50 protein-coding genes and 3 pseudogenes are annotated in these 57,077 nt (G+C 63.8%); 35 read left to right on the plus strand and 18 right to left on the minus strand.

Translation table 11 applies throughout. The features are described 5' to 3' along the window. A complete protein-coding gene (locus ACGGKE_RS18000) occupies window positions 1–1,401 on the plus strand; it encodes a Mu transposase C-terminal domain-containing protein (RefSeq protein ID WP_394443329.1) in 1,401 nt (466 codons plus the stop codon). Then, the gene (locus tag ACGGKE_RS18005) at window positions 1,328–2,206 is read left to right on the plus strand and encodes an AAA family ATPase (protein ID WP_009824028.1); all 879 of its coding nucleotides are present in this window, start codon (window positions 1,328–1,330) and stop codon (window positions 2,204–2,206) included. The genes ACGGKE_RS18000 and ACGGKE_RS18005 overlap by 74 nt, the downstream gene beginning before the upstream one ends. 314 nt (window positions 2,207–2,520) lie before the next feature. Here the strand turns inward: ACGGKE_RS18005 and ACGGKE_RS18010 are convergent, their stop codons facing one another. Then, window positions 2,521–3,759, minus strand: coding sequence for a site-specific integrase (locus ACGGKE_RS18010; protein ID WP_013039113.1), 1,239 nt, complete (start codon window positions 3,757–3,759; stop codon window positions 2,521–2,523). Window positions 3,760–3,921: 162 nt separating this feature from the next. On the opposite strand from ACGGKE_RS18010, the gene ACGGKE_RS18015 reads away from it, so the two are divergent. The 3 genes from ACGGKE_RS18015 to ACGGKE_RS18025 all read left to right on the plus strand — a co-directional run bounded on the left by ACGGKE_RS18015 (window position 3,922) and on the right by ACGGKE_RS18025 (window position 6,963). Further along, on the plus strand, window positions 3,922–4,878 hold the full coding sequence (locus ACGGKE_RS18015; RefSeq protein ID WP_394443333.1) for a hypothetical protein: 957 nt from the start codon (window positions 3,922–3,924) through the stop codon (window positions 4,876–4,878). A 32-nt stretch (window positions 4,879–4,910) separates the two neighbouring features. Next, a protein-coding gene (locus tag ACGGKE_RS18020) for an IS3 family transposase (protein ID WP_394439797.1) occupies window positions 4,911–6,037 on the plus strand; the annotation gives its coding sequence in 2 pieces (ribosomal slippage) (window positions 4,911–5,142 and window positions 5,142–6,037; 1,128 coding nt in all). Window positions 6,038–6,045: 8 nt separating this feature from the next. Then, window positions 6,046–6,963, plus strand: a complete 918-nt coding sequence (locus tag ACGGKE_RS18025) for a DUF4238 domain-containing protein (RefSeq protein ID WP_394443335.1) — start codon at window positions 6,046–6,048, stop codon at window positions 6,961–6,963. A 57-nt stretch (window positions 6,964–7,020) separates the two neighbouring features. Here ACGGKE_RS18025 and ACGGKE_RS18030 read toward each other — a convergent pair whose 3' ends face one another. Continuing rightward, window positions 7,021–7,998, minus strand: a complete 978-nt coding sequence (locus tag ACGGKE_RS18030) for a ParB/RepB/Spo0J family partition protein (protein WP_394443337.1) — start codon at window positions 7,996–7,998, stop codon at window positions 7,021–7,023. 269 nt (window positions 7,999–8,267) lie between these two features. Then, complete coding sequence (locus ACGGKE_RS18035) at window positions 8,268–9,470, minus strand: AAA family ATPase (RefSeq protein WP_394443338.1); 1,203 nt, start codon at window positions 9,468–9,470, stop codon at window positions 8,268–8,270. Window positions 9,471–10,018: 548 nt separating this feature from the next. Here ACGGKE_RS18035 and ACGGKE_RS18040 point away from each other — a divergent pair. The 3 genes from ACGGKE_RS18040 to ACGGKE_RS18050 all read left to right on the plus strand — a co-directional run bounded on the left by ACGGKE_RS18040 (window position 10,019) and on the right by ACGGKE_RS18050 (window position 16,593). Beyond that, window positions 10,019–11,323 (plus strand): replication protein RepA, encoded by a 1,305-nt coding sequence (locus ACGGKE_RS18040; protein WP_394443340.1) that lies wholly within the window; start codon window positions 10,019–10,021, stop codon window positions 11,321–11,323. Window positions 11,324–11,437: 114 nt separating this feature from the next. Then, window positions 11,438–12,292, plus strand: coding sequence for a toprim domain-containing protein (locus ACGGKE_RS18045; protein ID WP_394443342.1), 855 nt, complete (start codon window positions 11,438–11,440; stop codon window positions 12,290–12,292). A 77-nt stretch (window positions 12,293–12,369) separates the two neighbouring features. Further along, a complete protein-coding gene (locus ACGGKE_RS18050) occupies window positions 12,370–16,593 on the plus strand; it encodes a strawberry notch-like NTP hydrolase domain-containing protein (RefSeq protein ID WP_394443344.1) in 4,224 nt (1,407 codons plus the stop codon). Between the two features lie 541 nt (window positions 16,594–17,134). Here the strand turns inward: ACGGKE_RS18050 and ACGGKE_RS18055 are convergent. Beyond that, a protein-coding gene (locus ACGGKE_RS18055) for an IS3 family transposase (protein WP_394439797.1) occupies window positions 17,135–18,261 on the minus strand; the annotation gives its coding sequence in 2 pieces (ribosomal slippage) (window positions 17,135–18,030 and window positions 18,030–18,261; 1,128 coding nt in all). Between the two features lie 65 nt (window positions 18,262–18,326). Here ACGGKE_RS18055 and ACGGKE_RS18060 point away from each other — a divergent pair. From ACGGKE_RS18060 to tnpA, 12 genes and pseudogenes are all read left to right on the plus strand, one after another. Further along, window positions 18,327–19,100, plus strand: a pseudogene (locus ACGGKE_RS18060) (type IV secretion system DNA-binding domain-containing protein); the annotation flags it as partial. Window positions 19,101–19,103: 3 nt separating this feature from the next. Further along, on the plus strand, window positions 19,104–22,175 hold the full coding sequence (gene mobF / locus ACGGKE_RS18065) for a MobF family relaxase (protein WP_394443345.1): 3,072 nt from the start codon (window positions 19,104–19,106) through the stop codon (window positions 22,173–22,175). 39 nt (window positions 22,176–22,214) lie between these two features. After that, window positions 22,215–22,418 (plus strand): hypothetical protein, encoded by a 204-nt coding sequence (locus ACGGKE_RS18070; RefSeq protein ID WP_394443346.1) that lies wholly within the window; start codon window positions 22,215–22,217, stop codon window positions 22,416–22,418. 37 nt (window positions 22,419–22,455) lie between these two features. After that, complete coding sequence (locus tag ACGGKE_RS18075) at window positions 22,456–22,857, plus strand: DUF805 domain-containing protein (RefSeq protein ID WP_394443347.1); 402 nt, start codon at window positions 22,456–22,458, stop codon at window positions 22,855–22,857. Window positions 22,858–22,877: 20 nt separating this feature from the next. Next, complete coding sequence (locus tag ACGGKE_RS18080) at window positions 22,878–23,162, plus strand: hypothetical protein (RefSeq protein ID WP_394443348.1); 285 nt, start codon at window positions 22,878–22,880, stop codon at window positions 23,160–23,162. Continuing rightward, window positions 23,159–23,371: a DUF5818 domain-containing protein gene (locus ACGGKE_RS18085; protein ID WP_394443349.1), complete on the plus strand. Its 213-nt coding sequence runs from the start codon at window positions 23,159–23,161 to the stop codon at window positions 23,369–23,371. The genes ACGGKE_RS18080 and ACGGKE_RS18085 overlap by 4 nt, the downstream gene beginning before the upstream one ends. Before the next feature lie 113 nt (window positions 23,372–23,484). Then, a complete protein-coding gene (locus ACGGKE_RS18090; protein ID WP_394443350.1) occupies window positions 23,485–23,826 on the plus strand; it encodes a hypothetical protein in 342 nt (113 codons plus the stop codon). 137 nt (window positions 23,827–23,963) lie between these two features. Then, a complete protein-coding gene (locus tag ACGGKE_RS18095; RefSeq protein ID WP_394443351.1) occupies window positions 23,964–24,353 on the plus strand; it encodes a hypothetical protein in 390 nt (129 codons plus the stop codon). Then, entirely contained in the window at window positions 24,350–24,877 is a 528-nt protein-coding gene (locus ACGGKE_RS18100) for an RES family NAD+ phosphorylase (protein WP_394443352.1), read from the plus strand. The genes ACGGKE_RS18095 and ACGGKE_RS18100 overlap by 4 nt, the downstream gene beginning before the upstream one ends. 13 nt (window positions 24,878–24,890) lie before the next feature. Next, a complete protein-coding gene (locus ACGGKE_RS18105; RefSeq protein ID WP_394443354.1) occupies window positions 24,891–25,523 on the plus strand; it encodes a hypothetical protein in 633 nt (210 codons plus the stop codon). A 216-nt stretch (window positions 25,524–25,739) separates the two neighbouring features. Further along, a complete protein-coding gene (locus ACGGKE_RS18110) occupies window positions 25,740–26,399 on the plus strand; it encodes a BON domain-containing protein (protein ID WP_394443355.1) in 660 nt (219 codons plus the stop codon). 138 nt (window positions 26,400–26,537) lie between these two features. Further along, window positions 26,538–26,957, plus strand: coding sequence for an IS200/IS605 family transposase (gene tnpA / locus ACGGKE_RS18115; protein WP_394443357.1), 420 nt, complete (start codon window positions 26,538–26,540; stop codon window positions 26,955–26,957). Between the two features lie 45 nt (window positions 26,958–27,002). Here the strand turns inward: tnpA and ACGGKE_RS18120 are convergent, their stop codons facing one another. The 3 genes from ACGGKE_RS18120 to ACGGKE_RS18130 form a co-directional block, all read right to left on the minus strand. Continuing rightward, window positions 27,003–27,341 carry a TraR/DksA family transcriptional regulator gene (locus ACGGKE_RS18120; RefSeq protein ID WP_394443358.1) on the minus strand — a complete coding sequence of 113 codons (339 nt, stop codon included), beginning with the start codon at window positions 27,339–27,341 and terminating at the stop codon, window positions 27,003–27,005. Beyond that, window positions 27,341–27,589 (minus strand): YdcH family protein, encoded by a 249-nt coding sequence (locus ACGGKE_RS18125; RefSeq protein WP_394443359.1) that lies wholly within the window; start codon window positions 27,587–27,589, stop codon window positions 27,341–27,343. Before ACGGKE_RS18125 ends, ACGGKE_RS18120 begins: the two co-directional genes overlap by 1 nt. Before the next feature lie 187 nt (window positions 27,590–27,776). Then, a complete protein-coding gene (locus tag ACGGKE_RS18130; protein WP_394443360.1) occupies window positions 27,777–27,914 on the minus strand; it encodes a hypothetical protein in 138 nt (45 codons plus the stop codon). 219 nt (window positions 27,915–28,133) lie between these two features. Between ACGGKE_RS18130 and ACGGKE_RS18135 the strand changes: the two genes are divergently transcribed. After that, window positions 28,134–28,529: a cupin domain-containing protein gene (locus ACGGKE_RS18135; RefSeq protein WP_394443397.1), complete on the plus strand. Its 396-nt coding sequence runs from the start codon at window positions 28,134–28,136 to the stop codon at window positions 28,527–28,529. On the opposite strand, the gene ACGGKE_RS18140 is transcribed toward ACGGKE_RS18135, so the two are convergent. The 3 genes from ACGGKE_RS18140 to ACGGKE_RS18150 are packed head-to-tail and all read right to left on the minus strand — an operon-like array spanning window position 28,496 to window position 33,485. After that, the gene (locus ACGGKE_RS18140) at window positions 28,496–31,381 is read right to left on the minus strand and encodes a cation-translocating P-type ATPase (RefSeq protein ID WP_394443361.1); all 2,886 of its coding nucleotides are present in this window, start codon (window positions 31,379–31,381) and stop codon (window positions 28,496–28,498) included. The two genes, ACGGKE_RS18135 and ACGGKE_RS18140, sit on opposite strands and share 34 nt — an antisense overlap. A 33-nt stretch (window positions 31,382–31,414) precedes the next feature. Further along, entirely contained in the window at window positions 31,415–32,968 is a 1,554-nt protein-coding gene (locus ACGGKE_RS18145; RefSeq protein ID WP_394443362.1) for an AAA family ATPase, read from the minus strand. 7 nt (window positions 32,969–32,975) lie between these two features. Then, window positions 32,976–33,485 (minus strand): Hsp20/alpha crystallin family protein, encoded by a 510-nt coding sequence (locus ACGGKE_RS18150; protein WP_394443364.1) that lies wholly within the window; start codon window positions 33,483–33,485, stop codon window positions 32,976–32,978. A 357-nt stretch (window positions 33,486–33,842) separates the two neighbouring features. On the opposite strand from ACGGKE_RS18150, the gene ACGGKE_RS18155 reads away from it, so the two are divergent. Both ACGGKE_RS18155 and ACGGKE_RS18160 read left to right on the plus strand, forming a co-directional pair. Next, window positions 33,843–34,469, plus strand: a complete 627-nt coding sequence (locus tag ACGGKE_RS18155) for a hypothetical protein (protein WP_394443366.1) — start codon at window positions 33,843–33,845, stop codon at window positions 34,467–34,469. 58 nt (window positions 34,470–34,527) lie between these two features. Beyond that, a complete protein-coding gene (locus tag ACGGKE_RS18160) occupies window positions 34,528–34,707 on the plus strand; it encodes a hypothetical protein (RefSeq protein WP_394443368.1) in 180 nt (59 codons plus the stop codon). A 2-nt stretch (window positions 34,708–34,709) separates the two neighbouring features. On the opposite strand, the gene ACGGKE_RS18165 is transcribed toward ACGGKE_RS18160, so the two are convergent. Next, window positions 34,710–35,912 (minus strand): MgtC/SapB family protein, encoded by a 1,203-nt coding sequence (locus ACGGKE_RS18165; protein ID WP_394443369.1) that lies wholly within the window; start codon window positions 35,910–35,912, stop codon window positions 34,710–34,712. A gap of 447 nt (window positions 35,913–36,359) precedes the next feature. On the opposite strand from ACGGKE_RS18165, the gene ACGGKE_RS18170 reads away from it, so the two are divergent. From ACGGKE_RS18170 to ACGGKE_RS18190, 5 genes are all read left to right on the plus strand, one after another. Further along, the gene (locus ACGGKE_RS18170) at window positions 36,360–37,859 is read left to right on the plus strand and encodes a PAS domain S-box protein (RefSeq protein ID WP_394443370.1); all 1,500 of its coding nucleotides are present in this window, start codon (window positions 36,360–36,362) and stop codon (window positions 37,857–37,859) included. Further along, window positions 37,849–38,463 (plus strand): response regulator transcription factor, encoded by a 615-nt coding sequence (locus ACGGKE_RS18175; protein ID WP_394443372.1) that lies wholly within the window; start codon window positions 37,849–37,851, stop codon window positions 38,461–38,463. The genes ACGGKE_RS18170 and ACGGKE_RS18175 overlap by 11 nt, the downstream gene beginning before the upstream one ends. 85 nt (window positions 38,464–38,548) lie before the next feature. Further along, a complete protein-coding gene (locus ACGGKE_RS18180; RefSeq protein WP_394443374.1) occupies window positions 38,549–38,962 on the plus strand; it encodes a response regulator in 414 nt (137 codons plus the stop codon). Next, window positions 38,959–39,390 carry a hypothetical protein gene (locus ACGGKE_RS18185; RefSeq protein WP_394443375.1) on the plus strand — a complete coding sequence of 144 codons (432 nt, stop codon included), beginning with the start codon at window positions 38,959–38,961 and terminating at the stop codon, window positions 39,388–39,390. The genes ACGGKE_RS18180 and ACGGKE_RS18185 overlap by 4 nt, the downstream gene beginning before the upstream one ends. 284 nt (window positions 39,391–39,674) lie before the next feature. Next, on the plus strand, window positions 39,675–40,088 hold the full coding sequence (locus ACGGKE_RS18190) for a group II truncated hemoglobin (protein ID WP_394443377.1): 414 nt from the start codon (window positions 39,675–39,677) through the stop codon (window positions 40,086–40,088). A 196-nt stretch (window positions 40,089–40,284) separates the two neighbouring features. Here ACGGKE_RS18190 and ACGGKE_RS18195 read toward each other — a convergent pair. The 7 genes and pseudogenes from ACGGKE_RS18195 to ACGGKE_RS18225 all read right to left on the minus strand — a co-directional run bounded on the left by ACGGKE_RS18195 (window position 40,285) and on the right by ACGGKE_RS18225 (window position 47,282). Further along, window positions 40,285–40,538: pseudogene (locus ACGGKE_RS18195) on the minus strand (hypothetical protein). Next, a complete protein-coding gene (locus tag ACGGKE_RS18200; RefSeq protein ID WP_394443378.1) occupies window positions 40,442–40,837 on the minus strand; it encodes a hypothetical protein in 396 nt (131 codons plus the stop codon). The pseudogene ACGGKE_RS18195 and the gene ACGGKE_RS18200 overlap by 97 nt, the downstream one beginning before the upstream one ends. Before the next feature lie 111 nt (window positions 40,838–40,948). Further along, window positions 40,949–42,169, minus strand: a complete 1,221-nt coding sequence (locus ACGGKE_RS18205; protein WP_394443380.1) for a phospholipase A — start codon at window positions 42,167–42,169, stop codon at window positions 40,949–40,951. Continuing rightward, window positions 42,166–42,940, minus strand: a pseudogene (gene fabI, locus ACGGKE_RS18210) (enoyl-ACP reductase FabI). Before fabI ends, ACGGKE_RS18205 begins: the two are co-directional and overlap by 4 nt. Then, the gene (locus ACGGKE_RS18215; protein ID WP_394443382.1) at window positions 42,937–44,130 is read right to left on the minus strand and encodes an acetate/propionate family kinase; all 1,194 of its coding nucleotides are present in this window, start codon (window positions 44,128–44,130) and stop codon (window positions 42,937–42,939) included. Before ACGGKE_RS18215 ends, fabI begins: the two are co-directional and overlap by 4 nt. Continuing rightward, on the minus strand, window positions 44,127–45,548 hold the full coding sequence (locus ACGGKE_RS18220) for a bifunctional enoyl-CoA hydratase/phosphate acetyltransferase (protein ID WP_394443383.1): 1,422 nt from the start codon (window positions 45,546–45,548) through the stop codon (window positions 44,127–44,129). Before ACGGKE_RS18220 ends, ACGGKE_RS18215 begins: the two co-directional genes overlap by 4 nt. Window positions 45,549–45,551: 3 nt before the next feature. Next, on the minus strand, window positions 45,552–47,282 hold the full coding sequence (locus ACGGKE_RS18225; protein ID WP_394443387.1) for a PHA/PHB synthase family protein: 1,731 nt from the start codon (window positions 47,280–47,282) through the stop codon (window positions 45,552–45,554). A gap of 723 nt (window positions 47,283–48,005) precedes the next feature. Between ACGGKE_RS18225 and ACGGKE_RS18230 the strand changes: the two genes are divergently transcribed. The 7 genes from ACGGKE_RS18230 to ACGGKE_RS18260 all read left to right on the plus strand — a co-directional run bounded on the left by ACGGKE_RS18230 (window position 48,006) and on the right by ACGGKE_RS18260 (window position 57,003). Further along, a complete protein-coding gene (locus ACGGKE_RS18230; RefSeq protein ID WP_394443389.1) occupies window positions 48,006–48,446 on the plus strand; it encodes a hypothetical protein in 441 nt (146 codons plus the stop codon). Window positions 48,447–48,621: 175 nt separating this feature from the next. After that, the gene (locus ACGGKE_RS18235) at window positions 48,622–50,019 is read left to right on the plus strand and encodes an efflux transporter outer membrane subunit (protein WP_394443391.1); all 1,398 of its coding nucleotides are present in this window, start codon (window positions 48,622–48,624) and stop codon (window positions 50,017–50,019) included. After that, complete coding sequence (locus tag ACGGKE_RS18240) at window positions 50,016–51,089, plus strand: HlyD family secretion protein (protein ID WP_394443393.1); 1,074 nt, start codon at window positions 50,016–50,018, stop codon at window positions 51,087–51,089. Before ACGGKE_RS18235 ends, ACGGKE_RS18240 begins: the two co-directional genes overlap by 4 nt. After that, window positions 51,086–53,875: a ribosome-associated ATPase/putative transporter RbbA gene (rbbA, locus tag ACGGKE_RS18245; protein ID WP_394443395.1), complete on the plus strand. Its 2,790-nt coding sequence runs from the start codon at window positions 51,086–51,088 to the stop codon at window positions 53,873–53,875. Before ACGGKE_RS18240 ends, rbbA begins: the two co-directional genes overlap by 4 nt. Beyond that, the gene (locus ACGGKE_RS18250; RefSeq protein ID WP_394443271.1) at window positions 53,876–55,000 is read left to right on the plus strand and encodes an ABC transporter permease; all 1,125 of its coding nucleotides are present in this window, start codon (window positions 53,876–53,878) and stop codon (window positions 54,998–55,000) included. Between the two features lie 460 nt (window positions 55,001–55,460). Then, complete coding sequence (locus tag ACGGKE_RS18255) at window positions 55,461–55,976, plus strand: GNAT family N-acetyltransferase (protein WP_394443273.1); 516 nt, start codon at window positions 55,461–55,463, stop codon at window positions 55,974–55,976. A gap of 40 nt (window positions 55,977–56,016) precedes the next feature. Further along, window positions 56,017–57,003, plus strand: a complete 987-nt coding sequence (locus ACGGKE_RS18260; RefSeq protein WP_394443399.1) for a zinc-dependent alcohol dehydrogenase family protein — start codon at window positions 56,017–56,019, stop codon at window positions 57,001–57,003. The last annotated feature ends 74 nt before the right edge of the window (window positions 57,004–57,077 follow it).

Here is a 57,077-nt window from a genome sequence, read left to right on the forward strand (position 1 = left end):
GTGACGCATCCGGCGCTTGTCCCGCCGCTGGCGATCGAGCGCTACCGCGTCCTTGAACCGCACCTCGCCGATGGCATCCCGCTCGCGGACCTCGCCCGCACCGGCACGCTGAGCGAGCGGACGTTGCAGCGCTGGCTCGGGCGCTACCGTGCCGCAGGACTTGCCGGTCTCGCGCGTCTGCCGCGCAACGATCGGGGCAGGCTGCACCTGCCGGAACATCTGGTCGAACTGACCCGCACTCTCGCCACCAAGCGCCCGCGACCCCCGGTCGCCGCCATTCACCGAAAGGTGCAGGAACTCGCCATCGCGCATGGACACCGAACCCCCAGCTATGCGGCCGTCGCGCGTGTCGTCAGGGCGATACCGGCAAGCCAGATCGCCGCAGCCTCCGATCCGGCCGTCTACCGCGACCAGCACGAGCTAGTGCATCGGCGCGAAGCCGCGACCTCGAACGAGATGTGGCAGGCCGATCATACCGTTCTCGACATTCTCGTGCTCGATGATGCCGGAACCCCGGTGCGTCCTTGGCTGACCGTCATCGTTGACGATCACAGCCGAGCCATCGCCGGTTACTTCCTCAGCCTCGATGCCCCCAGTGCCCTCAACACGGCGCTCGCCTTGCGGCAGGCGATCTGGCGCAAGCCCAATCCCGAATGGATCGTCAGCGGCATTCCCGAACAGCTTTACGTCGACAACGGCTCGGATTTCATCTCCGAGCATATCGAGCAGGCGTGCATCGCCCTCAAAATCCGCCTCATCCATTCGCTGCCGGGGCGTCCTCGCGGGCGCGGCAAGATCGAGCGGCTGTTCCGCACCATCAACGACATGTTCCTGCCCGACCTGCCCGGCCACCTGATCGCGGGCAAGCCGCTGTCGGCGCCAGTGCTCACGCTCGACGAGCTGCGCGCCCGCTTCGAGGCGTTCGTGTGCGGCGTCTATCATCGTCGCCCGCATGGCAGCACCGGCGAACCGCCGATCACGCGCTGGCAGAAGGGCGGGTTCCTGCCCGCAATGCCCGACAGCCTTGAACAGCTCGACATGCTGCTCGTGCACGTGCCCAAGCCCCGTAAAGTGCTGCGCGACGGCATCCGTCTGATGGGCAGGCGCTATGTCGAACCCACGCTCGCGGCCTTCGTCGGCGAGCAGGTCGAGGCGGTCTATGACCCCCGCGACCTGACCGAGATCCACGTCTACCACCAGGGCCGGTTCGTCTGCCGTGCGCTCAGCTCCGAGCACGCTGGGCACCCGTCGTTGCGCGCGATCCAGCGCGCCCGGCGCGGCGCGAAGGAGCGCGACAAGCAGGTGCCTGCCCCCACGGAGACCTTCGATGGCGACCAAGAGGATACGGCTTCCCGGCCCACCACCTACCGAGGGCTCCGGCTCTACGCCGCTGACGATTGAGTTCCTGGTCGAGCAGCCGTTCCTGGCGACCCGCGAACATGCCCGGTTCGTCGAGTTTGCCGAAGCCTGCGCGCACTACCGCTATATCGGCGTGTGTCATGGCCGGCCGGGCGTCGGAAAGACGCGATCGGCGCGCGAGTTTTCCAGCTTCCCCGACCTGGGGGAATATGCCGCGCTCCGTCCCATTGCCGCGCTCCTTGGCGAAAAGGTCGCTCGCTGCCGCGCCGTCTTCTACACCGTGTCGGTCAGCAACACGCCCAAGACGATCGACGCGGTGTTGGGCCTCAACCTCATTAAGCTGGGCTATGCCCGGCTGACGGTCGCGGGCGGCTCGCAGGACGAAATCACCCATGACGCCGCCCGCATCGCCTGCCCCCTCGTCATCGTCGACGAGGCCGACCGCCTGACCATAAAGTCGCTCGAACATCTCCGCGACATGGCCGATCGCCACGGCTTCGGGCTGATCCTGATGGGTATGCCGGGCTTGGAGAAGCGCCTCGCCCGCTATGCCCAGCTCTACTCGCGGATCGGCTTCGTCCACGAGTTCAAACCGCTTACCGAGACCGAAATGCGGCTGCTGCTCGCGACCCACGCCGGCGATTTCGGGATCAGCTTCGACCCGGCCCAACTCGACGCGATCGAAGCGCAGGCAGCCGTGATCCGCATCACGCGCGGCAACTTCCGGCTCATGGAGCGCCTGTTCGCGCAGATGCGGCGGATCATGACCCTCAACCGCGTCGAGGAGGTCACCGCTGACATCGTTCAGGCCGCGCGCGATTGCCTCGTCATCGGACCCGGCAACTGACAAATAGCGCGATCAGAACGCCGCCATTTAGCGCGAGCGTTTACACAGGATAAGATCCATACCGTTTCCGGAACCACTTTCTTGTTTCCTCTTCGAAATTGGACTGTGCTGATGAGTTTGAGCGATGGTGGCTTCGCTCATACACTACGCGCTACCAGGCCCCTGCCCGTTTCTTAGGCTTAACGTTGTAGCTCAAGACCCCGGGGGCTCAGCCTCCCTTCTCCGGTTCTTGCCGCTGCGCAAATCCCTCGATCTACCTGCCGCCGTCGTGTGGTCGCACGGCATCATCCAAAGACCTATTTAGGCCGTCATGACTAGCCAATCTTCGCCATAAGGCGCCCCGCCGCCCCCTGCTCTGCCGCGAGATTGCGATTATAAGCGAGCGGCATCCGCGGCGACTTCCACCGCAGCGCGTCCATGATGCCGGCCAAATCCTCCCCGCTGGCGAACAGGTCCTGATTGAGCCCGATCCGCGTCGAGTGCGCACTGATCCCCTTCAGCAACCGCGCCAGATCGTCCGCCGTCAAATCGGGCAGCGCGCCACGGTCGAACGCGCGGCCGATGATCGACCGAAAGATTGGTCCGATCGAGCCCGGGTGCAGCGCCACGGTGCCGATGTCATATTCGACGCGCGCCTTCACCGCCGGCTTGGACAGCGTCTTGCGCAGATCCCACGTCTCCCGGCCCGAGATGCTGTCGATCGGCCGACCGCGCACGGCTGCCCGCGCCTTGTAGCGCCGCACCTGCACCCGCCGGAACAGCGGCCCTGTCGTGATCCCCGCCGCTTCGGTCCACGCCGCGATCGCCGCGACGGTGCGCGGGCTGAGGTAGGCGGTCGCCCCCTCCCCGTCTTGATCGCCCTTATGACGCAGAATCTGCAGCAGCCGCGCTTCGGGATCGATCGCCTCCTCAATATGCTCAATGGCGACCGCCACCAGTTCGGAGGCGCGCAGCCCGGTGTCATAAGCGGCCGATAGCAGCGCCCGATCACGCAGCCCCGGCAGATCCTCGCCACAACTCTCGAGCAGCGCGCGGATGTTGAGCCCCCGCGCCTTGTCGCGCTCGACGTCGCGCACCGGGCCCTTGAACCGCAGCGGCCGCGCCTGCTTCTGCGCAGCCCCCTTCTCGCGGCGCACCGTCTGGAGCCGCAGCTTCACCAGCGGCGCCGGCGTCGGATCCTTGAGCTCGAGCAGCTGGTGGATCTTGGCGATCGACGCCTTGTAGCGGGATAGCGAGGCCGGCCGGCTCCCCTTCCCGGCCCGCGCGTCGAGATAATCGGCCACGGTCTCGGGCGTGGCCGGCAGCGCGATCCGGTTGTTGCGCCTACACCACGCATCGAACGCCTCGACGTCGGACTTGAGCGCACGGATGCTATGGGGCGATGAAGCGGCCTGATAGGCGGCGATCAGGCCCTCGTTGACGGTGATGCGCTCGCCGGCGCGCATCTGCACGATCGTCCACGCAAGGTCGGCCGGCGCCCTGACGGCCGGCAGGACAGCCTCAGGCGGCGCTACGGGGATTTCTGGCCCTTCCCGGGCGGTTTCGGTGCTCACGACGCGCCTCGCTCCTCAGCCGCGCTTGTAGCCCACCTTATAAAGAACGGTCAAATCCGCTTATGTGATAACTGCAATTATCAAGGGTCCATGCCAAGCAACGTATGAAGGAGGAAACCAACTACTGACTTTGGTTTCTCTGCATGCCATCGTCGGTCACCCATGGCCCGCGACGAAAACCCTCCCGCCGATGACCCTTTGCTCCTGCTGGGGCGCCTCGATGGCCGCCTGCAGGGGAGCACATGCACGGACATCTTTCTCGCACGTTCGCGTCTTGAAGGAGCCTCCGCACTTTGCGGCCTCGCCGGCGTGCCGATCGCGGTGAAAGACCTGCAGGACTGGATCGCAGGCCGCACACCCCCTCCCCGCTCGTCCGAGGGACTCAACGATCCGATTTCGGTGGCGGCCATCTTCCACATCGCCCTCAGTCGCGATGAGGACCTCAGCGACCCACTCGCCCGCGCGACACTGAATGCGCTGCGTTCCGTCCTGGACGATCGCGCTGAAGCGGAAACCTATGCGACGTCGGACATCGCCCATTTCGGTCCACTTTGGCGGAAAGTGCAGGCGGCGGCAAACGCCCCCTTCCCTACCACCGACCTCCTCGGCGTCGCGGACCGCGTCTTCGAGCTGGCCGCATCCACCGAGCCGGCGACCACCAGCGGTTGGGACGTGGTCAGCCTCGATGGCCGGAAGCTCAACCTTCCACCGCGCGGCCGCGACCGAAACTGGTTGATCGCGGTCGCCGTGCCACGGATGCTCTACCGCGCCGGCTTCACCACGCGGGTCATCCCCTCTCTTGTCCTGCTGCCTAAGTACCTGCCCCCCTCCCCCGCCGAACTCGCCATGACGATGGCCCAGGCAATCGGCCGAACCGCTCAGGCGGGGCTTCGCGAGCTCGACTCGATCGAGCGCGCGGCGGCGCGCATCCGGTCCGATCTTCAGGCCACGAAGCGGAGCAAGGCTCCCTTGCTCGCTCGGCTTCAGTTATCTTACCCGGGGCTTCAGCCCGCCGCGGTGGCGCGCCTGCTGAAGGTCACACCCCAAGGTGCACGCAAGCTCCTCGCCTCTGTCCATAGTCACACCTGGACTTGTAACGGATTTGTGCCGGTCACCTGAGCGTTTTATGCTCGCAACAGGAGACCGACGAGATGATGAAGCATAGTGAAGATTTTAAGCGAGAGGCGGTTCGGATCGCGCTGACCAGCGGGCTGTCACGGGAGCGGGTTGCCGCGGATTTGGGGGTCGGCAAGTCGACGCTTGGCAAATGGATTGCTCACTATCGCCCGACAGATTTGGTGGCGGAGCCACAGGCCGATCTGGCCCGTGAGAATGAGCGCCTGCGCCTGGAAAACCGTATCCTCAAGGAGGAGAGGGACATTCTAAAAAAAGCAACGCAGTTCTTCGCGAGCCAAAAATCGTGAGGTTTGCGTTCGTTCATGAGCACCGCGATCGCTGGCCGGTTGAAGGCCTATGCCGGGTCTTGCAGGTGTCTACGCGTGGCTATCGGGCATGGGCGTCACGCCCGACCTGCCAGCGCGATCGCACAGATCTGAAGGTGCTGGCGCACATCCGCGAGCAATACACCCTGAGCCGCGGTACTTATGGTCGGCCCCGGATGACGATGGAGCTCAAAGAGGCGGGTCTCGATGTGGGCGAGCGTCGTGTGGGACGGCTCATGAAGATCAATGGGATACGGCCCATTCGCACCCGTCGCCACAAGGTTACCACCGATAGCCAACACCACCTTGGCGTTGCCCCCAATTTGCTGGACGGGGATTTCCTGGCCGCTGCGCCGAACCAGAAATGGGCAGGCGATATCAGCTATATATGGACCACCGAGGGCTGGCTTTATCTGGCTGTCGTCATTGATCTGTTCAGTCGGCGTGTCGTTGGTTGGGCAGTCAGCGACCGGATGAAGAAAGACCTGGCAATCAGGGCGCTGGAAATGGCCATAAACCTGCGTCAACCGCCCAAGGACTGCATTTTCCATTCTGATCGCGGCAGCCAATATTGCTCTTACGACTTCCAGAAAAAACTGCTGGCCCACGGTTTACGGCCCTCGATGTCGGGCAAAGGTAATTGCTACGACAATGCGGCTGTCGAAACCTTCTTCAAAAGCCTGAAGGCCGAGGTGCTCTGGCGCCAAACCTGGCCAACCAGGCGTCAGGCCGAGACCGCCATCTTCCAGTACATCAACGGCTTCTACAACCCACGTAGGCGCCATTCATATCTGGGCGGCATCAGCCCCCTCGCATTCGAGGCCAAGGTGGCATAGTGAGATAGGTGACCGGCGCAAAACCGTTACAAGTCCAACCTGAACGATCGACGCCCGTGCAATCCAAACCTCAGAACCCGCCCTCCCGGCATCATTTCATCCCGCAGTTCCTGCTCGAACAATGGACGACGGGCGGCGTGCTTCTCCGGTACCACTGCAACTGGCGCGGCGAGATCGAGAGCGCACCCGCCTCACCGAAGAGCGTCTGCTTCGAACGGGACCTTTATAAAACCGTCGGCTTCCCGCCCGAGCACGCGCAGCAGATGGAAACCCTGTTCATGCAGGTGGTGGATGATGCCGCAGCAAAGGTTCATGCACAGCTCCTCGACGGGGGCGTTCGCTCGCTCAGCGATGCGCAATGCACGGACTGGGGCCGCTTTGTATTCTCGCTCTGGTTTCGGACGCCGTTGGACATGCGCGGTTTGAAGGACGCCGTTGGTCCGCTCGCCGGCCCGGATAGCGGTCGCGCAATTGTCGATGGCGAGCACGTCCCTCTTCCGCCTGAGGCGCTGAGCGCGCTCCAGATGGAAATCCTACGAACCGTCATCGATGACGCCGAACGCGGACGAGCGTTCATCAACATGGAATGGCGGGTGATCAGGACCACCAATCCGCGAGAGTTCTTCGTGTCCGACTGGCCGCTCGACGTGCCGGCGAGTTTTGCATGGCTCGGCAGCAACTCGTCCTATGTGACCCTGCCGATCGGTCCCAACGCCCTTTTCGTTGCAGCCGGATCACGCTCGCTTGCCGACCGGATCGCAGCTCTACCCGAGCGCGAACTTATCATGCGCCAGAACCGATCGACCGTCGGCCATGCGCAGAGCTTTGTGGGCGCACCGAGCGCCCAGGCTGCCGCGTTTATTAGCGCTCACTTCGGCGGCCGGACGCGCCACTCCGTGACCCCAGGGCATCGCCGACAAATATAAGAGACCCGCCATATAAGCCGCGATCGATCTGCCCTCTGGCAGAGACGAACCACTAGACTAGGTCAGCAGTCCTTCGATTGCCTTCAGCAGTTCGGACGGGGAGGCTTCCGTCTTCGGCGGCACCTTGATGGTAAGCCCCCCTCCCCTCGCCTTCGTATAGCGCAGGATCACCTTGCCACCCCTGCCGGTGATTTCCTTCTCGGCGGCACCTTTGGTGCTGGGGGCGACAGTCGCCTTGACGAGACGCTTGGCGACCTCGGGCCCGCTTAGCCTCACGCCGCTCTTGGTACGCTCCTCCTCTATCCGCTCGGCCTCGTCGCGCATCTTCGCCAGCGCCTTCGCGTCGCCAGTAAGCGGCTTGATATCTCGCGCGACGCGGACGGTGATGTCGTGCGTGTCGGAGAAGGCTGAGACAACCTCGGCCGGCAGGCGTGCTACGTCCAGCAGCCGGCTAAGCCAGGACTTGGAGAGGTTCAGATGCTCGGCCATCTGCGACTGGGAGTTCTCGTAGAACTCGGCCAGGGCGACCGTATATTCCTTGGCGCGTTCCCAGTCGGAGATGTCCTTGCGAGAACGGTTCTCGACGTCCGAAACACGGAACGCCTCTTCGTCCGTCACGGTCTGGATCGTCACCAGATAGTCGAACTCGGGATGATGGTGCGCGCGAAGCCATTTCACCGTCCACCAGCGGCGAACACCGGCGATGATCTCGAAGTCATACTCTGGATCGTCCTTCAGGCGCCGAACGATGGCCGGGATCCGCTGCTTCTTAGCGGACAAGAACGAGTCGATTAGGTCACGGCAGCTCTCTTCCGTGAGATGGTCGAGATCGCGATTGTGCATACGCCAGGGGCGGCACTTCGCAGGGTCGACCCACTCCGTCCGATCAGCGACGGACTTGCCCGTTGCTATCCGCGCGAGCGTCTGGCTGCGGCTCGCCATGATGCCTTCGGCAGGAGTGGATTTGTCGAGGTTCTCCTCGTCATCGAGACCCTCTGTGAACATCGAGCCGAAGCCCTTGTTGCCCTTGCTCATCGGCCCGTTCCTTCTTCGTTTATTGCCGCCCTCGGCCCGCTCAAAGTGGAGGAGTTGCCACGTGGCAACTCGTCCGTTTCGCGGCGTATTTTCAGCCCGATATTCACGCGACGGAGATACATATCACAACGACTCAATCCATTGATTTTGCTTCATTTGTTTAGAAGTTGCCACGTGGCAACAGCGGTAGCAGCGAGGCCCAAAACGCGCCCGATTTTCCGCCGCTTTCACCTCGCAAAACCTGCCCGTTGCCACGTGGCAACTCGCCATCAGACACGCTCCCCTGCCCTGCTCGCCCAGGTCCGTAGAACGTCCTGCTCGATGTCCCGGCACACCTCGTTCAGATGACGCATGCAACGGTTGTAAACTTCGTGCGATGTGACCGGCTTGTCGAGTTCGAAGACGGTCTTCATACGCGAGCTGGCGTTGTCAATCTCGGCGCTGGTGACCATCACCGACTGGGTCATCGAACCGCCGAATACCTGCCGCATCATCGATAGCACCTCCCGGTGCATCGACTTGCTCTCGTCGACCCGGCTGCCGACAAGCCTGATGAAGTTATAGGCCGGCCGCCCCCGCCCCGCGATCATCTCCAGCTGCTTCATTGTGGTGCGCGTCATGTCGATGAACGAGACGGTCGAGGCGAAATCAACCAAGCTCGGCGGAACCGGGATGACCATGCAGTTAGCGGCCTGCAGCACGGCCATCGACACCATGCCGAGTGCTGGCGGCGGGTCCATGATCACCACATCATAATCGTCGACCACCGTATCGATCGCTTCGGCGATCAAGTCGATGATCTCCATGTTCTGATTTTTCGCCATATAGCCAGCGATCTCATATTCCAGATTGTAGAGCCGCAGGTTCGACGGGATCAGATCTAGATTGTGGAAGTGCGTCTTGCGGATGATCTTGCGCACCCCAAGCAACTCGGGATTATGGAAATGACCATAGAGCGTGTCTTCCTCGTCGAGATCAACGTCCGGACGATAGCCGAACATCATCGTCGAAGAAGCCTGGCTGTCGCAGTCGATGAAGAGAACGCGATAGCCGTTGATCGCAAAATGCTGGGCGAGGTGCAGCGCGATCGTAGACTTGCCGACGCCGCCTTTGAAATTGCAGACCGAGATGATCGCCGGCGTGTCGGTCGGTCCGCGCCAGGGGCGCGTTCCGAACACCTCGCGCATATGGTCGATCTCTTCGAGCGTATATTGAAGCCGATGGCCCGACCCAGTTCTTTCACGTGGCGGAAGACGACCGTCGCGCTCGGCCTCGCGAACCGCCGAGGCCGTCCGACCAGCAAGCGCGGCCGCCTTCGAGATCGGAAAGGTCGGTCCATGCTTGCGCCCGGTCTCCGGATCGACGGCGCTGTCGCGAATCCGCTTAAGGATGGTCAGCGCCTTGCGGTGAAGAACGTCGAGGCCGCCTTCGATCAGGTCGTCCGGCTGAGCGAGGGTAGGATCCGTAGCCATCTAAATCCGCTTCTGTGGGTTTGATACCCCACAATAGCTGTGTTGGCAGTTTGGAGCAAGAAAATGGCCATCAGACTTACAAGATCACCGATGATCTCCGAGCCCTTTGCGATTCGACTGATGACAGCCCCGTCGCTCGGCAGTCCCGACCGATGATCTCAGAGCCTTTGTGGTGTGTGCCGAGTCGACCCATCTAATTGGCGCAAAACATGCCGCTCTGTGGATAACCACCGATGATCTCGGTACTTTCCGATGATGTCGGTGCGAACAAGCGATGATCTCGGTGCGACCCGACCGATGATCTCGGAGCGCATACCTATTACTAGAATCACCCTATAAAAAACCGATTCGCGAATCGTTTTGATTTTTCGGGTTTGAAGAAAGGTTGGGGCAGGGGAGGGGCAAAAAGGCACCGACATCATCGGTCGATTTGCAAGTTTGAACGGCAGTTTCCCCTCCCAAACTGCCAACGGGGTTGATTTCGATCTCCAAACCTGTTGAGACATGTCCATCGAAACCCCCAACAGATTCGGGGGGAAGGGCAGACCATGAATGGGGATCAGCATAAGCCGCTAGGGCACCAATACGCACTGGCCATGCTTACCGGCGGGGAGGACGGCGTCCGCAAGCTCGCCACCACCGCCGGCACCCAGCTCACCTTGGACGCATTCCTGCGCGTGCAGGACGAAGAACCAGTCCCCGCCTTCCTCCACTCCGCGCTCTGCGCGATGTCGCTGCCGACCAAGCGGCCCAAAGACGACACGCAGCCGATCGTTCGCGAAGACGGCAAATACGCTCTGGCCATCAATCCACGGCCCGTTCTCCAGAACGTCGATGGCAAATCGATCATGCGGAGCCTGGGCGTGCCCTATGGCGCCTATCCGCGCGTTGCCCTGATCTACCTTCTTTCACAGGCCGTGATGAAGCAGTCGCGGGACGTTTATCTCGGTCGCAACTTCACCGAGTGGATGCGGCGCCTGGGCTATCAGACGGTCTCCTACGGCCCCCGCGGCACGGCCAATCTCATGCGTGAGCAGGTCGATCGCCTCCTCGCCTGCGAGTGGCAAATCCGCTGGGATGGCACCGATACGGAGGATAACGCGTTCGCCGTCCGGGACGTCAAAATCTCGAACGAATATGCCGGCTCGCTCGACAAGAACGGCTCGTTTGCGCGTGAAATCCGGATGTCGGAAGCGTTCTACACGCACCTCATTGAGCATGCCGTGCCACTCAACGAGGTCGCCATCCGGGAACTCAAAGGCACCCCAACAGCGCTCGATCTTTACACCTATCTCGCCTACCGGCTTCCCAGAATCGGATCGGACAAGGGGCAGGTCATCTCTTGGGATCAGCTGGCAAAGCACCTGGGCAACGAGGCTGACAGCAAACGCTTCCGCCAGACCGTGCGCGAGACCATGCAGATCGTCTCGGCGGTTTATCCGAACGCCAATGTCGACCTTTCCGGCCGTAAGGTCGTGCTGCATCCGTCACCTGCGCCGCTCGAGCGCAAACTGGTCGGTCCGCACCTGCGACTCGTCGGCGGCGACGCTGCAAAAACGGCACCGAGATCATCGGTCAGACCGCGTCGTGAGGTGGCTGTCTCGCCGGTCAAAGAGGCGGAACCGACATACGCCTTCCCGGCAGGTTCACTTTCCTACGGCACCCGCGAAGCGGTCTTCCGCCAGATTGCGCTCACGAAGGGTCATCCCTGGTCGGTCGATGACATGGCGGCTGCATTCCGGAAAGGGTGCCCTGACTTCAGCCGTCCGCGAACGGATGCCGAGTGGCTGCGTGTCTGGGAGCGGTTCGTTGTCGCCTATGCCGAACGCAGGGCGAATCGGAGTGACGACTGACCGATGATCTCCGAGCCGTTCGCGTAGTGCGAGCGCAGGGCGAGTCTGTCTAAGAGGATCCGACCGAAGGATGAGAGGGAAGGGGGGCCGGGCTTGTAAGCAGGAGGTGCAGCCATGCCGCTTACAGCCCAGAGACCAACGCAGGAACTCGTCGACATCGTCGGGGCGCTCGGCGGCATATGGAGCGGCTATGTCGCGATGTGCAGATGCCCAGCCCACAGCGACAGCGATCCAAGCTTATCGATCCGCCAAGGTGATCGCGGGATCCTCGTCACGTGCTTTGCCGGATGCTCGCGAGAGGACGTCCTGAGGGAACTCCGCCGAGTCCGACCAGGTCGCCATTATTCGGCGCCCGACGCAACCGGTCCGCAGCGCCCGGCCAATGTCGAGCGGCTCTGGGAGCAGGCTGTCGATGTTCGAGGCACCCTGGCGGAGCGCTATCTCGCTCGCCGCAACCTCCTTCCGCCGCCACGCGAGGTGCGCTTTCATCCGCGGTGCCCGTACATGCCGAAGCCGAAGACGGTATTCGAGCCGGCCCTGCTGATAGCCGTGCGCGAGACCCGTCGACTGGTCGCCATTCAGCGGATTTTTCTCAACCCAGCGACCGCCGACTATACGCGCAAGGTAATGCTCGGCACGCCTGGGAACGGCTCCTGGCGGGGCGGGGAGAGGGGCACCATCCTTGCGATTGCCGAGGGCTTCGAAACCGCTGATGCGTTCGCTCGCCTCAACGCCATCCCCTGCTGGGCTTCTCTCGGCGCACGGCGTCTCGATCAACTGATCATCCCGTCAGCAATCGATACGCTGCTCATCGCCCAGGACAATGACGCCGAAGGCCGACGCGCCGCCGACAAGGCCGAGAACCATTACCGACGGCCGGGTCTGACCATCCGCCGGGCACCACCCCGGGCAAAGTTCAAAGATTGGGCGAAAGTCCTCGACGCGGTCGTCCAGGGCATCAGCGTCTAGGCGCTCCGGGGTGGAAGAGGGGAGGGGGATCGAGAGCGTGATGCTGCTGAAGGTGCAGCCACGCAGGAGATCCCAAAATGACCGACCTCTTCCACGCGGCCGATCGCGCCGACCATCATGCCGCGCGTCTGCTCCTTCCGCACCTCGCAGCGGACGGCGCTATCAGCCGCCGCCTGATCAATGATATCATGGTCACCGCTTTCGGCGGGTTCGATGCCGACGGCCGCTGGACTCAGCGCACGAGCTTCGAGGTTCTCGAACATGCGCTCGCCCTACACCTTCGCTCAAACGGCCAGGGCTTGAATTCCTTTGCTCAAGTCAGCGCCTTGGTCGCACTTTCGGAGCGGCTCCCGACACAGACGGTGCGCAGCGAGGAGCAACTCGACTGGCAGCAATTTTCAACGCCAGTCGACATCGCCGCCGTCGCGGTCCTGCTTGCGGACGTCCAGCCCGATGACGTCATCCTAGAGCCGAGCGCCGGCAACGGACTGCTTGTCGCTCAAATCGGGCCGCACAAAGCCCTCCACCTCAACGAGCTCGATCCCCTCCGCCGCGGGCGGCTGCACCACGTCTTCCCGGAGGCTACGATCTCCGGCGAGGACGGCGCAACGATCAACTCGACCTTGGCTGCTGCTGAGCGACCCTCGCTCATCCTCATGAACCCGCCGTTCTCGCGCTCCCTCGGGCGCGGCGCCGACGACTATGCTGCGGTCCGCCATCTACAGGCTGCGCTTCGCCGGCTGCAGGCGGGGGGACGTCTGGTTGCGATCATGCCTGATTGGTTCGGGCCCAGCGCCAGGATGCGCGACCAGTACGAAACGGTGCTGCGCAATGTCACCGTCCAGACCTCGGTGCGGCTCGAAAAGTGCTATTTGAAGCATGGGACGTCGATCGCCATCCGACTGTTCGTGATCGACAAGGTCCCCGGCAAGGCACCGCCGTCCGTGATCCAGCGCTCCTCCGTGACCGAGCTTCTCGATGCGCTACGCGTTCCCGAAAGATCGAGGGCCCGTCGAGACGAGCCCGTGCCGACGCCAAAGCGGTCGGGCGGCATCTCGCTTTTTCGCGCGGTCAAGAGCAGCCGCCCAGAACCGCGCACCTTTCACGCGCCCGTTCGTAACGATGTGCTCCCCGTCGAATATGAGAAGCTCGCGACACCCGCACCGCTCCTCGAGCAGACCGGCGTCTATCTTCCCTACCGGCCAAGCCGGATCAGCTTCGCCACCGCCGGCGAGCATCCGACCGCGCTGGTCGAATCCGTGGCGATGGGATCAATCCCGGCGCCGGTCCCCGACTACGTCCCCTCGCTCCCCGAGCGCACCGTGGCCGAGCGCCTGCTTTCCGCCTCACAGCTCGAAACGGTCGTCTATGCGGGACATGCCTGGGCGCAGACGATCCCCGGCCGCTTCAAGCCGAACAAGGAAGGCGTCGGCTTGACCCTTGCCGAGGACGGCGAAGCCTATCGCAAGGGCTTCTTCCTCGGGGACGGGACGGGTGCAGGCAAGGGACGCCAGATTGCCGCCTGCATCCTCGACAACTGGCTCCAGGGCCGCCGTCGTAACATATGGGTCACCAAGAATGCGCCGTTGCTCGAAGATGCGCGTCGGGATTGGACTGCGCTTGGCGGCCTCAGCGGCGACATCCAGCCGATCTCCAACTGGAAGATCGACGAGCCGATCGGGCTTGAGCAAGGAGTTCTTCTCGTCACCTACCCGACGCTCCGCTCGATGCGCGGCGATCACAGCCGGCTGAAGCAGATCGTCGATTGGGCGGGGGCCGACTTCCAAGGCGTGCTGGCGTTCGATGAAGCCCATGAAATGGGCGGGGTCGCGGGCGGGGAGGGCGCCCTTGGCGCCAAGGAAGGATCGCAGCAGGGTATCTGCGGCGTGCTCCTCCAGAACCAGCTTCCCGGTGCGCGCGTGCTCTATGCCTCGGCGACCGGTGCGTCCGACGTCAACAATCTCGCATATGCGGTGCGCCTCGGTCTCTGGGGACCGGAAACCGCCTTTGCCGATCGCGAGCAATTCATCAGCGGCATCCGCAAGGGCGGCATCGCGGCGATGGAGCTAGTTGCTCGTGATCTCAAGGCGACCGGACTCTACATGGCGCGAGCGTTGAGTTTCGCGGGCGTCGAGTACGAGATTCTGCGGCACGAGCTGACCCCGGCCCAGATCGAAATCTATGACACATATGCCGACGCTTGGTCGATCATTCACCAGAACATGGAGCGGGCTCTTGAACTCACCGGCGTCGTCGACGGGCTGGAGAACGCCACGCTGAACAGTGGCGCCAAGGCGTCAGCCCGCTCGCGCTTCGAATCGACCAAGCAGCGCTTCTTTGGCCAAGTCCTGCTGTCCATGAAGCTTCCAACCGTGATCGCGGCGGTTCGGCAGCATCTCGCGAACGGCCAGTCCGTCGTGTTGCAGCTTGTGACGACAGCAGAGTCGATCCTGGATCGCCGTCTCGACGCGCTGAGCCCCGACGAGCGCGCTGAGCTCGAGATCGATCTGTCGCCACGCGAATATGTGATCGACTATCTCGAGCGCGCTTTTCCGACCCGGCAGATGCGTGTCTTCACTGATGATACCGGCACGCAGCGTTCCGTGCCCATGGAAGACGAAGCTGGGAATCCCGTGTACAACCCGGAGGCCGAAGCCGCACGTTCACGGCTCATAGAAGACCTGTGCGCTCTGCCCCCAATCACCTCCGCCCTCGACGGTCTGCTCGAACAGTTCGGCCATGACACCGTCGCCGAGGTCACGGGGCGAACCAAGCGGCTCGTCTCGACGGCCGACGGCCGCCAGAAGCTCGAGACCCGTTCTACCCGGACGAGCCAGGCTGAAGCGGCCGCGTTCATGCAGGGCCGCAAGCGGATCCTCATCTTCTCCGATGCCGGCGGGACGGGTCGGTCATACCATGCCTCGCGCGATGTGCCGAACCAGGAGCAGAGAGTTCACCTGTTGCTGGAGCCCGGCTGGCGCGCCGACCGAGCCATCCAGGGCCTGGGTCGCACGCACCGCACGCATCAGGCGAGCACGCCGCTGTTCCGGCCCGTCACAACCGACTGCAAAGGCGAGCTACGCTTCACGAGCACGATCGCGCGCCGCCTCGACAGCCTGGGCGCTCTCACCCGCGGCCAGCGCCAGACCGGCGGGCAAAATCTCTTTGATCCCGCCGACAATCTGGAGAGCGAATATGCCTGCGCGGCGCTCGTCACCTGGTTTCATCTGCTCGTCGGCGGCAAGCTGACCAGCGTGTCGCATGGCGAGTTCGAACGCCGAACCGGGCTAGAGCTCTGCGACAAGGACGGAGTCATGAAGGACGAGCTTCCGCCCATCCAGCGCTGGCTCAACCGGATCCTGGCGCTCCCGATCGCCCTTCAGAACAAGATATTCGATGAGTTTCTTTCCTTGGTCGAAACCCGTGTCTCGGCCGCGCGCGACGCCGGTCGTCTCGACGTCGGAGTCGAGACAATCCTCGTCGATACAGCGACGCTGGTGGATGACACGCTGTTGCGGACCGATCCGGTCAGTGGGGCGACATCACACCTGCTCACGATCGAGATCGCTCATCGCAGGACGCCGGTCGCGCTGGACCGCATTCTCCATATCGCGGACAGCGATGCCACCGCCGAGTTCCTGATCAACGGGAAGTCCGGCATGGTCGCATTGCAGACTCGTGCCCGCGCCCTCATGGAGGAGAAAGAGGGAACGCCCATCCCGCGCTTCGAGCTCATGCGGCCGACACGGCGTGAATACATGCGGGAGCAGGAGCTGTTCGAGAGCGCCTGGACGACGATCGACCGCGACGCCTTTTGTCGAAAGTGGCTCGAAGAGGCAGAAGTAGCAGCGAACAAGGTCGACACCGAGACCATTCGGCTCGCGACCGGCTTGTTGCTCCCGATCTGGTCCGCGCTGCCGAGCGATCATCTCGTGGTCAACCGGATCGCGGACAAGGCGGGCAACAGCTGGCTCGGACGGCTCGTCTTCGACGAGCATGTCGTGCAACTCTTCACGAGGCTCAGCATCGACCGTGCCGAGAACATGCCACCCACGGATATCGTCAAGTCCGCCTCGTCGGGACGCAGCGTTGATCTGACCCGGCCGTTCCCGATGACGATCAAACGCTCCCTGGTGAACGGCTCCCAGCGGATCGAACTGGTCGGCGCACCATCGCAGCAACTTGCATGGCTCAAGTCCCTGGGTTGTTTCACCGAGGTTATCCAGTACCGAACCCGCGTCTTCCTGCCCATGGCAACGGCCGGCGACACGCTCGATCGCATACTGCGCGCCGCTGCCTGAGGCGGCCATCGCACATGCTGAATAAGCCAACCCGAATATTCGCAGAATTGAAAATTCGCGTTGCGCGCCCACGATCTTAGCGATCGTTCAACAACGGAAAAGAGGTGGTCAGATGTCTCATTGTCACATGCCGCGTGCGGCGGTTCTCATGAGCAAGACCTCCGCCTCGGGGGTCCGGCTCGGCTGAGCTGCCCGTTCAGGCAGGACAATGGAAGGGTCGTCCGAAAGGGCGGCCCTTCGTTTTTGTGCGCACGTCTCGAAGCATGAGGCGACCGAGAGCGAGCACGCGGGGGCGGACGTCCACCCTCCGGAGCGCTCTCAGCCAGAGAGAGGGAAGGGGGGTCGGGGATGGTGTCCGGAACTTGCCGGACGCCATGAGGAGTTTCCCCCGTGATCCAAACCGTCAAACTCAGCAAGCTGCGTCTCTCGCCAATCAACGTTCGCACAGCGCCGGACGAGCAGCTCCAGATCGGACCCATGGCCGCGAGCATCGAGGCCAAGGGCTGGACTTGTAACGGTTTTGCGCCGGTCACCTATCTCACTATGCCACCTTGGCCTCGAATGCGAGGGGGCTGATGCCGCCCAGATATGAATGGCGCCTACGTGGGTTGTAGAAGCCGTTGATGTACTGGAAGATGGCGGTCTCGGCCTGACGCCTGGTTGGCCAGGTTTGGCGCCAGAGCACCTCGGCCTTCAGGCTTTTGAAGAAGGTTTCGACAGCCGCATTGTCGTAGCAATTACCTTTGCCCGACATCGAGGGCCGTAAACCGTGGGCCAGCAGTTTTTTCTGGAAGTCGTAAGAGCAATATTGGCTGCCGCGATCAGAATGGAAAATGCAGTCCTTGGGCGGTTGACGCAGGTTTATGGCCATTTCCAGCGCCCTGATTGCCAGGTCTTTCTTCATCCGGTCGCTGACTGCCCAACCAACGACACGCCGACTGAACAGATCAATGACGACAGCCAGATAAAGCCAGCCCTCGGTGGTCCATATATAGCTGATATCGCCTGCCCATTTCTGGTTCGGCGCAGCGGCCAGGAAATCCCCGTCCAGCAAATTGGGGGCAACGCCAAGGTGGTGTTGGCTATCGGTGGTAACCTTGTGGCGACGGGTGCGAATGGGCCGTATCCCATTGATCTTCATGAGCCGTCCCACACGACGCTCGCCCACATCGAGACCCGCCTCTTTGAGCTCCATCGTCATCCGGGGCCGACCATAAGTACCGCGGCTCAGGGTGTATTGCTCGCGGATGTGCGCCAGCACCTTCAGATCTGTGCGATCGCGCTGGCAGGTCGGGCGTGACGCCCATGCCCGATAGCCACGCGTAGACACCTGCAAGACCCGGCATAGGCCTTCAACCGGCCAGCGATCGCGGTGCTCATGAACGAACGCAAACCTCACGATTTTTGGCTCGCGAAGAACTGCGTTGCTTTTTTTAGAATGTCCCTCTCCTCCTTGAGGATACGGTTTTCCAGGCGCAGGCGCTCATTCTCACGGGCCAGATCGGCCTGTGGCTCCGCCACCAAATCTGTCGGGCGATAGTGAGCAATCCATTTGCCAAGCGTCGACTTGCCGACCCCCAAATCCGCGGCAACCCGCTCCCGTGACAGCCCGCTGGTCAGCGCGATCCGAACCGCCTCTCGCTTAAAATCTTCACTATGCTTCATCATCTCGTCGGTCTCCTGTTGCGAGCATAAAACGCTCAGGTGACCGGCACAAATCCGTTACAAGTCCAGTCTATGGCGAACAGGGCGCGCGCAATCTTGCCTCGCTCGCGCGCTCCAAGCTCATCCTCGCGACCGCCGATCTCGACACCGCCGAGCAGTGCGCGCGCTACATCGGCAACCGCGAGGTCCGGCAGATGGATGAGGCCTACAGCTACGGCTATAACAACACCCGAGACGCCTCGACGCTCACCCCGCGCAAGCAGGTCGAGCCGCTCGTCATCGCCGACGACATCACAAACCTCCCCTCGATGCACGGCTTCGTAAAATTCCCCGACGGTTTTCCCGCCGCGCGCATCCAGCTCGAGTGGAAAGACTGTCCCAAGGTCGCCGAAGGGTTCGTCCTCCGGCCCAATATCCAGCCCGTCCGGTCAAGGCGCGGAGAGGAGGCGTTCGGGGGCGACGAGAGCGGCGAGGTGAGTGGCGCGGCGGGGGGACGCGACGGTTCGCTGCAGATCATCGAGGAGGTAACCGAGCCCACCAATCTCGCCAGGGAGCTGGCCGCCAATATCCTCTCGGCCGGCGCGGAAGAGGAGCATGACGAAGCGGCGCGTCGTGTGGGCCAAGCAGAGGATCGCCACGGGGAGAGCGCGGCGCCTGCCCATGCTGCCGACAAGGCACAGGCGGCGCGCGTCTCGGACGAAGAGCAGCAGCCAATCGCGCGCGATCGCGACGCACGATCGACCATGCCGAACGCGCCCCAAGTCGAGGACCAGACCCTCATCGAACTGCGCCAATCCTTCGCGCCCGATCGGGGCGATGACGGCATGGACATGGGGATCTGACCGATGCTCTCGGTCGCCTCGGTCCGCTCCTCCTCGGGCGCCGCGAACTATTTCGCGAAGGACGACTATTACACGGTCGAAGGATCGTCCGAGATCAGCCTCTGGGCCGGGGAGGGGGCGGACGCGCTCGGACTCTCGGGCGAAGTCGCGAAGGACGCGTTCGAAGGCGTGCTCAACGGCGTGCTTCCGAGCGGCGAAGGGGTGGCCCAGGTCGAGAACCGGCGCGCAGGCGTCGACCTCACTTTCTCCATGCCCAAGTCCGCCTCGGTGATGGCCTATGTCGCGGGCGACAAGCGCGTCCTCGCCGCGAACATGGCGGCGGTTCAGAAGACCATGGCCTGGGTCGAGAAGAACCTCGCCGAAGGCCGCAAGGACGTCGACGGTCGCACCGTGCCGGTTGCCACCGGCAATCTCGTCTATGCGCTGTTCCAGCACGACACGAGCCGCGCGCTCGATCCCCAGGGGCATATCCACGCCGTCATCGCCAATCTGACCCGGCTACCTGACGGCAAATGGCAGGCGCTCCATGCCGACAAGATCTGGAAGAGCAACTCCGTCATCGGCTCGATCTACCATGCCTATCTGCGTCAGGGCCTCGAGAAGCTCGGCTACCAGATCGAGCCGCGCGGCAAGCACGGCACTTTCGAGATTTCAGGCGTGCCGAAAGCCGTCATCGGCGAGTTCAGCCAGCGGCGCGAGGACATTCTCGAGCGTGCCACGCAGCTGGGGATCAAGTCGCCCGAGGGCCTGCGCGAAATCACCAAGCGCTCGCGCGATCCCAAGCTCAATGTCGAGGATCGCGAAGCGCTGCGGCAGGACTGGATCGAGCGCGCCGCGGCGCGCGGGTTCGACGGCAAGGCGCTCGCCGCGACCGCTATAGCGCGCGCAGAGCATGCCGCCTCTACCAGCGCGCTTGAGCGCGGCTTTAAGGCAGTGACCGAGGCAGTCGGCGCTGCGCGCGAGAAGCTGGAGGGCTTTCTGCGCCCGTCCGATCCGCTGGTCGATCGCGGCCTCGCGCGCGTCACCCAGTCGCCCGCCATCGCGCGCGCCCAGCTCGCGGTTGCCTCCGCCATCCGGATCCATGCCGAGCGCGAGGCGGCCTTTCCGGTCCACCGGGTCGCCAAGACCGCGCTCGACCTCGGATTGAAAGGCGTCACGATCGAGAAGATCGAGCACCGCATCGGCCAACTCGTCGAGCGCGGGACGCTGCTCGCGGGGCAGGGGCGGGCGGCCGATTTCGTGACGACCAGGGAGGCGCTGGGCACCGAGGAGGCGATCCTCAAAGCCGTCGATGCCGGGCGCGGGACGGCTTCGCCGATCGTTGCCGCCGACCAGGCGCCGGGGCGGCTGCAGGGCGAAGCCCAGCGCGAACTCAACACGGGCCAGCTCGCCGCCGCGACGCTCATCCTCGCATCCAAGGACCGGACAGTCAACATCCAGGGCATCGCCGGCGCCGGCAAGTCGACGATGCTGCAGGCCGTCGCGCGCGTTGCCGAAGCGGAAGGCCGGCAGATCACGGGTCTCGCCTTCCAGAACAAGATGGTCGCCGACCTCGCCGAAGGGGCGGGCATCAAGGCACAGACGATCGCCTCGTTCGTCCTGGCCAACGAGCGTCATGTCACCCAGCGCGAGGGACCCGGATACGAGGCGGCGCGTGCAGCGCTCGCAGGCTCGATGCTCGTTGTCGACGAGACCTCGATGGTGTCCTCGACCGACATGCTGAAGCTCCATAGCATCGTCGGGGCGCTCGGGGTCGACAAGCTCGTCCTCGTCGGCGACCGCCAGCAGCTCTCCTCCATCGACGCCGGCAAATCCTTTGCCATGATCCAGGCGGCAGGGGGAACGCTGGCGCGCATGGACGAGAATATCCGCCAGCGCACCGAGACCCTGCGGACGGTCGCTGCGCTCGCCAATATCGGCAAGGCAAGCGCGGCGATGCAGGTGCTGGGCGACAAGGTGGTCGAGACCGCGAGCCCGGCCGAGCATGCCGCGGATCTGTGGCTGGGGCTCGATCCCGCCGAGCGCGAGGTAACCGCCGTCTTCGCGTCCGGGCGCGACGCGCGCGCGACGATCAATCAGCGGATCCAGGAGGGCCTCGCCGCCGAGGGGTCCCTCAAGGGCGAGGGCATCCATCTCACCGTCTACGACCGCATCAACACCACTCGCGAGGAGCTGCGCTATCCTTCGACCTACCGCGCCGGCATGACGCTTGAGGTCGGCCGCGGCGGCGCCAATGATGTGGGGCTGAGGGCAGGGCGTTACGACGTCCTCGCCGTCCATGCGAGCGGCAAGGTCGACCTCGCCAACGGGCGCCGCAGGATCCGCTTCGATCCGCAGAAGCTCTCGCCCACCGAAACGCGCGACCGGCTCCAACTCACCGAGAAGAAGGATCTCCACCTGCGCGAGGGCGACCAGGTCCGCTGGACCGCGAACGACAAGCCGCGCGGGCTCGCCAACGCTGCGCTCGCCCGCATCGTCGGGATCGACGCCAAGGGCGTGACCGTCGAGACGGCCGGCAAGGAGCGGCTCGTGCTCGATCTCGGCGACCCGATGCTGAGCCGCCTCGACCTCGCCTATGCGCTCAACATGCACATGGCGCAGGGCATCACCACCGACAAGGCGATCACGGTGATGGACAGCTATGAGCGCAATCTCTCCAACCAGCGCCTGTTCAACGTCGGCGTCACCCGTGTGCGCGACGACCTCACCATGGTTGTCGACGACAAGGAGAAGCTGCAGCGCCAGCTCGACCACAATCCGGGCGACAAGACCTCCGCGCTCGAGACGCTCGGACGTCTCGATATCGATGGCGCCAAAGGACCCGCCGATCCTACCAAGTTCGATCCTGGACCGGTCGAGGGCGGCCCCGCGCCCACGCCGGTGGACCCGCTCTCGGACCTCCCGCCGCTGCCCTCGGGCGATGGCAAGGATGGGAGCAAGGCCGGCACGGGCAAGGCTGCCGCGGGTAAGGCCGGCGCAGCAAAGCCCGATGATCTGAGCGCTCCAGCCCTCAAGCCCGAGCAAGCCGATCTTCTGCCCCCGCTGCCCGAGCGCAGCCTGGGGCTCGACCTGTGAAGCCGCGGCCGCCGGCCGCCTCAACTGAGGAGACAAGCCATGTCCGGATGGGATTTCGACGATGCGGGAAAATTCGGCAGCGAGCGCGCGGCCGAAGACTTCGCGCGGGCCAACAATATCGATCCACGCGACATCCGCACGCGCCGCAAAGGCGAGCAGGTCGAGCTCGAGATCCGGCGATCGGCGCTGGACGGCCGAAGGCTGCGCGACGGCGGCGAGGGCCGCCGCGATGGCTGGGGCTGAAGCGCCTGCGCCGCCTTGACGAGAGAGGAGAGCGGGAATGGACATAGGCGAGGTGCTGTTCTCGATAAAGGGACGGACGGGACGCGGGCCGTTCGTCCTGCTGGCTCTGGTCGGTTGGGCCATGGCCGTCGGCTTCATTCCCTATGACCCGATCACCGTGCTGCGCCAGGCGCCGGTCCAGTCGATCGCGGCCCTCGGCTTCGCGCTGCTGGCCGCCTGGACGGCGATCGCCGTCACCGTGAAGCGGCTTCACGACGTGGGCCTGTCCGGTCTTAACAGCATCTGGATCGGCCTCGCCGAATTGAGCGGCGACCCCCTCAACAGCCATTCCGCCCTCGCCATGGGCGCGGCTGCCGGATCGATCATCGCCCAGCTCTGGCTCTGCATCGAGCCCGGGTCGCGACGCCCCAACCGGTTCGGCAACCCCGTCTCGGCCTGAAGCCACGAAAGATGATCCCCATGGACCTCCAGCACGATCTCTTCGAAGACCTCCCGCCGCTTGAGGCAGAGGATCTGCCGTCGCCCGCGCTCACGCCGCTGGCCGTGCCCTGCGCCTGGCGGAACCGGGCGAACGCACCATGCCAGCGTCTCGCGCGGCGGCCCCTGAACCTTGACGGACAGCAAATGCATGCCGATGGGCGGCCGCTGCTCCATTGCGACATCGCCTGCTTCAACGGGCTGTCCGCCGGCGAAGCAGCCCGCTACCACGCCATCGGCGCCAACCAGACGGAGGCCATGCGATGACCGCCGTCACCATGCGCCTTGCCGGCATCGTCGAGCCGAGCCCCCGCGGTCCGTTGCTGCGGATCGAGGACGGGACGACCTGGCGGTTGATCTACGAGGAAGCGCTCGATCACCTGCTCGGCCGTGCTGTCACCGTCGAAGGTATCCGTCGCGGCTCGGCGATCGCCGCCTACTACCTCGCGCCGTTGGCACCGGTGCGGCCATGCTGACGCGGACCAGCGCCTTTCCCGAGCGCCGACCGGGCTGCCCCTATTGTGGGCACCCTATCGATCACTGGCCCAGGCATGCTCTCGTGCGCTCCTGCCGGCTCTGCCGGCGGCCGATGGTGCTTCTTCGCTCGCTGCGCGCCTGGCGCGGCCCGCGCAGGCTGCATGGCCTGCTCGACCTGGGCTATGCCGCCTATGGCCTCGGCACGCTCGTCCTCGTCCTCGCCTTCATGGTCGCGCCGCTCTCGCCCCACGGCTTCTTGCGCCTGTTCGCGGTCCTGCTGTTACTGCTTGCGATATGCCTCGGCGGCGACGGCCTGCTGGGGCTGTTGACCAGCATGGACCGGACCGGCAAGCGGTGGCGCGTCGGGAGACCGGCGCGAACCTTCGCCAACCTGAAGATCGGCGTCGGGACGCTCGCGATCGTGCTGTTCTCGATCGGGATCTCTCCGGCCTAGATTTGCTTGCTCGCCATGCGGATCGCACCTTGCGGGTCCGGAACGTTCCCCAATTAGATGGCACAAGGTTTGGGCGCAACCTGGCCTTGAAAATGTGCAAATAACGTGCAATTGATAGCTCAATCAGGAGCTGGCTTATGAACATCGCATCGCTGGAACGTCGCACGGCCGCCGTGTCCGGGTTCGTCGAGAGCCTGCAGGAGCCGCGCACGCCCTATATCTCGCCCAAGCGCTTTTCCGCCGCGCTCGGCGTCCAGGTCGCGAGCCTGGCGGGCCTTGCCGGCGTGCATCGCAACACCTTGCGCAATCCCGCGTCCGAGCGCCTGCAGGACAAGCTGCGCGAAATGGTCCGGGTGATTTCCGCGGCGGCCGCGCTCACCGGCGACGTCTCGAAGGCGATCTTCTGGTATCGCAACGAACCCATCGCCGACTATGACCACAAGACCGCCGCCGAGCTCGTCGCCGAGGGGCATGCCGACGCCATCATGGCGCATCTGCGCGATCTCGAGAATGGCGCGAGCGGGTGAAGATCGTTGCGCTTGGTCCCGACGCGATCTTCTACCGGTATCTGACCCCCAAATGGGCCTTTGTGCCATTGAGCGGCGCCGGCGCCGCTTCCGAAGGCGGCCGGTTCAACCGGGCAGGTGTCGAAGCGCTTTATCTGTCGCAGGCGCCGCAGACCGCGCTCGAGGAGTATCGGCAGGACTCCTCGCTGGTCCCGCCCGCAACGCTCGCAAGCTATGTCGCCTCGATCGAAAACGTGGTCGATCTGTCGGGCGGCTACGATCCCGACGACTGGACGAGCGACTGGGCAAGCTGGGACTGTCCCTGGCGCAAGATCGCACGCATCGACCGGAAAACCCCGCCTTCCTGGACCCTGGCCGACAAGATCATATCGGAAGGCCATAAGGGCATCCTCTTTCCTTCGCTCCGCCATCCCGGCGGCACCAATCTCGTTCTCTTCCACTCGAATTTCACCGCGACCGACCAGCTGGCGGTCCACGACCCGGACGGCCGGCTCCCCAAGGACCAGGCCTCCTGGCCTGCCTGAAGAGCGAGCGCGCATGTCCATCGAGCGTATCCGAAATATCGTCAAACTCGCCGTGCCGACCCTGTTCGCGCAGATCGACGGCGGCCGTATCGCCTGCGAGAGCGAGGCAACGTTCCAGCTGCACCTCGGGCGCATCATCACGACGGCCGCCGACCTGGCGATCGTCAGCCCGCTCGAGACCTTCTCCATCGAACTGGAAAAGCCATTGGTCGGCCGCGCAAGGCGTGGTCGCATCGACATCTGGTTCGCAATTCGGTCTGGCAATTCCGAGTGGCGATGCGCGCTTGAGGTCAAATTCTTCAAGAAGGTCAATCAACGCGAGCCCAATAATCGCTACGACGTCTTCAAGGACATGGCGCGGCTCGAAGGCTGCGGCGATGTAGCCGACATCGCCTATATGCTGGTCGCTACCGACCATCCCCACTATGTGAGCCACGCGGCCTACTCGACCGATACGCACGACTTCGACTTCCGGCATGGCCGGAGCTATGCCAAGGGCACGGAAATGACCTATCGAACGGTCAACCCGCACGGCCCCCCGATCACCCTGACAAACGACTATGCGTTCGAGTGGACCGACGGTCCGGGCGCATTGCGCTACCTGCTGGTCGAGATCATGCCCGTCCAGGACTTGGCAACCGCGTAGAACGGCGCCGTCCACCGCGCAATTTTATCGCTCCGCCAGTGTCGCTGATCTTTCGGAAGGCACATCAATCCGATCAGGCTGTACAGATCGATGAGCAGGCCTCCGGCTAGAAAGCTCACCGGTGGGCGAGTCTGGCTTGAGCCTCTCTTTCTTTCCGCAAATCTCATGAAATTGTCACAGGGCCATAATAGCGTCCGAACAACTTGGAGAATCCTGATGTCCAGCGACCGCCATGTTCAAGAATCCGTACTCGACGAGTTGCGCTGGGAACCGCGCCTGGAAGCTGGCCATATCGGCGTAACCGTGGCTGATGGGGTCGTCACGCTAACCGGACATGTCGAAAGCTACGCGCAAAAGCATGCCGCCGCGCTTGCCGCTCACCGCGTCAAAGGTGTGAAAGCAGTTGCCCAGGAAATCGAGGTGCGTCTTCCTGTCGACGATCAAAGGGATGACGGGGAGATCGCCGCCGCGGCGCTTACAAGGCTGGACTGGGATGTCACCATTCCGCGCGGCACCGTTCATGTGACCGTCGAAGATGGCTGGATCACGCTCAGCGGCACGGTGGACTGGCACTATCAGCGCGAAAATGCCGAGCATGATCTGCAGCGGCTTCAGGGCGTCACAGGGATCACCAACGCTATCGCGATCAAGAGAACCGTGGACGCTGAATTCATCAGCGACGACATCATGCACGCTTTGCATCGATCTTGGTTTTTCGACCCCAGGACGATCGATGTTCGCGTCGAAGGCAGTACCGTTTATCTGAGCGGCGCAGCCAAGACGCCGCACGAGCGCCAGGTCGCTGCCGCCACCGCATGGGCGGCGCCGGGCGTGACGGATGTCCGCAACGAAATCGAAGTGGGGGTTGAGGTTTAGAGTCCTCCATAGGGAGAAACCCCTCCGACTTCAGTCGGATACTGGCTTCAGCCACCGACTCGGCCAGTAGCCTGCTATCCTCGGAGAAAATGAACAGCCTCAAGGGCGAGAGTTCATTTTCTCCGAGGATAGCAGGCTATGGGCTACAGCAGCGGATGTCACACGACTTTTCACCATCGCTACCATTTGGTCTGGGCACCGAAATATCGGTTCAAGGTGTTGCATGGCGAAGTGCGGTTACGAGTCCGCGAGATCATCAAGCAGGTTTGCGCTGAAATGGGCGTGACGATCGTCCACGGCGTCCTGTCTCGCGACCATGTCCATATGTTTGTCGAAATCCCGCCGCACGTTTCGGTCAGCGACTTCGTTCGCCGGGCCAAGGGGCGGTCATCGCGTAAAATCCAGCAGGAGTTCGAGCATATTCGCAAGAGATATTGGGGACAACGCTTCTGGCAGAGGGGCTACTTCTCGACCACCTCCGGCAACATCACCGATGACACTATCCTGCGCTACATCGACAGGCATGGCCACAAAAACGGCTTCAGCCCCTCCGACTGATCCTACCGGCGTCAGCCGGTCAGTCATTCAGACCGGTGCCGCGCGTTAGGCGGCCCGGCTTTCCGCGCCTTCGGCGCAGGTGATGCAGAGGCGGCAGGCTGGCAGCGCTGCGAGCCGCTTGGGTGCGATCTCTTCGCCACAGGATGCGCAGACCCCGTAGGAACCGGCCTCGATCCGCGCCAGCGCCTCTTCGATCAGTTCGATCTCGGCAAGTGCGGCCAGTTCGATCGCGTCCTGCGCCTCGTCGTCTTCGCGATCGACAGCCTGCTCGGCGAAATCGTCGTCAAGCGGCTGTCGGAAATCCGTCTCGATCTGCGATACGCGCGCGCGTAGGCCGGTGAGACGGGTTTCTAGGTCCGCACGGATTGCCCGAAGGTCCGTCATCAGGCGGCCTTTCTTTCCATGATCATCGACGAGACATTGTCGAGAAGCTGGAGCCGACGCTTCTTGAGATCTTCCAAGCGCTCGTCGGATGCGGCTTCGATGCCGGCCTCGATGCGCGAAATTTCTTGAGCGAGCGCATGATAGCGCGCGGCGAGGTCGCGATAGGCAGCACTCTCGATCTTGAGCGTGTGGAGGATCGCGCGGTGTTCAGGGAATTCCGCCTGCAGATCATGTCCATTCTCACTCACATCTTGTCCCCTTTGCTCATTCAGTTCCCAAAAGAATTGCAGGGCTGCGCGCCTGTGTCCTTACGGGATTTCCCTCGGTTCTCAGGTCTGGCGCACCCTCAGCAACTTGGCGCTTAGGGCGCGTGAACGACTCGGAACGCCATCCCTTGCCGTTCGCCATCGGCCATGCAGGCACACACTTCACTGATCATGGCGCGAACAGCGACCACATCAACTGCGTACCAAGGACCAGGCTCAACAGGCCGATCCCAAGCCCCGCGCGCAGCTGCGCTTCGCTGGGCCGGTTACGGCGGAATAGAAAATGATTTGTTGTCGCTATGCGCATCGTCGCCTCCTTCCAGAACGAAGACCATCATCAGGAAGCCGCGCGCGCTGCCCTATTGGGAAATATACGGAAGCGTGGCCCGCGCCTTGCGGATGAAATGCGAGTCCATCGCCCGCGGCAGATAAGTATAATACCGGAAGGAGAGCCGGGCCGAGGTGATCGATCATTGCGCAAAGCGGCAGATCATTAGCTCTGACCAAAACCATGCAGGAGTTCGTCATGAAAGGTTTCATCGCCGATATTGAAAAGCTGACGGTCGACAACGACGATTTCCGTCGGGTTCTCTACACCGGCCGCAATCTGCAGCTGGTGCTGATGGCGCTGGAGCCGGGTGAAGAGATCGGAATGGAAATCCATGACGATCGCGATCAGTTCTTCCGGGTGGAAGCGGGCCAGGGAGAGGTCCTCATCGACGGCGTCCGAACCTCAATCAAGGAAGACGATGCCATCATCGTGCCGGCCGGCGCCGAGCATAATGTCGTCAACACCGGCGCGACACCGTTGCGGCTCTACACGATCTACGGACCGCCCGAGCATGTGGACGGCACGGTCCATCACAGCAAGGCGGACGCGGAAGCCCATCACGAGCATTTCGACGGCCGCACCACCGAGTGAGGTCTGTCGCCCGCCGCGTGCGATTCAAGGGCGCCTTGCATCGCCCTATGCGATGTTGGCCGCAAACGCGCGCCGAGGAACCCGGCCGCCAGACCGATCTCGCGAACCCAGATGATCGCGCTCGCGACCGCGACGCAACGCAGCCAGTCTTCAGCATCGAGTGGGACCGTCGAGAAGGCAGCCTGTAACAGCGGAATTTCTACTACGCCGACTTGCAGCAGGAGCGACAGACCGAGCGCCAGCCACAACCAGCGGTTGGCAAGGATGTGCCCCCCAAAGACGCTTCTGCTTCCCGCGTGGATCACAACGGCGTTGAGGAGCTGAAACAGGACCAGCGTCGTGAAGGCCATGGTCTGGGCATAGGCAAGCGAGCCGTCTCCAGCGATGAGGCCGCCGGGCAAGGATGCGTCGAACATGCCAAGCGTGCCGAGCGCCATCAGCGAGCCCGATGCGACGATCCGCAACCACATCGCCGGCGTGATCACCTTCTCATCGGCGTGGCGCGGCGGCCGGTCCATGACCGATCCGCCGACACGGTCCAGCCCCAGCGCGAGCGCTGGGGCGCCGTCAGTAATGAGGTTGATCCACAAGATCTGCACCGCGAGCAAAGGCAGCGCGAAAGCGCCATCCGCATGATCGGAAAGCCCGATCCGGCCGGCGAGGAGCAGACCAAGGAACATCGTTGCAACCTCGGCGATGTTGGATGACAGAAGATAGGACAGGAACTTGCGGATGTTGGCGAATATGCCGCGACCTTCCTCGATCGCGGCAACGATGGTGGCGAAATTGTCATCGGCAAGGACGATATCCGCCGCTGCCTTGGCCACATCGGTGCCGGTTACCCCCATGGCAACGCCGATGTCGGCGGTCTTGAGCGCCGGCGCGTCGTTCACGCCGTCGCCGGTCATCGCGACGATCAAGCCGTGCTGCTGGAGGGCCTGCACGATCCTGAGCTTATGCTCGGGCGCGACGCGGGCGTAGATCGACGTCCGGCGGACCAGTGCGCCGAGCTCGTCGTCGGTCATCGCGCCGATTTGGTGGCCGGTAGCCACCGCGCCCGTGCGATCCATGCCGAGTTCGGCCGCGATCGCGCGCGCCGTCGCCGGGTGATCTCCCGTTATCATGATCGGCCGGATACCGGCGCGATGGGCGGCCTCCACAGCGGCGCGCGCTTCGTCTCGCGGCGGATCCATGATCCCGACCAACCCCAGAAAGACGAGATCGCGCTCGATGTCCGCAGCTCCGGCGGGCACGCAGGCGTCGGCGATCGATCGCCTCGCCAGTCCCAACGGCCTAAGGCCTTGCGCCGCGATTTCTTCCACGGCCTGCAGGATCTCGTCCCGTCGCGCGCGCTCCAGCCGGCCTACCCGGCCGCCTTTCCACTCGCCGGTGCAAAGCCCCAGAAGGACGTCGGGCGCCCCTTTGGTGAAGACGACAGCCGAGCCGTCCGTTTCTCGATGCACGGTGCTCATCAACTTGCGTTCCGACGAGAACGGAACCTCCGCGACCCGGGGCAGGCGCTTTTCGAGAATGTCCGCGTCCAACCCGGCTTTTCGCGCGGCAACGACAAGGGCGCCCTCGGTTGGGTCGCCCCGGATCATCCAGCGCCCATCGCCGGCGATGAGTGCGGCGTTGTTGGCGCGCCCGCCCGCGATTAGCAGCGCCTCCACCTCTGCCTGCAGCGCGCCCGCCGGTGGTTGCCCGTCCTCGGTACGCACCTCGCCCGACGGCGCGTAGCCCGTGCCGGAGACGCGCGCGATGCCGCTCGCCGTGACCATCGTCCGGAGCGTCATCTCGTTGCGCGTCAGCGTTCCCGTCTTGTCGGTGGCGATGATGTCGGCGGACCCCAGACTTTCGACGGCGGCGAGCGTCCTGACGATGGCGTTCCGCCTCGCCATTCGCTGGACGCCGATCGAGAGGACCACCGTTACGATGGCCGGCAATCCCTCGGGCACGGCCGCGACGGCGAGGGCGACGCCGAGGATGAAGATCTGGAAGGTCGCCGCCATGCCGGACACGTCGCGGGTAAGATAAAGGGTGGCGATCATGATGGTGGCAATGAAGATCACGATCGCGCCCAGCCATTTGCCGACCCGGTCCAGCTCAAGCTGGAGCGGGGTGCGGGTATCCTTGGTGGCGGCAAGCAGCCCAGCGATGCGGCCGAATTCGGTGCGCTCCCCGGTCGCGGTAATGATCGCGCGTCCGTGACCGCCCGTGGCCGCAGTGCCGCTGAACAGCATGTCGACCCTGTCCGCGAGTTCGGCGGCGGCGGGAACGGGCTCGATGCTCTTTTCAACCGGAATGCTTTCGCCGGTCAGCGGCGCCTCGGCGACCTGCAGACCCGCCGATGCGATCAGCCTTGCGTCGGCGGCTATGGTTTCGCCCTCTTCGACAAGAAGAATATCGCCCGGCACGAGCTTTGTGGCCGGTATCTGCGTGGTCTCGCCGTCGCGCTTCACACTGGCATATTTGGCCGTCATCTGCCGCAACGCGGCCGCCGCCTGGTCCGCCCGCTCCTGCTGCACATAGCCCATCACGGCATTGAGGAGCACGATGGCAAGGATGGCGAAAGCCTCGAGTGGCGCGGGCGAATCGCGTTCGATCCACCAGAGCGCGCCCGAAATGCCGGCCGCGACGATCAGCAGAAGGACCAGGGAGTCGCTGAACTGGTTCAGGAGCTTCCGCAGGACCGATACGGGCTTACGTTCCTCAAGCGTATTGGGGCCATAAATATCCAGACGTCGTTCCGCCTCGCCGCTGCTCAGTCCAGCGGCGGCGTCAGAACCGAGCGCGGCGACCACCGCGTGCGCCGACAGGGCATGAGGAAGCCCATCGATAGTCGTTCCGCTCATGCGCTGGTGTCCTCCATCGTTCGCGCAGGTCAGTTAGGGGAGGCTGAGAGCGGTTCGTGCCCTGGCCGCGCAATCGGCGGGCGGGCCTTGCGCATCGACCCGCTGCCACCGGCCGAGATCACCGATATCGTAGCTGGCCTGCAATTGCACGGTGGCGCCATCCGCGTCCGACGCGTCATTGGTCCGCCCTGCTATGCGAGCCTGCAGCACCGACAACGGGGCCTCGAGCCACAGGCCGGCAAACGGAACATGTCTCGCCCTCGCCACATGCTCGATCGCCTCGCGTTCGGCCTGGGCGGCAAATACGGCGTCCGCGACCACCGCTTGTCCCTCATCGAGCACGATCCCGGCGAGTTGATCCATCTCGCGATAGACCTCTGCGCTCGCCTGAGGCGTATAGGTGGCCTTGGGAAGCGGCGCTTCGGGCTTCACGCCGGCAAGGCGTTTGCGCAAGACATCCGATCGCAGCACGCGCGCGCCGGGCGCGCGGCCCAGCGCATGCGCGACCGATCGGGCGATCGTCGACTTGCCCGTTCCCGACAGTCCGCCGAAGGCGACAAGCCGCGCGCCCGTTGGCGTGAGCAGAGCCTCCGCGAGGCGGAGATAGTCCCCCATTCGCTCGGCAATCCGTCTATCGGCGCCATGTGCGTCCTGGGCCGCCAGAACATGCGCCCTGATCGTCGCGCGAACCGACATGAACAGAGGCATCAGAGCGACGCCGGTTTCGTCTTGGGGCGAGAGATCGACATAGCGATTGAACAGGATGTTCGCCTCGGCCGGAAGGCCGCGGCTCCACAGGTCCATGACCACAAAGGCAAGATCGTAAAGGACGTCGGTCGTTGCCAGCCGCGCGTCGAACTCGAGACAGTCGAACAGGAGCGGCTGACCGTCGACGACGGCGATATTGCCAAGGTGCAGATCGCCATGGCCATGCCTGACGCGACCGCTGCCGGCTCGCGCGTCGAGCAACGATGCCAGACGCGCGGCTACCTCGTCCTGAGTATCGATCAGGCGAGCGCCCGCTGCGGGGGAGATGATCTGCGGGTATCGTGCAAGGCTCTCCGCATTGCCTTTGATGACGTCCATCAGCCGGGCGTACCCCGACCCGTCGCAGCACACTTCGGCAGTCTCATGAAAAGCCGCTATCCGCTCGGCGAGCGCCGCGATCAGCCTTTCGGTAAGAAGGCCGTCACGAGCGACATGTTCGACCAGCGCATCATCAGGGAAGCGGCGCATTTCCAGCAGCCAGTCGACCACCTGCCCGCCGGCGCCGATGTGGAAAGCGCCCGATGCATCCCGGCACAGCGGTTGGACGGCAATGTAGAGATCCGGCGCGGTCCTGCGGTTCAGCGCGAGCTCAGCCTCGAGCGCGGCGCGGCGCCGTTCCACCGTCGAGAAATCCAGATATCCGAGATTGACCGCGCGCTTGAGCTTACAGGCACGATCTCCGGCCAGGAAAATATGCGCCGCATGCGTATCGATGCGGCGCGCCCGTTCGCCGGCGCAAAGCGCGCCCTCGGATTCGAGAAAGGCGACGGAACCAGCCTGGCACTCCGCAGATCGGGCCGGTTCCGTCGCGTGGTTCATGCAATCATCATCCCTTGCCGATTTCGATCTTGCGGCTCCGCGCCGGGACATTCTCATCCTTCGCCAGCGTTACATTGAGAATACCATCCTTGAATTGCGCGGTGATGGCCTGATGATCGACATCGGCCGGGAGCGGGATCTGCCGCCGGAACGAGCCGTAGCGACGTTCGCTGATCAGCACACCCTTTTCTTCCTGCTCACGGCTCTCCTTCTTCTCGCCCGTGATGGTCAAAACATCACCGGCGACGCTGACGTCGATATCCTGCTCGGTAAGTCCCGGAAGCTCGGCCGTGAGCTTGTAGCTTTTCCCGTCTTCCACCAGTTCCACCGCCGGAACGGGCGCGGATGGCGACAGCCTGCCGAAATTGAAGAGGCTCGTGGCGGGCTGCCCGAAGCTGTCGAACAGCTGGTCGATCTCCGAGCGCAGCCAATCCATGGGCGCGCCGAACGGCGAAGCGGTCCGGACCGGGGCCGACGGTGCCGCTTTCCGGGTGGGAAGAGAAGTTGGTTCGTTCATGGCACATCTCCTTCGAAGCCGGCCGCGAGCGCTCGCACCAAGGCGCCTCGTCCGGCCGGCAGCCGGCACGGAAGCGACTCCGCCGATGCGAGCGCTCGGGCAGTCGGAATTCTATGGCGCCTCGCGGCCGGCTCCATCAGGAAGTTTACGAAGGCGGCATTTTTCAAGACACGTTGATCGGGGAATTGACGCCTCCGACATTGGGACGTTTGCGGATATGCTTTGTCTTCTCAGCACGCGAAGCAGGACGGATATCGGGGCAGAAATTGTCGGCGATGCGACCTAAGCGTGAATACAAGCAAAGCCTGTATCGCCCGATCGTCATCACCGTCGCGGTTGTAGAAGGGGGGAAATCTCGTGAAGAGTCCGGATGTGGAAACCGAGACGTCACCCGGTTCCAGCGCTTCCTCCGATCATATGCATCGGGGCGAAAGGAGGAACCGCTCCTTTGACCTCAACAGCTATCTCGCCGACCTCGGATCGGTGCTGCGCGCGCAATGGGCGTCGCGGTGCGACATCCAGATCGAGACCGCGCAGGACAAGGCGGTTGCAAGGCTGGACCGGCCATGCCTCGACGCCGCAATCCGGGACCTTCTGGAAGACGTCTGGCGGGCGGCCTCCGCGCCGCAGCGCCTCCTTCTCGCCACACGAAAAACCGGCCGGCGGGTCTGGGTCGTCATCACCGAAGCGGAGCGGGATTGGCTTGCTCCCCTTAGCGACGGAATTCCTTCCGGTATTGCCGGCCCAGCCGCGGAGGATGCAGGCGGACCGCATGTGGCCCGATTAAGGAAGGAGGCTCACGCGCAGCTATACTGGCGTGACGACGAACCGGGTAACCATATGGCCGCTTTGGCTCTTCCCTTGACCCTATCGCTCGGCTCGGGTGTCCCAGCCGCCTCGGAGGGCGCGGCCGCGGCGATCGCGGCGAGGCAGACAGCCAAGCGTAAGCATCGGTCGATCCCGCCCCGGGAGCGCCGGACGTAAGGCAACCACAAAGCACAAGAGCTTCTATCTCATTCCAACGCTCGCGAAAGGATGGACCATGGGCACACAACCTGGCGCTCCCGAACCCGATATTATTCAGCCGCAAGCGCCCCCCGAATGGCCAGCTGCGCCGCAGCCCAATGAGGAGCCTGTGCCCGAAGATCCGACCATCCCGCCGGACCAGCCAGATATCGATCGTCCCGGTGAAACGCCGCCCGAGCTGCCGCCGGGGCTGTGAGGTCATAGCAACGACATTGCAGCCCCGATGCCGATCGAGGAGGCGAACACCGAGGCGATGAGCGGCGCTGCCGCCTTCCAGCCCCGGTGGCTCGGGCCGGCGAGGCTGAAGGCAAGGATGGCCTTGAATGCCGTATTGGCAAGGACGGGAACCGCCAGCACGAATCCGGCCGTCTCGGCATCGAGCGTGCCCTGCGGCAAGCCGGCCAAGGTGAGAATCGCGGCATCGACGTCCATCAGCCCCGTCAGCCCAAGCGCCACGACGATCCCACCGTCGCCAAAGCGTGCGAGCGCCCAGCGCGCTACCACCGCCATGACGGCGACAAGGCCGGCGAGAACGACCGCCGGGCGGAAATCGAGCGGATTGCCGAGCGAGACTTCAGCAACCGGCGCCGTTCGTCCCGACCGCAGCGCGAGCAAGGTCGTGAGGGATCCGACCGCCAGCGCCGGAATCATGGCGATGCCGAGCGAGCGGGCCGCGTGGGGAACCAGCGCGATCGCCAGGATCTGCACGCGCACGAACATCACGAGGGAGGCAAGCGCGATTCCGGCGATCAGCGGCCCCGACGGCCCGTCACCGCTGCGCAGCCGACGGGCATAGGCCACGGTCACGGCCGTCGACGAGACAAGAGCGCCGCACAGCGCCGTCACCATGATTCCGCGCTCGGGTCCAAGGCGACGCGAGGCGACATATCCGACAAACGACAGCCCCAGCACGACCACGACCACCATCCAGATCTGGCGCGGGTTCCAGGCATCGTAGGGACCATAGGTCGCGTCGGGCAGCAGCGGGAGGACGACGAGCGCGACGAGCGCGAAACGGGCGATCGATTCGACTTCCGTCTCCGTCATGCCTTTCAGCATCGCGTGGGCGCGCTCGCGCGCCGACAGGATCAGCGTTATGACGGCCGCCGCCGCCAGGGCCTCCGTCACCTGCCCTTTTGCCGCCAGGACGCCGAGCGCCAGAGTGATGATCGCGACCAACGTGTTCGTGACCGAGAGACTAGCCTGGCGCTGCAGCGTGCTGCCGTATCCCAAGACCAGGCTCGCGAGCACCGCGAAGCAAACCGCTGCCGCGATCAAATCCGGGAGGAGACCGGCAAGGCCCCCCGCCAGGCCAAGCAGCGCGAAGGTCCGAAGACCGCTGACGCGGCTCCCATCCGAGGCGTCCCGCTGACGCCATCCCCGCTCGATGCCGATCAGCATGCCGACCGCGAGGGCGGCGGATAGTCCTCGGATCACCGAGGAATCAAGCCCTATCATGTGCTCAAAACCCACCCGCGTGAGGTGGACGAGACTTTGACGAGTCCGGCGTGACTGAAGAGATCCGTCCCATACTTACTTCGCGCAACCAGCTTCCTGTCTGCCCCTATTGCTTGGCCTTCTGTTTTCGATCTGGCCCTGTCCCATGGCCATTCGTAGCGACGTGTCCAATTGAAGGAAAGCGACAGCGTTGCGGTGGTCGCATCGTTGCGGTGTTGCTATGGTTGGGCGAGGAGCGTCGGCGGGGCAGGGCATCTTGCGTGTGATGACTGAAAATTTGGAAGCCTTGCGCAAGCGGGCGAGGCAGGGCCGCAGCACGGCCGGCAGCATGACGGCTGCGCGCCGTTCGGTTTGGCCGTGCGGCGCGGGGCGCAAAGCGGCGGTTTTGCCATGACCACCGACCAGTGCAGGCTGCTGATCGACGGCGTCAGGGACTATGCGATCTACATGGTCGATCCGAACGGGGAAGTGCTCGTCTGGAACGAGGGCGCCAGACGGCTCATGGGCTGGTCCGAGAGCGAAGCGCTAGGTCAATCGGAGGCGATCATCTACCCCGCCGACGCCGTCAAGCTCGACCGCCCGGCGGCCGACCTGGCCGTTGCGCGGGCGCAGGGCAATCTCGAACGCGACGATTGGCGGGTCCGCAAGGACGGCAGCGAATTCCTAGCACATATCTCGACGACCGCGCTTCACGGTCCCGCGGGCGTACTGCGGGGCTTTGCCGTCGTCGTTCGCGACATAACCGATCAACGCGCCAATGATGTAGCACTCAGGACCAGCGAAAATCACTTGCGCTCGATCCTCTCGACGGTTCCCGACGCCATGATCGTGATCGACGACCACGGGATCATCCGGTCTTTCAGCGCGGCTGCGGAGCGGCTGTTCGGCTACGATCAGGCTCATGTCGTCGGCTCGAACGTCAGCATCCTCATGCCCTCGCCGGATCGCGAGCGGCACGACGGCTATATCGAGCGCTATCTCCAGACCGGGGAAAGACGCATCATCGGCATCGGCCGGGTGGTCTTCGCGCAGCGCAAGGACGGTTCGACCTTCCCCATGGAACTGTCGGTGGGCGAGGCGACCGGTGAGGGGCAGCGCCTGTTCACCGGTTTCATCCGCGACCTCACCGATCGGCAAAGAACGCAGGAGAAGCTCGAGGAACTGCAATCCGAGCTCATCCATGTCGCGCGGGTGAGCGCCATGGGAACGATGGCTTCGACGCTCGCGCATGAGCTCAATCAGCCGATCACCGCGGTCGCCAACTATGTTGAGGCAGTGCGCGATCTACTCGAGAATTTCGACGCCGAGGACGTCCCGATGATACGCGACGCGCTCCAGGATGCCGCCGGCGAGGCCATGCGGGCAGGCCATATCGTCCGCCGGTTGCGGGATTTCGTGGCGAGAGGCGAAGTTGAGAAGACGGTCGAGAAGCTGCCGCTGCTCATCAACGAAGCCGCCGCGTTCGGCCTGATGGGCACGAGCGAGAAGTCGATAGAGGCCAGGTTCGACATCGACCATGATGCGGCCGACGTTCTCGTGGACAAGATCCAGATCCAGCAGGTGTTGGTCAACCTGATCCGCAACGCCGTGGAAGCCATGGGCGACAGTGACGAGCGGGTGCTGAGCGTCAGCACGGGAGCCGATCAGCCCGGATTTGTTCGCGTGACGGTGGCCGATACCGGTCCCGGTGTGGTTCCCGACGTGGCTACCCAGCTCTTCAGGGCGTTCGTCAGCACGAAGAGCGAGGGCATGGGCCTCGGCCTTTCCATCTGCCGCACCATCGTCGAAGCCAATGGGGGCAGAATCTGGATGGAGCCCCGCTCCGGCGGGGGTACTCGTTTCAATTTCACTTTGGTAAGAGTGGAGCCGGAGAAGTTGGATGGACAATAAGAGACTGATACATGTAGTTGACGATGAAGACGCCATCCGGCGTTCGGCGGGTTTCATGCTCAAGACTTCTGGCTTTGCGGTGTCGACCTGGACCTCGGGCGTCGAGTTCTTGAAGAACGTGAAGAATGTCGAGACCGGCTGTATCCTTCTCGACGTGCGGATGCCCGAAATGGACGGGCTTGAGGTGCAGCAAAGGCTCAGCGAACGCGGCGTGGCCATGCCCGTCGTTGTGCTGACCGGTCATGGCGATGTCTCCATCGCCGTGCGCGCGATGAAGGCCGGCGCGGTGGACTTTATCGAGAAGCCGTTCGAAAAGGCCGTGCTGCTGAGCGCCATTGAGGCCGCGTTCGAAAAGATAACCGACGCCGAAGGACGCGCCAGCCGGGCTGCAGACGCCGCCGTGCTGATTGCAGCACTTACCTCGCGCGAGCAGGATGTTCTCAAAGGGCTGGCTCAGGGTCTTCCGAACAAGACCATCGCCTATGATCTCGGCATCTCGCCGCGCACGGTGGAGGTGCACCGCGCCAATCTCATGACCAAACTTAACGTCAGGAGCCTGTCCGAAGCACTGCGCATCGCCTTCGCGGCGGGGGTCAATGGCTAGCATCGGGACCATTACGTAGCGACCGGTTCGCGGATTGGTGACATCGCCGACCAACCAGCAATGACGCTGCATGTGGTGATGTTTCATGGCCGGCAAGATCAAACCATGTACCGCTCAGGAGCGACCCAGGTTGCTGCTGGTGGAAGACGACGCTGGCGTCCGGCGTTCGCTTCAACTGCTCCTGCAAGCCAAGGGCTTCGACGTACGTGCCTATGCCGCCGGTGCCGCTCTTCTGGCCGATCCCTTGGCGGACAAGGCCTGTTGCATCGTGGCCGACTATAATATGGACGATCTCGACGGGCTGGACGTCCTGTCCGGTCTACGGTCCCGCGGATGGGCTGGTCCAGCCATTCTGATCACCGCCTTCCCTTCGCCACAACTCGCGAAAGCCGCTGCGGACGCGGGTTACAGCATAGTTCTGGACAAGCCGTTTCGCGAACATGTGCTGATTGACACGCTGACCAAGCTGGTCGGCCCGGTCGCGCAAAGCGTGACATGAGCTCAAGCCGTCATTTGACAGGCGAGGGCGTGCTGCCCGCCCAACTGATCGGCATTGGTCCTGAAAGCCGGTTTGAGACCGCCCGACAGGTTCGGAACGACCGCATCGCGTGGCGGGATTGCTACCCTAGCTTCGCCGCCTTTCGGAGTGCCGGCTTGACCCAGGCGCCTTGCCTCCTCTTGCTCGATGCGGACGAGGCGGACGCCGCGTTGATGCAGTCGCTGGCCGACAACGACGATCTGGTGCGTGTCGCTCCGCTGCTCGTGCAGTTCAGCAGGGCTGACGTGCGAGGGGTCGTCGCCGCGATGCAGCGCGGTGTGGTCGACATCCTCGTCAAGCCCTATACGGCAGCGCGGCTGGTCCAAGTGCTGTTGGAAGCGCTCGCACCCCGGCCGCGTTCGGCCAAGCGTGCTGCGACACGTCACTAATCCCAAGTGCTGGATTGAGCGGTGGGTGCGCTCGCCGCTAGGCACGTGCGCTCGTTCGCTATCGGCGGATATCGCGCAGGAGGCACATCACGCGACGCACCTCATCCAAGCATATTGGATTCCCGTCCGCGACCCACCGCGACAAGATCCAGATTCTACCGAATTGGAGACGGTCGCGCGGTGACATTGATTCCGATCAAATCGGCGGATCAGCCGGTTATCTAAGCTCTCCATCGAGTGCATCTCGTCCGAGGACCGGGGAGGGCAGCAGCAGAGGAGTTGGCATGGCGACCAGCGTGATCGAACAGAAGCAGACGCCGTTTGAGATGGTCGGCGGCGCCGCCGTCGTCCGCCAGGTCGTGGAGCGCTTCTACGCTCTGATGGAGAGCGATGCCGCGTACGCGGCGCTGCGGATGCTCCATGCCGAAGACCTCGCGCCGATGCGCGCTTCACTGGCAGGTTTCCTCAACGCCTGGCTCGGCGGACCCCGCGACTGGTTTGCCGAACATCCCGGCGTCTGCGTGATGTCTGCGCATGCGAAAATGCCGATTGACCAAGAAACCGCGGATCAATGGATAGACGCGATGCGGCGCGCGGTCGCCGAGGCTCCGATCAATCCAGGCCTGGGCGCGCGCATGGTCGAGGCGCTCTCCGGGATGGCGCAAGCGATGGCAGGACGGCCGGCTAGCGGCGGGTGAGATTGTCCGCGATAGAGACGTAGCCCATGACGACCGCGAACGTGGCAAAGGCGCCGAGCACCAGATAGACGAAATGTTGACCGAAGAAGCCGAGCATATGAGTCTCCATGATCGCAAGCCGTGCTTCGACCCTCGGGCTTCTCTTCATCCATCACTTTGATCGAAATCAAATTCGCGCGGCCGCGGCTGCGCTCCGTCACGCTCGACCGCGCGGGCATATCTGATCGCTCTCGGCCAGGACGGTGACGGTGTGATGCGCGATCATCTGCTCCTCGTTCGTCGCAATGACGAGGACTTTCACCCTGCTGTCTGCGGCGCTGATGACCTGACGGTTCGAAGCATTCGCGTCGGCGTCATTCGAACGCCGAGCCACTCAAGCTGCCTGCCCATGCGTCCGCGCACCTCCGCATGGTTTTCGCCGATCCCTGCGGTGAAGACCAGCCCGTCGATCCCACCGAGCGAGGCCGTGAGGGCGCCGATTTCACGCAATTCATGCAGATAAAGAGTTCGATCGCCTCTTGCGCCGCAGCGCTGCCATCGGCCGAGAGAACGCGCATGTCGCTCGATATCCCGGACACGCCAAGCAGGCCCGACTGGCGGTAGAGAAGCTGTTCGACCTCAGCGAGGCTCATGCCGAGCCGGCTTTGCAGGTGAAGGACGAGCCCCGGGTCGAGCGTCCCGCAGCGCGTTCCCATCATCAGGCCGTCAAGCGCAGTGAAGCCCATTGTCGTGTCGATCGCATCGCGCACAGGATCGACCCATTTCTTTACCTGCTTTACGCATTCGGGGCCGCGCTTCGATCTCTTCGGTGGTTGCAGTCGCGAGGCAGTCCGCTTGCTAGATGCGGGAGCTGGCAGCACTTAACGAACGAGGGCCAATCCGATCCTGAACCGTGACGTGCGACGGTCATAATCGAGCAGGTTCTCACCATAGCCTACAAAGCTCTGACCGAAGAGATAGAAATCTGGTCCCCCTCCCAGCAGCCTGGCAAGCGGATAGGAGAGATCGGCGGCAATAGCGCCCTTGCCGCTGGAAAAATTGAAACGGGTGGAGGTGGAGAGACGCAGCCCTTCAGCCTCCCCAACCTCTATAAACAGGGATGTATTGCCACGATAGCGGTGGATGTCGGGATTTTCGGACTTGTCGCCGACGAAGAACGACAATCGGGGCGCGATCGACAATTGGTAACCATCCCCGAGCGGAATCGCCGCCATGGGAGCGACATAGATGCTGTTGATGCTGCGGGACGCCGGTCCGTCCCGCCCGTTCGATTCATGCCGTATGCCGCCTTGGCCGCTTATAGCGGTGCCGCTGGAAAAGGTCGCCGAGGGGGTCAGATAAAGGAGCTCGGGCTGATAATCGATGTTGCGAAAGGGTGACGAATCCGCACCCAAATCCCAGAACATCCGCTGTGAATATGCAAAATGGAGGCCGTCCCGCCATGAACGGGGAAGGCCCTCCGCCTGCCTGCTGCCGAAAAGCTGGTATTTGAAACTGATCTGAATGCGCGCTTCGCTGTTCGTGCCGGGGCCGTAGGCGGCGTAGATCGGTTCATAGGCGGAAAGATTGGCGAGGAAGGCGTTGCCTGCCGCTCGGTCGGACGGCGGGGTTGCGGCGCTCTGCTCAGAGCTGGCTTCAACAGGAGGTCGGGCAATGGCTTGCGTGCTCTGGCTGTACTCAAGCGCGGGTTGAAGCGCTATGCGAACCGCCGCACTGTTCCATGCTGGAATGGAGATGGTCGCGCCATCAAAGGACGTTTCGGGGGTTGCCGTTATCTCGTAGGCTGCGGGAACAAACCCACTTGGCGCCACGGTGACGTTGGCCGGTGTCGTGGCCGCCCGGCTGAGCCAGATTGTGTGCGGCGCGTTTGCCTGCTCGACACGCGCCTGGATACGGTTGGGGAGGGCCACCGACTGCGGCTCCGTGCCGCCGTTGAGCAGGCGCAGTTCGATCAGAATGGCGCCGTCTATCTCCGACCGGCCCGCATGGCCGATCAGGATTTCTACAGGCCGCGCAGCGCTTGCGGCATTCGGCAGGGAGGCTGCACAGCCGGCGACTGCGAGGAAGATGAGTCGGCTCATGCGAGAAGATGCTGGCCGCTGTCGACCGGAATGACTGTGCCGGTAATCCGTTTCGCTGCGTCGCTCACCAAAAAACGCTGCCAGGGCTCCGACATCCTTTGTCTCGACCAGTTGCCGTCGGGGTACGCTGCTCGCCGCCTGTTCAAGCAGTTCGTCGAAGCGATCGATGCCACTGGCTGCGCGCGTGGCGATCGGCCCCGGCGAGATGGCGTGCGCACGGATGGCCTTGGGGCCGAGCTCGGCTGCCACATAGCGTGTCGCGCTTTCCAGCGCGGCCTTCACGGGTCCCATGAGATTATAATGTTCGACCACGCGTTCCGAGCCGTAGAAGGTAACGCAGAGCAGGCAGCCGCCCTGTGTCATCAGCGGCTCGGCGAGCTTCGCCATGCGCAGGAAGCTATGGCAGGAAACGTCCATGGCCGTCGCAAATCCTTCGGCCGAACTGTCCACCACCCGGCCGTGTAGATCCTCGCGTGGGGCAAAAGCGATGGAATGGAGGAGGAAATCGAGGCCGCCCCAGCGTGTGGAAACCTCGCCAAACAGTGCCTCTAGCTGCCCCGGTTCGCGCACATCGCACGGCGCGGTCCATTCGACGCCGAGCCGGTTGGTCACAGGGGTGACCCAGTCCCTCGCCCTGTCGTTGAGATAAGTCGCGGCCAGTCTCGCCCCACATTGCGCGAACGCCTCCGCGCATCCGGCTGCGATGCTGTGTCCGTTGGCGATCCCGATGACAAGACCAAGCTTGCCGCGAAGATCGACGAGCGGCGTCATGGGCGGGGTCCGAACAGGGTGGTGATGGTGTGACTGGCGATCATGCGTTCCTCATCGGTGGGGATGATCCGAACTTTCAGCCGGCTGTCGGGAAAGCTGATAAGAGCGGCGTTGGCGGCATTGGCCAGTTCGTCCATTTCGAGGCCGAGCCATTCCAAGCGACGGCAGATGCGACTGCGGACATCGGCATGATTCTCGCCGATGCCAGCAGTGAAGACGATACCATCCAGCCCGCCCAGGGAGGTGGCCAAGGCGACAATCTCGCGCGCTGCGCGCCAGGCGAACAGATCGATAGCCTCCTGCGCTTCAGGACGGTCGCTTTGCGACAGCGAACGCATGTCGCTGGAGATTCCGGACACGCCCAGCAACCCGGATCGGTTGTAGAGCAGCGTCTCGACTTCCTTGGCGCTCATGCCCATCTGGAGTTGCAGATGAAGTACGACCCCCGGGTCGAGCGCACCGCAACGCGTGCCCATCATCAGGCCATCGAGCGCGGTGAAACCCATGGTCGTATCGACGCTTTTCCCGCCTGCCATCGCGCAGAGCGATGCGCCATTTCCCAGATGGGCGGCAACGATACGCCCCTTTGCCATATCCGGATCGACCTGCTCCAGTTGCCGGGCGATATATTCATAGGAGAGACCATGAAACCCGTAGCGCCTGATCCCCTCGTCATGGAGCGCGCGAGGGAGCGCGAAGCGGGAGGCGAGGGCAGGGCGGCTATGATGGAAGGCGGTATCGAAGCAGGCGATCTGGGGAAGGGCGGGCGCGATCGACCGGATTGCGCGGATCGCCGCCAGATTGTGCGGCTGATGCAAAGGCGCGAGCGGACAGAGCGCCTCCAGTTCGGCCAAGACAAAGTCGTCGACGAGGCAGGGGGTGGCGAAGTCGATGCCGCCATGCACGACCCGGTGGCCGATCGCGATCACCTCGTGGCCGGCAAGATGGCTGGCCGCCCATTCGAACAGCCAGGAGAGCAGGTCCGCATGGGTCAATGCCGCGCCGTCCTGGAACCAGTCTTTCTCGACAAGCGATACGCCTGACGCGTCGCGAATGCTGCATCGCGGATCGAGACCGATCCGCTCGATTTTGCCCGCGGCGCCAGGCTGCGGATTGCGGTCGCCGTCAAGCATGAACAGCCCGAACTTGATGCTCGACGATCCGGAATTGAGGCTGACGACGGCTCTCATCCGGGCGCCTTTTCCGCAAGGCCAGGCGCCGCCTTTGTGGCGGCGCGGGACAGAAGCACGGCGACGGCGCAGGAGGCAAGGCGGGTGCGCAGACTGTCCGCCCGGCTGGTAAGGATGATCGGCACACGGGCGCCCAGGACCACGCCAGCCGCGTCGGCACCGCCCAGGAAGGTCAGTTGCTTGGCGAGCATATTGCCTGCCTCAAGATCGGGAACAACCAGGACTTGCGCCTTGCCCGCCACCGGAGAGACGATGCCCTTCTCCCGCGCGGCAGCTTCGCTTATGGCATTGTCAAAGGCCAGGGGGCCATCCAGCAGGGCTCCGCTGATCTGTCCGCGATCAGCCATCTTGCAAAGCGCCGCTGCATCGAGCGTGGTCGGCATGGCTGGACTGACAGTTTCCACCGCTGACAGAATGGCGACCTTAGGCTCGGCGATCCCGATCACATGCGCCAGATCGACGGCATTGCGAATGATGTCGGCCTTCTCTTCGAGGGTCGGTGCGATGTTGATGGCTGCATCGGTGATGATGAGCGGCCCGGGATGGCCGGGCACGTCCATGATATAGGCATGGCTGATCCGGCGCTCGGTCCTCAGGCCACTGGCGCGCGACACCACTGCGCCCATCAGTTCGTCTGTATGCAGCGACCCCTTCATGAGGAGGACAGCCTCGCCCGATCGGACAAGCTCTACCGCTTTCGCCGCGGACTCGTGGCTGTGAGCGGCTCCAACCAGGCGAAAGGCGGATATGTCCTTGCCAGCCGCTTCAGCCGCCTGACGGACCCGCACTTCGGGGCCCACGAGAATGGGCTCGATCAGCCCGGCCTCGGCAGCTTCGACGGCAGCCGCGAGCGTCGCGGCCGTGCAGGGGTGAGCGATCGCGGTCCGTGCGGGCATACCTGCGACCGCGTCGATCAGGCGGCGATAGCCATCATGATCGGAGAGACGGATGTCAGGCAAAGCGATACGGGCGCGCCGAATCTTCTCTGTCGGCGCCTTGACCTCGGCTTCGCCGGAGATGACCGTTTCACCTTGCTGGTTCAGGCATGCGCAGTCGAGCACCAGCACATGACCGGCTTCGCGCTTTTCCCTGACCGTCACCGAGGCCGTAATCGTATCGCCGATCCCTACCGGCCGGCGGAAGCGCAGAGACTGGCCAAGATAGATGGTGCCCGGCCCGGGCAACTCGGTTCCCAATACCGCCGAGATCAGGCCGCCGCCCCACATGCCGTGGGCAATTACCCGACGGAAGGAGTCGGTCTCGGCAAATTCGGGGTCGAGATGCGCGGGGTTCACGTCTCCGGATACCAGCGCGAAAAGCTGGATATCCCGCTTGGACAGGGCCCGGGTCACGCTGGCCGTGTCGCCGACGTTGAGTTCGTCGAACGTGCGGTTCTCGATCATATCCTCGGCAGTCATGCCCTATTTCTCCTTCACGTAATGGCCGGGCGCGTCGCCGATGATGTTAAAACCTTTTTCTGGTGCGCCGATCAGCGGCGGCGCTATCGGCTCGCCGGAACGCTCATCCAGCCAGCGGCCCCATTCGAGCCACCAGGAGCCATCCTTGGCACTCGCCCGCTCCAGCCAATCGCTCGGATCATAGGACGGCCCGTCCGCCTCACGTTTGAGCACATGATAGCGGCGGTTCCTGCGCCCCGGTTCCGAGACGATGCCCGCATTGTGACCGCCGCTCGTCAGGGTGAAGGTAATTTCTGCGCCGGTCAGCAGGTGAATCTTGTGCACCGATTCCCACGGGGCGACATGGTCCCGTTCGGTTCCGACCACAAACATCGGTGAGCGGATCGCTGCCAGAGTGACCGTGCGATCTTCGACCTTGAACTTGCCCTCAGCGAGTTCGTCGTTGAGAAAGAGACGGGTCAGATACTCGCTGTGCATCGCGTAAGGCATGCGGGTGCCGTCGGCGTTCCATGCCATAAGGTCGATCATCGGTTCGCGCGTGCCCATGAGATAGGTCTCGAGCACGTGCGACCAAACCAAATCGTTGGAGCGCAGGATCTGGAAGGCGCCGCCCATCTGGCTGCTGTCCAGATAGCCTTTGCTCCACATCATGCTCTGAAGGATGTCGAGCTGCGCCTCGTCGATGAAGAGCCCGAGTTCCCCTGGCTCGCTGAATTCGGTCTGAGCGGCGAGCAGGGTGATGCTGGCCAGGCGCTCGTCGCCATCTCGAGCCATCGCTGCCGCCGCGATCGACAGCAGCGTTCCGCCCAGACAATAGCCTGCGGCGTGAACCTTTGAGGTGCCGGTGATCGCCGATATCGCGTCGAATGCGGCCATTGGGCCTAACCGGCGATAGCTGTCGAGGTTGAGATCGCGATCCTCGCTGACAGGATTATGCCAGGAGATCATGAAGACGGTGTAGCCCTGACCGGTCAGCCAACGGACCAGAGAGTTTTCAGGAGACAGGTCGAGAATATAATATTTCATGATCCAGGCCGGGACGATCAGAAGCGGCTCGGGGCGAACCTTTTCCGTCGTCGGCTCATATTGAATGAGCTCGATTAGCCGGTTGCGATAGACCACCTTCCCGGGCGCGGTCGCCACTGTCTTGCCCACGACAAAGGCCTCCGCGCCGACGGGCGGCTGACCGCGAAACTGGCGCTGCATGTCCTCGATCAGATGATTGAAACCGTCGACCAGGCACTGGCCGCCGGTTTCCAGGATACGACGCTGTAGCACCGGATTGGAGACCAGCCAGTTGGTGGGTGCGAACAGGTCGAGGATTTGCCGCGTCGAGAAGGCCATGATCTCTTCATGATGCTGGGAGACGCCCCCGATCCCCGTAGTTGCGGCATGCCACCATTGCTGGTTGAGAAGGAAAGACTGGGCGATGAGGTTATACGGGGGCTGCTTCCAGGCGGGATCGTCGAACCGGTGGTCCTGGGGCAGGGGCTGGATAGCGGGTTCGGCATCGGCATCCCGGCTGCTGCGGCCCGCATAGTCAAAAAGGCGCATGTATTTGCGCGCCATTTTTGCGCCGAGCTGAACCTGCTTCCCCGGAGACCGGGCCAGATGAATCGCCCAATCGGTTCCCGCCAGCAGCATGGTCGCCGGGGACAGGCCGAATGTCGTCTGGGCGACTGTCGCTCCCGCAGCGCGGTCGAGCGTCTGGACGATGCCGTCCAGCGGATCCATGCCGCTATATTGCCTGTCGCTCATTATGTGCGCTTCTCCGATAGAAATAGGCAAGTTGCATGACGATCGGCCCTTCCCTTCGGCCGGCCAACGGATGACCACCAGCCACCTGCGATCAGGCCGCCCACGCCGTTTGACTTATTTTCGGCCGAGATGAACTGGCACGGTGCGAGCTTGAAAGCCGACGACTTTGCGGCTTGAGGGCGCATCTGCACATTTTTTCTCGTCCGTCCGCACGTGGCGAGTCGCCACCGGCAATATCGCGGCACGAAGTCTACACCGATAGGTATATATACCGACTTTTCGAGCTGGGGTGCTTCCCTCGCAACAGGGCAATGCAAGGTGCCCGGCCGGAGAAGAACTGGAAGAATGTCGCGGGTGAAAGAGCCGAGGTATACCGGGTGACGGCCGGGAACCCGGCGCACTCGAATGTTTCTGTAACGCCGTCCAGCGGGTCTGGCGGCGGATATGCCCATGTTCAGCTCCCATCGGACATGTTTCCTCGGCGATCCCGACGAGATCGCGCATACCGTCTCCTGTGTCGCTCGCCCAAGCCGGCGTTCTGCATGGGCTGGGCGCTCACAATGAATAGGGGGGATATATCACCAATGGCTGAGCCTCCATGCCATAGCGTGGCATGTAAGGACAATTCCTCATATCGCAGCGCAGCATCGTAAAGGAAACTGCTCTTCCCTGACCACCATCTCAGGAAGGACCCGACCCATGAGTTATCCCCTCGATCAGATCACCGCCCTTGCCAGGGCCAATGGCGATCTTGTCCTCAAATTCGCCGAGATCGCCCGGACCGACGGCGAGAACTACGCCCAGATCGGCAGCAAGGCGGTGACCCTCTTCGTCGACCAGTTGAAGGAGTTCAAGCCGGGAACCGTTCCTGCCTTCAGGAGCGAAGCGGTCACGAGCCTGCTCAACGAGGTGGAAAAGAGCCGCGAGGCGTCGGTGGGCAAGCTCAAGGCCGCTATCGGCGAATGGCAGGTTAGCTGGAAAGACCTGCTCTCGCAGGCGACCGATCAGCAGGAACTGACCGATTCCGTCCAGGCGTGGTTCCAGCTTGTGACCAAGCCCGCATCTGTGGCCGAGCCCGAGCAGGCGCAGGTGCCTGCGGCACCGGTTCCCGCACCTGCGAAAGCTTCCGCAACGGCCTGAGGGTTGCAGCTCAGCGCGAACAACGGCTCCCGCCCGGCCCCGGGCGGGAGCCGCCTATTTGAACACCGAACAAGGGGCAGTGCACGACGACATGGCCGTTCCAAAGATCATAGAAGCCAGTAACCGAGGGCCAGCGGTAAGCCCAGCGGTAAGCGCAGCCTGCCTCGCCGCGTCCATGCTGCTGGTCGGCTGTTCGTTCGCGCCGGCGCACGTCCGCCCGCCGCAGCCCATTCCGCAAATCTATGTCGCATCGGCGTCGGGCTCGCCGTCGATCGCCAAGGTTGGCTGGTATGATTTCTTCCGCGAGGCGCAGCTTCGCGCGCTGATCGCTGCGGCGCTGGAGAACAACCGCGATATCCGGATCGCGTCCGGGCGCGTCGCGGAGGCGCGGGCGGCATGGCGGATCCAGGGATCGGCGCTCTACCCCCAGCTCGATGCCGTGGCGACCGGAACGCGAGGACGAACCCCGGCTGATCTGTCGGTGACGGGTCAAGCCGTCACCGGCAACCAGATCTACGCACAGCTGAGCGCCGGCTGGGAGATCGACTTCTGGGGAAGACTGCGCAATCTCAACGAGGCGACGCGGGCGCAATATCTGGCGACGGAGGAAGCGCGGCGCGCGGTCGCGACCGACCTTATCGCTCAGGTCGCCGACGGCTATCTGCTCGAGCGCGAATATGAGGAGCGCGCAGAGTTGGCGGTCCGCACGATCAAGACTCGCGAGGAGTCGCTCCGGATCCTGCGGCGGCGCTACGAGGTGGGTTCGGGCTCGAAGCTCGAGATGACGCAGGCGCAGACTCTGCTGGCGCAGGCGAAGACGGCGCTGCAGGCGCTCGATCAGGATCGCGAGGTTAATCGCAACGCCTTGGCGCTGCTGGTAGGTCGCCCTGTCGACATCTCGCCCGGGCCGCTCGGCCTTGCGGAAGCCGCGGCGGAGGTGACGCTTCCCGCTGGCCTGCCGTCGGAGCTTCTCGCCAACCGGCCCGATATCGTGGCGGCGGAATATTCCCTGCGGGCCGCCTATGCGAATATCGGCGCCGCGCGCGCAGCCTTCTTTCCCACTATCAGCCTGACCGGCGCCTTCGGGACCGCAAGCAGCGAACTGGATGGTCTGTTCAAGGATGGAAGCCTCTCCTGGAACTTCACGCCGACCATCAGCTTGCCCTTGTTCAATGCCGGACGCCTCGCGGCCAGTCTCGACTTGGCAAAAGCCCGTCAGGTGATTGCGGTCGCGGATTACGAAAGGACCGTGCAGGCAGCGTTTCGCGACGTCTCGGACGCGCTGGTCCGCCGCCGGCAACTCGGCCTCCAGATCGAAACGACGCGCACGATGCTCGCCGCGCTCCGGGAACGCGCGCGGCTTGCTCAACTGCGGTTCGACAATGGCCGCTCGGCCTATCTCGAGGTGCTCGACGCGCAGCGCGATCTATTCGACACCGAACAGACGCTTGTCCAGCTCCGGCGCGCCGAGTTGGCGAGCGCCGTCGCCCTCTATGCAGCGCTGGGCGGGGGTTTCGTCCAGAATCCAGCTTTCGACATCAATGCAGCTGAACCCGGGAACCCAGTACCATGACGACGCCCCAAAAGAAGTGGTTCATCAGGGGCGGCATTGCCATGGCAATTGTTGCCGTGGCCCTCGTCCTGTGGCTGCTGCTCAGGCCTGCCGGCCTTCCGGACGGCATCATTGGCGGCAACGGGCGGATCGAGGCAGTCGAGATCGACGTCTCCGCCAAGACCCCAGGGCGGATCCGCGACATTGTCGCCGATGAAGGCGATTTCGTGAAGGCGGGCCAGGTCGTCGCGCATATGGACACCGATGTCCTCAGCGCCCAGCGCTCCGAGGCGCAGGCCCAGCTCGCCCAGGCGCTCAACGCGATCCAGACCGCGCAAAGCCAGGTGTCGCAGCGCCAGAGCGAGCGCGCCGCCGCACTCGCTGCGATGCGGCAGCGGGAGGCGGAGCTGAGCGTCGCGCGCAAGAGGCTCGCCCGTTCGGAGACGCTTGCACGCGAGGGTGCGACCGCCGTGCAGGAGCGCGACGACGATCAGGCGCAGGTCGAAGGCGCGACCGCAGCGGTCGAGGCGGCGCGCGCGCAGCTGGCCGCCGTTGACGCGGCCATCGGCACTGCCCGCAGCCAGGTGACCGGCGCGCGCTCGAACGTTGACGCGGCCCGCGCGACAATCGAGCGGATCGAGGCCGACATCCGCGACAGCGATCTGCGGGCGCCGGTGGGCGGAAGAGTTCAGTATCGCGTGGCCCAGCCTGGCGAGGTCGTCGCCGGCGGCGGACGGGTGCTCAACGTCGTCAACCTCGGCGATGTCTACATGACCTTCTTCCTGCCCGAGACGGTGGCGGGACGAGTGGCGCTGGGAAGCGACGTGCGGATCGTGCTCGATGCCGCGCCAGACTTCGTGATCCCCGCCAAGGTGTCGTTCGTCGCCGACGTCGCGCAGTTCACGCCCAAGACGGTCGAGACAGAGAGCGAGCGGCAGAAACTGATGTTCCGGGTCAAGGCACGCATCGATCCCGCCCTGCTCAACCGCCATATCCGCCAGGTGAAGACCGGATTGCCCGGCATGGCCTATGTCCGGATCAGCCGGGATGCCGAGTGGCCGGCGAAGCTGACCGTCAACACGCCGCAATGAGCGAGGTTGTCCAGCTGGAGATCCCGCCAGCCAGGCCGGCGCCGGCGGCGCGCCTTGCCGGCGTCGATCTGCACTATGGAAAAAGCCGGGCGCTTAGCGGCGTCGATCTCGAAATTCCCGCCGGGCGCATGGTCGCATTGATCGGTCCGGACGGCGTCGGCAAGTCGAGCCTGATCTCGCTGATCGCTGGCGCGCGCGTTATCCAGTCGGGCACGGTGGAGGTGCTGGGCGGCGACATGGCGGACCGGCGCTACCGCGAGGCGGTCTGTCCACGTATCGCCTATATGCCGCAGGGGCTCGGCAAGAACCTCTATCCAACGCTCTCGGTCTTCGAGAATCTGGAGTTTTTCGGCCGCTTGTTCGGGCAGGACGCGGCCGAGCGCGAGCGCCGGATCGGCGACCTGCTCGACAGCACCGGCCTGTCGCTCTTTCGCGACCGGCCGGCGGGCAAGCTGTCCGGGGGCATGAAGCAGAAGCTCGGGCTGTGCTGCGCCCTCATCCACGATCCCGACTTCCTGCTGCTCGACGAGCCGACCACCGGCGTCGATCCGCTGTCGCGCGCGCAGTTCTGGGACCTGATCGACCGCATCCGCGGTGACCGGCCGGGGATGAGCGTGCTGGTTGCCACCGCCTACATGGAGGAGGCCGCGCGGTTCGAGTGGCTGGTGGCGATGGATGCGGGCCAGATCCTCGCGAGCGGGACACCAGCCGACTTTTACGCGCGCACCGGCGCGGACGGGCTGGAACAGGCTTTCATCGCATTGCTGCCCGAGGAACGGCGGCGAGGGCACAGGTCGGTGACCATTCCGCCCCGCAGGGGCGGAACGGATGCAGAGATCGCGATCGAAGCCAAAGGGCTGACGATGCGGTTTGGCGACTTCACTGCGGTCGACCATGTCGACTTCCGCATTGAGCGCGGCGAGATCTTCGGTTTCCTGGGATCGAATGGCTGCGGCAAATCCACGACCATGAAAATGCTCACGGGCCTGTTGGCCGCCAGTGAAGGCGAGGCCTGGCTGTTCGGCAAGCAGGTCGACAGCCGCGACATCGAAACCCGCCGTCGGGTCGGCTATATGAGCCAGGCCTTTTCGCTCTATTCGGAACTCACCGTCAGGCAGAATCTGGAGCTGCACGCCAAGCTGTTCCATGTCGACTCGGCGGAAATCCCCGCCCGTGTCGATGAGATGGCCACCCGTTTCGGCCTTTCGGACATCATGCACACGTTTCCCGACGCATTGCCGCTCGGACAGCGCCAACGCCTCAGCCTCGCGGTGGCGATGATCCACAGGCCGGAGATGCTGATTCTCGACGAGCCGACGTCCGGCGTCGATCCGATCGCGCGCGACCAGTTTTGGCAGATGATGATCGACCTGTCCCGCAACGACAGGGTGACGATCTTCATATCCACCCATTTCATGAACGAAGCCGAACGCTGCGACCGCATCTCACTGATGCACGCGGGCAAGGTGCTGATCAGTGATACGCCGGCCAATATCGTCGAGCAGCGCGGCAGCGCGACGTTGGACGAGGCATTCATCGCCTATCTTGAGGACGCCGCTGGCGAGACCGGCAAAGGCGATAGGACGAACGCCAGGGCCGCGCCAGCCTCGCCTTCCCCATCCGCAGAGCGGAGCGAGGCGGCAAGCCGCTTCTCCCATGTCTTCAGTCGCCGGCGGATGCTGAGCTATTCCCGGCGCGAGGCGCTAGAGCTGCGCCGCGATCCGATCCGCGCCACCCTGGCGCTGCTGGGCAGCGTCATTCTGATGTTCATCATGGGCTATGGCATCAGCATGGATGTCGAGAACCTGCCGTTCGCCGTGCTCGATCGCGACAGCACCACGACCAGCCAGAATTATGCGCTGAACCTCGCCGGGTCCCGCTACTTCATCGAACACCCGCCGATCACCGATTACGCCCAGCTCGACCGGCGCATGCGGAAAGGCGAGCTGAGCGTTGCGATCGAGATTCCACCGGCTTTCGCGCGCGACCTGCGTCGCGGCGACCCGGTCCAGATCGGCGTGTGGATCGACGGCGCCATGCCGATGCGCGCGGAGACCGTGCAGGGATATGTTCAGGCGTTGCACGCCCAATGGCTGAGCGACATGGCGGTGCAAGAGCTCGGCGTGCGACCGTCGGCGGGCCTCATCAATATCGAAACGCGCTACCGCTACAATCCCGACGTCAAGAGCCTGATAGCGATCGCGCCGGCGGTCATTCCCGTTCTGCTGCTGCTCTTCCCGGCCATCCTGACGGCGCTCAGCGTCGTGCGCGAGAAGGAGTTGGGCTCCATCATCAACTTTTACGTCACGCCGATCACGCGGACCGAGTTCCTGTTGGGCAAGCAGCTGCCCTATGTCGCGCTCGCCATGCTGAACTATGTTCTGCTGGTGTTGCTGGCGTTGCTCGTCTTTCGCGTGCCCATCACCGGCGACGTGCTCGCGATGACCGTCGGGGCGCTGCTCTACACCCTGTCGGCGACGGCAATCGGGCTGCTCTTCTCCATCTTCATGCGCAGCCAGATCGCCGCATTGTTCGCCACCGCAATCGGCACCATCCTGCCGGCCGTACAGTTCTCCGGGCTGATCAACCCGGTTTCGTCGCTGGAGGGCGCGGGGGCCTCCCTCGGGCGCGTCTTTCCGACCACTCACTTCGTGACGATCTGCCGGGGCGTCTTCTCGAAGGGGCTGGGTTTCGGCGATCTGAGCCAGCCGCTTCTGGCGTTGGCGGCGGCCGTGCCCGTTCTGCTCGCGCTGTGTGTCGCGCTGCTCAGAAAGCAGGAGAGTTAGATGCGGCGTACTGCCAATATCGGGCGTCTTGGGGTCAAGGAACTGCGCAGCCTGTGGCGCGATCCGATGATGCTGGTGCTGATCGTCTACGCCTTCTCCTTCGGCATCTACGTGGCGGCCTCCGCCACGCCCGAGACGCTGCACAAGGCGCCGATCGCCATCGTCGACGAGGATCAGTCACCTTTGTCAAACCGGATCACCGGAGCCTTTTATCCGCCGCATTTCACGCCACCGGCGCTGATTCCGCTCCGCGAGGTCGATCCGGCGATGGACGCGGGCCGCTACACCTTCGCGCTCGACCTGCCGCCTGATTTCCAGCGCGACGTGCTCGCCGGCCGCCAGCCGACCGTTCAGCTCAACATCGACGCCACGCGGATGAGCCAGGCGTTCACCGGCGGCGGATACATCCAGCAGATTGTGCAGGGTGAGGTGTCGGAGTTCATGAGGGGTACGCGGGCTGCGGCCGCGCCGCTCGCCGACCTCGCCCTGCGGACCCGCTTCAATCCGACGCTGGCGCAAAGCTGGTTCGGGTCGGTGATGGAGATCATCAACAACGTCACTATGCTCTCGATTGTGTTGACGGGCGCCGCGCTGATCCGCGAACGCGAACATGGCACCATCGAGCATCTGCTGGTTATGCCGGTCACGCCGTTCGAGATCATGGCGAGCAAGGTCTGGGCGATGGGGCTCGTTGTCCTCGTCGCTTGCGCCATCGCGCTGCTGTTCGTGATCGAGGGCATTTTGAAGGTGCCGATCGAGGGATCGGTTCCGCTATTCCTCCTCGGGGCGGGGCTTCATCTGTTTGCCACCACGTCGATCGGCATCTTCATGGGCACGATCGCGCGGTCCATGCCGCAGTTCGGACTCTTGTTGATGCTTGTGTTGCTGCCGCTTCAGCTCCTGTCCGGCGGCATGACCCCGCGCGAGAGCATGCCGGAGATCGTGCAGACGGCGATGCTCGCCGCGCCCACCACCCATTTCGTCAAGATGGCGCAATCGATCCTCTATCGCGGCGCCGGGCTCGACGTGGTGTGGCCGCAGTTCCTTGCGATCACCGCGATCGGCGCGGTGTTTTTCCTGATCGCGCTCGGCCGCTTCCGCCGAACGATCGGAAGCATGACATGAAAGGGCACATAGTGAAGGCGACCTCAGTAACACTACCGATATGCCCGTAAGCGCGGCTGAGGGAAACTCTCATCATCAATGGAAGGGAGAAATTCCATGCGCGCCCTGGACAGAATTCGTCGGTCGATCGATATCATCTTCCTGTATGGATTGACAGCCGGTCTCATCGTGGCGATCGCCACCATCATCATGGCGAAGCTTCCTGGATGACAAGGAAGTCGCGCGCCGCGACGGCTGATTTGAGCGCTCGAAGAAGGAAGAGCCAGGCTCGCAATCATTGGAAGCGGCTGGACAACCAGGGCGGCTCGTTGTTGAGCCGCTGTTGTGTGGTTTATCCTGCACAACGGAAATAGCACAGTATTCCGCCCATGCTTTTGCCCTCGTCCTCGCTTTCATGATGGCGAAACATGGTCAGGACCTTAAGACTACCGTGTACGAAGACCATCAGATGAGGTTTGCCATGACGCAGAGCGACCAGACGGAATCCCTGACGACCCACTCGGGTCTCACCCTCGCGGTGCGCCCAGTGCGCAAGGACGATGGCGAGAGGTTGCGGGCGTTTTTCGCGAACGTCGCCACCGATGACCTGCGCTATCGCTTCCTCTCCGGGATCAACGAAGTGTCCAGCGACCAGATCGCGGCCATGGTCGATGTCGACCACAAGCAGACCGAGGATTTTCTGGCATTTGTGGACGGGGACACCCTCGTCGCGACCGCCTTGATCGCCACCGATCCCGCCGGAGAGCGGAGCGAAGTGGCTATCGTCGTGCGCGCGGACCATAAGCACAAGGGGATCGGCTGGACGATGCTCAACCACGCGGCCGCTTATGCCAAGGCAAGAGGCGTGAAATCGCTCGAGTCGGTCGAAAGCCGCCAGAACAAGAGCGCAATCGAGGTCGAACGGGACTCCGGTTTTGACGTCAAACCCTATCCCGGCGATTCGACGCTCGTGATCGTTTCCAAGCAGCTCGCCTGACAGGCGTGCCGGCGAAGGAGCGAGCCGGGGCATGAACGGAATGACCGCCATGCAGTTGGGGGGCGTAGGCCAGCGGCTGCAGCCGGTCAGCCGCGCGATCCCAGATCCCGGTGACGGAGAGATCCTGATCAAGGTCGCCGCGTGCGGCGTCTGCCGGACCGACCTGCACATTGTCGATGGCGAGGTTTCTGCGCGGCTGCCGATCATCCCCGGACACGAAATCGTCGGGACGGTAGAGCGGGCGGGAGCCCATGTCTCGACCCTCACGGCCGGCGACCGCGTGGGCGTCCCCTGGCTCGGGCGTAGCTGCGGAACTTGCGAATATTGCCGCGAGGGCCATGAAAATCTGTGCGATTCGCCGACCTTCACGGGGTGCACCCGGGACGGCGGCTATGCGACGCATTGCGTGGCCGATGCCCGGTTCTGTTTTCCCATCCCTGTTGCGTTCGCCGACGAGGAGGCAGCGCCCCTGCTGTGCGCCGGCCTGATCGGATGGCGTGCGCTGCGGGCGGCCGGTGATGGAGGCCGGCTCGGGCTCTACGGCTTCGGCGCGGCCGCACACATCATCGCCCAGATCGCGGTCTGGCAGGGACGAGAAGTCTATGCTTTCACCCGGCCGGGCGATGCGCAGGCGCAGGCGTTCGCGCAATCGCTCGGATGCCGCTGGTCGGGACCATCGGACGCGTTGCCTCCGGTAAAGCTCGATGCGGCGATCCTGTTCGCACCGGTCGGTGCGCTCGTGCCGCAAGCGCTGCGCGCCGTGCGCAAGGGCGGGCGGGTCATCTGCGCGGGCATTCACATGAGTGACATCCCGCAATTCCCCTATCGCGACCTGTGGGAGGAGCGCTCGATCCGGTCGATCGCCAATCTCACCCGCGAGGACGGCGAGAGCTTTTTCGAGATCGGACAGCAAGCGAGAATCAGATCGGTCACGACATGCTTCCCGCTGGCCGATGCAAATAACGCGCTTGCCCAGCTGCGCTCGGGGCAGCTTGTCGGCGCGGCGGTCCTGATCCCCTCGCTCTGACGCGTCTCGCGCGGGCCGCTCGCGGCCGGGGCGTCGCTCCACCCCGCCGGCACGCGAGTGCTATTGTTCAAAAG

Source organism: Sphingobium naphthae (assembly GCF_043589935.1).
In the GTDB taxonomy this organism is placed as follows: Bacteria; Pseudomonadota; Alphaproteobacteria; order Sphingomonadales; family Sphingomonadaceae; genus Sphingobium; species Sphingobium naphthae_A.

Excerpts from the sequence above, each read along its gene's own strand:
- ACGGKE_RS18090 (WP_394443350.1), top strand. The coding sequence starts at position 23,485 with ATGGTGCTTCTTCGCTCGCTGCGCGCCTGGCGCGGCCCGCGCAGGCTG.
- ACGGKE_RS18150 (WP_394443364.1), bottom strand. The coding sequence starts at position 33,485 with ATGAACGAACCAACTTCTCTTCCCACCCGGAAAGCGGCACCGTCGGCC.
- ACGGKE_RS18110 (WP_394443355.1), top strand. The coding sequence starts at position 25,740 with ATGTCCAGCGACCGCCATGTTCAAGAATCCGTACTCGACGAGTTGCGC.
- tnpA (WP_394443357.1), top strand. The coding sequence starts at position 26,538 with ATGGGCTACAGCAGCGGATGTCACACGACTTTTCACCATCGCTACCAT.
- ACGGKE_RS18175 (WP_394443372.1), top strand. The coding sequence starts at position 37,849 with ATGGACAATAAGAGACTGATACATGTAGTTGACGATGAAGACGCCATC.
- rbbA (WP_394443395.1), top strand. The coding sequence starts at position 51,086 with ATGAGCGAGGTTGTCCAGCTGGAGATCCCGCCAGCCAGGCCGGCGCCG.
- ACGGKE_RS18050 (WP_394443344.1), top strand. The coding sequence starts at position 12,370 with ATGACCGACCTCTTCCACGCGGCCGATCGCGCCGACCATCATGCCGCG.
- ACGGKE_RS18185 (WP_394443375.1), top strand. The coding sequence starts at position 38,959 with ATGAGCTCAAGCCGTCATTTGACAGGCGAGGGCGTGCTGCCCGCCCAA.
- ACGGKE_RS18105 (WP_394443354.1), top strand. The coding sequence starts at position 24,891 with ATGTCCATCGAGCGTATCCGAAATATCGTCAAACTCGCCGTGCCGACC.
- ACGGKE_RS18070 (WP_394443346.1), top strand. The coding sequence starts at position 22,215 with ATGTCCGGATGGGATTTCGACGATGCGGGAAAATTCGGCAGCGAGCGC.
- ACGGKE_RS18250 (WP_394443271.1), top strand. The coding sequence starts at position 53,876 with ATGCGGCGTACTGCCAATATCGGGCGTCTTGGGGTCAAGGAACTGCGC.
- ACGGKE_RS18255 (WP_394443273.1), top strand. The coding sequence starts at position 55,461 with ATGACGCAGAGCGACCAGACGGAATCCCTGACGACCCACTCGGGTCTC.
- ACGGKE_RS18190 (WP_394443377.1), top strand. The coding sequence starts at position 39,675 with ATGGCGACCAGCGTGATCGAACAGAAGCAGACGCCGTTTGAGATGGTC.
- ACGGKE_RS18135 (WP_394443397.1), top strand. The coding sequence starts at position 28,134 with ATGAAAGGTTTCATCGCCGATATTGAAAAGCTGACGGTCGACAACGAC.
- ACGGKE_RS18180 (WP_394443374.1), top strand. The coding sequence starts at position 38,549 with ATGGCCGGCAAGATCAAACCATGTACCGCTCAGGAGCGACCCAGGTTG.
- ACGGKE_RS18095 (WP_394443351.1), top strand. The coding sequence starts at position 23,964 with ATGAACATCGCATCGCTGGAACGTCGCACGGCCGCCGTGTCCGGGTTC.
- ACGGKE_RS18085 (WP_394443349.1), top strand. The coding sequence starts at position 23,159 with ATGACCGCCGTCACCATGCGCCTTGCCGGCATCGTCGAGCCGAGCCCC.
- ACGGKE_RS18235 (WP_394443391.1), top strand. The coding sequence starts at position 48,622 with ATGCTGCTGGTCGGCTGTTCGTTCGCGCCGGCGCACGTCCGCCCGCCG.
- ACGGKE_RS18035 (WP_394443338.1), bottom strand. The coding sequence starts at position 9,470 with ATGGCTACGGATCCTACCCTCGCTCAGCCGGACGACCTGATCGAAGGC.
- ACGGKE_RS18205 (WP_394443380.1), bottom strand. The coding sequence starts at position 42,169 with ATGAGCCGACTCATCTTCCTCGCAGTCGCCGGCTGTGCAGCCTCCCTG.
- mobF (WP_394443345.1), top strand. The coding sequence starts at position 19,104 with ATGCTCTCGGTCGCCTCGGTCCGCTCCTCCTCGGGCGCCGCGAACTAT.
- ACGGKE_RS18225 (WP_394443387.1), bottom strand. The coding sequence starts at position 47,282 with ATGGATCCGCTGGACGGCATCGTCCAGACGCTCGACCGCGCTGCGGGA.
- ACGGKE_RS18040 (WP_394443340.1), top strand. The coding sequence starts at position 10,019 with ATGAATGGGGATCAGCATAAGCCGCTAGGGCACCAATACGCACTGGCC.
- ACGGKE_RS18130 (WP_394443360.1), bottom strand. The coding sequence starts at position 27,914 with ATGCGCATAGCGACAACAAATCATTTTCTATTCCGCCGTAACCGGCCC.
- ACGGKE_RS18140 (WP_394443361.1), bottom strand. The coding sequence starts at position 31,381 with ATGAGCGGAACGACTATCGATGGGCTTCCTCATGCCCTGTCGGCGCAC.
- ACGGKE_RS18165 (WP_394443369.1), bottom strand. The coding sequence starts at position 35,912 with ATGCTGATCGGCATCGAGCGGGGATGGCGTCAGCGGGACGCCTCGGAT.
- ACGGKE_RS18080 (WP_394443348.1), top strand. The coding sequence starts at position 22,878 with ATGGACCTCCAGCACGATCTCTTCGAAGACCTCCCGCCGCTTGAGGCA.
- ACGGKE_RS18075 (WP_394443347.1), top strand. The coding sequence starts at position 22,456 with ATGGACATAGGCGAGGTGCTGTTCTCGATAAAGGGACGGACGGGACGC.
- ACGGKE_RS18240 (WP_394443393.1), top strand. The coding sequence starts at position 50,016 with ATGACGACGCCCCAAAAGAAGTGGTTCATCAGGGGCGGCATTGCCATG.
- ACGGKE_RS18170 (WP_394443370.1), top strand. The coding sequence starts at position 36,360 with ATGACCACCGACCAGTGCAGGCTGCTGATCGACGGCGTCAGGGACTAT.
- ACGGKE_RS18230 (WP_394443389.1), top strand. The coding sequence starts at position 48,006 with ATGAGTTATCCCCTCGATCAGATCACCGCCCTTGCCAGGGCCAATGGC.
- ACGGKE_RS18145 (WP_394443362.1), bottom strand. The coding sequence starts at position 32,968 with ATGAACCACGCGACGGAACCGGCCCGATCTGCGGAGTGCCAGGCTGGT.
- ACGGKE_RS18220 (WP_394443383.1), bottom strand. The coding sequence starts at position 45,548 with ATGACTGCCGAGGATATGATCGAGAACCGCACGTTCGACGAACTCAAC.
- ACGGKE_RS18030 (WP_394443337.1), bottom strand. The coding sequence starts at position 7,998 with ATGAGCAAGGGCAACAAGGGCTTCGGCTCGATGTTCACAGAGGGTCTC.
- ACGGKE_RS18120 (WP_394443358.1), bottom strand. The coding sequence starts at position 27,341 with ATGACGGACCTTCGGGCAATCCGTGCGGACCTAGAAACCCGTCTCACC.
- ACGGKE_RS18045 (WP_394443342.1), top strand. The coding sequence starts at position 11,438 with ATGCCGCTTACAGCCCAGAGACCAACGCAGGAACTCGTCGACATCGTC.
- ACGGKE_RS18260 (WP_394443399.1), top strand. The coding sequence starts at position 56,017 with ATGACCGCCATGCAGTTGGGGGGCGTAGGCCAGCGGCTGCAGCCGGTC.
- ACGGKE_RS18015 (WP_394443333.1), top strand. The coding sequence starts at position 3,922 with ATGGCCCGCGACGAAAACCCTCCCGCCGATGACCCTTTGCTCCTGCTG.
- ACGGKE_RS18160 (WP_394443368.1), top strand. The coding sequence starts at position 34,528 with ATGGGCACACAACCTGGCGCTCCCGAACCCGATATTATTCAGCCGCAA.
- ACGGKE_RS18005 (WP_009824028.1), top strand. The coding sequence starts at position 1,328 with ATGGCGACCAAGAGGATACGGCTTCCCGGCCCACCACCTACCGAGGGC.
- ACGGKE_RS18215 (WP_394443382.1), bottom strand. The coding sequence starts at position 44,130 with ATGAGAGCCGTCGTCAGCCTCAATTCCGGATCGTCGAGCATCAAGTTC.